The following is a 56,767-nucleotide window of genomic DNA, read 5'->3' on the forward strand; positions in this document are numbered from 1 at the left end:
CATCCGGGTGCCTTGTGCTCAAGAGCGACTTGAGCAAAAACAAAATACAAGGGTGAGCTGTAGGGTGGGCTTCAGCCCACCTGCGAACGCTTAGAACAGCGCCAGCTTGATCACGCAGAAGATGGCCAGCGCCACTAGCATGCCGTTCAGCTCGCGGAAGCGGCCGGCCAGGGTCTTGGCGGCGACCCAGGTGATGAAGCCAAAGGCGATGCCGGTGGCGATGGAGTAGGTCAGCGGCATGGCCAGCGCGGTGACGACGACGGGGGCGGCGACGGTGATGTCGTCCCACTCGATCTCGGCCATGCCCGAAGCCATCAGTACGGCGACGAACAGCAGCGCCGGGGCGGTGGCGAAGGCCGGTACGCTGCCGGCCAGCGGAGCGAAGAACAGGGCGAGGAGGAACAGCACGGCGGTGACGATGGCAGTCAGGCCGGTGCGCCCGCCAGCGCTGACGCCGGCGGCCGACTCGATGTAGCTGGTGGTGGTGCTGGTGCCCAGCAGCGAGCCGCCGAGTGCAGCGGTGCTGTCGGCGATCAGCGCGCGGCCCATCTTCGGCAGGTGGCCGTCCTTGCGCATCAGGCCGGCTTTCTTGGCTACGGCGATCAGGGTGCCGGAGTTGTCGAACAGGTCGACGAAGAGGAAAGCGAAGATCACGCTGACCAGGCCCACGTCGAGCGCACCGGCGATGTCCAGTTGCAGGAAGGTTGGGGCCAGCGACGGCGGCATCGATACCACGCCGCCGAACTGGCTGACGCCGAGCAGGATGCTCAGACCGGTGACCACCAGGATACTGATCAGCACCGCGCCGGTCACGCGCAGCGCTTCCAGGCCGATGATCAGGAAGAAGCCGAGGATCGCCAGGATCGCCTGCGGACTGGCCAGGTTGCCGAGGCCGACCATGGTCGCCGGGTTGGCGGCGACGATGCCGGCGTTCTGCAGGGCGATCAGCGCCAGGAACAGGCCGATACCGGCGGCAATGGCCGAGCGCAGCTCCAGCGGGATGCTGTTGATGATCCATTCACGGATCTTGAAGATCGACAGCAGGAAGAACAGGCACGCCGAGAGGAACACCGCGCCGAGGGCGACCTGCCAGGTATGGCCCATGCCCAGCACCACGGTGTAGGTGAAGAAGGCGTTGAGGCCCATGCCTGGCGCCAGGGCGATCGGGTAGTTGGCGATCAGACCCATGACCACGGAGCCGAAAGCCGCCGCCAGGCAGGTGGCGACGAATACCGCGCCCTTGTCCATGCCGGTCTCGCCGAGGATGCTCGGGTTGACGAAGAGGATGTAGGCCATGGTCAGGAAGGTGGTGACCCCGGCCAGTATCTCGGTACGCACGTTGGTGTTGTGGGCTTGGAGTTGGAACAGTCTTTCCAGCATGTGGGGCTCCCCGGTGCGCGAGCGCGCGGCAATGGTCAGAGTCCAAGCAAAGCACATCCACCAGAATGCGCCTCGAACAGGCTTGGTTCCGCGAAAGCCGCGCATCATAGCAGCAAGATTTTTCCCGGTGAATTTATGACTGGACGGACAGCTTCCTACCTGTGAGTCGCGGCTTTGCGCCGTCTGCAATCCACTACGGGTGAGCGCTGATCAGGCGCCTTCCTGCTCCAGCAATTGCCGCTTGCGCAGCAATCCCCAGCGGTAGCCGCCGGGGCTGCCGTCGCTGGCCACCACGCGATGACAAGGCAGCAGCAAGCCGATGGCATTGCTGGCGCAGGCCCGGGCCACGGCGCGTGGGTGGCTATCGAGTTGCTTGGCCAGTTCGCCGTAGCTGCGCGTTTCACCGCTGGGGATGCGTTGCAGAGCCTTCCAGACCCGCTGCTGGAAGGCCGTGCCGCGAATATCCAGGGGCAGATGGGCGGCGCGCTCGGGTTCTTCGAGTTGCGCCAGTACCTGTTGCAGCCAGGCGTGCAGGCCCTGGTCGTCCCGCTGCAGATGGGCGGCGGCGAAGCGCTGTTGCAACTCGCTTTGCAAGGCTTCGGCGTCGTCACCGAAGAGCAGGGCACAGACGCCCTTGGCGCTGCTGGCAATCAGTACCAGGCCCAGCGGGCAGGGAGCGATGGCGTAGCGCAGATGTTCGCCAGCGCCGTGCTGACGGCGCTGGCGTGGGCTCATAGCCTGCGGTTTTTCGTACAGGGCGCGGGTGCCGGAGTAGCCGGCCGCCAGGGCGGCCTGCAGCACGCTGGACGCGCCTGGCAATTGCGCATCGAGATGCTTGCGCCGCTCGGCGGCGGCCCAGGCGTTGGGTGTAAGGCCGGTGCGCGCCTTGAAGGCGCGGGCCAGGTGCGACGGCGACAGGCCGATGCGCGCGGCCAGTTGCGTCAGGCTCAGGCGTTGTTCGCCGCGCAGCAGCTCACAGGCGGCCGCGACCAGCGCATCGAGCTGCTGCGCCGGGCTCTGGCCCTGTGGCGAGCAGCGCTTGCACGGGCGGAAACCTGCGGCCTCGGCGCTGCTGGCGTCGGGGTGGAAGCTGACGTTGTCGCGCCGTGGCCGCCGCGCCGGGCAGTTCGGCCGGCAGTAGATGCCGGTGCTGTGCACGGCGAAAACGAAGCGACCGTCCTGCGCTGCATCACGTTCGCAAACGGCCTGCCAGCAGCGATCCGGGTCGAGCATGGCGCGCGCTCCATTCAATGACGATGGCCGGATTGTCCTGCGTGCATCGCCGGCTGCCAATCCGCATCGCGCTTTCAAACCGAATCGGGGCGTGAGCGGTAGGAGGGGCTTTAGCCGCGAGCTGTTTGTCGCGGCTAAAGCCCCTCCCACGGGTTCGTGCTGTGCAGGTCGATTAGAGATTCTCGCGCTGAAACCGCTGCCAACGCTGGGTAGGAGCGGCTTCAGCCGCGAAAAGGGCAGGCACCGCACCGCGCATCAATACTCACCTGTCAGGCAATCCGCTCCACATGATGGCAGGCCACCTGCCGCGCATCGATCAAGCGCAGCTCGGGGCGTTCGCCACGGCAACGCACGTCTGCATGTGGGCAGCGCTTGTGGAAGGCGCAGCCGGACGGTGGGTTCAGCGGGTTGGGCAATTCACCGCTGATCTTCATCCGCGGCTTGGCCGGATCAGGGTGAATCGTCGGCGTCGCCGAGAGCAGGGCGCGGGTGTAAGGGTGCAGTGGCCGACTGTAGAGCGCTTCGGCTGGGCCGATTTCCGCCGGGCGACCGAGGTACATCACCAGCACGTCGTCGGCGACGTGACGCACCACCGAGAGGTTGTGCGAGATGAACACGTAGCCGGTGTCGAACTGCTCCTGCAGATCCATGAACAGGTTGAGCACCTGCGCCTGGATCGACACGTCCAGCGCCGAGGTCGGTTCGTCCGCCACCAGCACCTTGGGTTGCAGCATCATAGCGCGGGCCAAGGCGATGCGCTGGCGCTGGCCGCCGGAGAACATGTGCGGGTAGCGCTGGTAATGCTCGGGGCGCAGGCCGACCTGCTGCATCATCGCCTGCACCTTGTCGCGGCGCTCGCTGCGCGACAGGTCGGTGTTGATCAGCAGCGGTTCGGCCAGTTGATCACCGATCTTTTGCCGCGGGTTGAGCGAGGCATAGGGGTTCTGGAACACCATCTGCACGTCGCGACGCAACTGCCTGCGCTCGGCCTTGCTGGCGCCGGCCACTTCGCGCCCGGCGATCTGCAGGGAGCCGGCGCTGGGCTCTTCGATCAGGGTCAGGGCGCGGGCCAGGGTCGACTTGCCACAGCCGGACTCGCCAACCACCGCCAGGGTCTTGCCGGCCTGCAGGCTGAAGGACACGCCGTTGAGGGCCTGCACCGTGGCTGCCGGTTGGAACAGGCCGCGCGACACATTGTAGTGACGCGTCAGCTCATGGGCTTCGAGTACGGTGCTCATCAGGCCACCTCCAGCGGGAAGAAGCAGCGCGCGGCGCCACGGGCATGTTCGTCCAGGGTCGGACGTTGTTGGTGGCAGCGCTCCTGCACGTAGGGGCAGCGTGGTGACAGCAGGCAACCCAGCGGGCGGTCATAGCGACCAGGCACGATGCCCGGCAGGGTGGCCAGGCGGCTGGCGCCTGCGCTGTGCTCGGGGATCGCCTTGAGCAGCGCCTCGGTATAGGGGTGACTGGGGGCGTCGAACAGCGTCGGGATGTGCCCCAACTCCACCGCTTGCCCGGCGTACATCACGCAGACACGCTGGGCGGTTTCGGCGACCACGGCCAGATCGTGGGTGATCAGCACCAGAGCCATCCCTTCATCGCGTTGCAGGTTCAGCAGCAGTTCCATGATCTGCGCCTGGATGGTCACATCCAGCGCCGTGGTCGGCTCGTCGGCGATCAGCAGCTTGGGTTCGGCGGCGATGGCCATGGCGATGGCCACGCGCTGGCTCATGCCCCCGGAAAGCTGGTGCGGGTAGGCGTCCAGGCGGCTGGCGGCGCCGGGTATTTCCACCCGTTCCAAGAGCTCCAGGGCACGGGCGCGCGCTGCCTTGCCCTTCAAACCGAGGTGCTGACGGAGCACTTCCTCGATCTGGAAGCCCACGGTGTAGCTGGGGTTGAGGGCGGTCATCGGATCCTGGAAGACCATGGCCAGATCCTTGCCCACGATATGTCGGCGCTGGCGGCCCTTGAGGCGCAGCATGTCGGTGCCGTCGAACTGCATGCAGTCGGCCTGGACGATGCCGGGGGCGTCGATCAGGCCCATCAGCGCCATCATGGTCACCGACTTGCCGGAGCCGGACTCGCCGACGATGGCCAGCACTTCGCCCTGCTCGACGCTGAGGTCAAGGCCATCGACCACCGGCATGGCGGGGCCAAAGCGGACGGAGAGATTGCGGATATTCAGCAGGCTCATTCCGGGCTCCTCACTGCGCATTCTTCAGTTTCGGGTCGAGCGCATCACGCAGGCCGTCACCCATCAGGTTGATCGCCAGCACGCTCAGCAGAATCGCCAGGCCGGGCAGGCTCACCACCCACCAGGCGCGTTCGATGTAGTCACGCGCCGAGGCCAGCATGGTGCCCCACTCGGGCGTCGGCGGCTGCACGCCGAGGCCGAGAAAGCCTAGCGCGGCGGCATCGAGAATCGCCGAGGAGAAGCTCAGCGTGGCCTGCACGATCAGCGGCGCCATGCAGTTGGGCAGCACGGTGACGAACATCAGCCGTGGCAGCCCGGCGCCGGCCAACTGCGCGGCGGTGACGTAGTCGCGGTTCAGCTCGCTCATCACGGCTGCGCGGGTCAGGCGCACGTAGGACGGCAGCGAGACGATGGCGATGGCGAAGATGGTGTTGATCAGCCCAGGGCCGAGGATGGCGACGATGGCTACTGCCAGCAGCAGCGAGGGCAGGGCCAGCATGATGTCCATCAGGCGCATGACGCTGGGGCCGAGCAGGCGCGGGAAGAACCCGGCGACCAGGCCCAGGAGGATGCCGGGGATCAGCGACATCAGCACCGAGGCCAGGCCGATCAACAGCGACAGGCGTGCGCCATGGATCAGCCGTGAGAGCAGGTCGCGGCCCAGTTCGTCGGTGCCGAGTAGGAACTGCCACTGGCCACCCTCCAGCCAAACCGGCGGGGTGAGCAGGAAGTCGCGGTATTGTTCGCTGGGATCGTGCGGCGCGACCCAGGGCGCGAACAGTGCGCAGAACACCAGCAGGATCATGAAGGCCAGGCCGCCGAGGGCGCCTTTGTTGTGGGCGAAGGCTTGCCAGAACTCCTTCAACGGCGAAGGGTAGAGCAGGCTCTGGTCGAGCGTGGTGGCGGTGGTCATGGGCGCACCTCCCGTAGGGTGGACGACGCTTCACCCGTCCACCGTTGTCTTTGCTGGGTGGATGAAAAGAGCGTCATCCACCCTACGTAATCGCTATGTTCGTGCATGGCGATGTCCTTACTTCTGATGACGAATGCGTGGGTTGGCCAGGCCATAAAGGATGTCCACGATGAAGTTGACCAGGATCACCAGGCAGGCAATCAGCAGGATGCCGTTCTGCACCACCGGGTAGTCGCGGGCGCCGATGGCTTCGATCAGCCATTTGCCGATGCCGGGCCAGGAGAAGATGGTTTCGGTCAGCACCGCGCCGGCCAGCAGGGCGCCGACCTGCAGGCCGAACACCGTCAGTACCGGGATCAGTGCATTGCGCAGGGCGTGCACGAACACCACGCGTGTCGGCGACAGGCCCTTGGCCCGCGCCGTGCGCACGTAGTCCTCGCGCAGCACTTCGAGCATGGCCGAGCGGGTCATCCGGGCGATCACCGCCAGCGGGATGGTGCCCAGCACGATGGCAGGCAGGATCAGATGGCGCAGGGCGTCGACGAAGGCGCCTGGCTCATCGCTGAGCAGGGTGTCGATCAGCATGAAACCGGTGACCGGCGGGATGTCGTAGAGCAGGTCGATGCGTCCGGACACCGGCGTCCAGCCCAGGCCGACCGAGAAGAACATGATCAGCAACAGGCCCCACCAGAAGATCGGCATGGAGTAGCCGGTGAGGGCGATGCTCATCACGCCGTGGTCGAGCAGCGAGCCGCGCTTGAGCGCCGCGACCACCCCGGCAATCAGCCCCAGGGTGCCGGCGAACAGCAGGGCGGCCAGGGCCAGTTCGACGGTGGCCGGGAACAGGGTGAGGAACTCGCTCCACACACTTTCGCGCGAGCGCAGCGATTCGCCCAGGTTGCCCTGAGCGAGTTGGCCGATGTAGTCGAAGTACTGCTGGTACAGCGGCTTGTTCAGACCCAGGCGCTCCATGGCCTGGGCGTGCATTTCCGGGTCGACGCGGCGTTCGCCCATCATCACTTCCACCGGGTCGCCGGGGATCAGGCGAATCAGCGCGAAGGTCAGCAGGGTGACGCCGAAGAAGGTGGGGATCAGCAGCCCCAGGCGTCTGGCGATGAATGACAGCATCAGGCGTTTTTACTCCATGACGGTATGTACTCACCGGACTGCATGGCCCGGTGTCGTTTTGGATAGTGCGTAGCCCGGATGCAATCCGGGGCATTCGCGGAGTGACAGGTGCCTTGTGGGAGGCGCTTCATCGGCGACAGGTTCGCGGCTAAAGCCCCTCCCACAAAAGCATGGCGCGGACGGCTCACGGCAGCTTCACACGGGCAAAGTTGTTCGAGCCCAGCGGGCTGAGCACGAAGCCCTCGACGCCTTTGCGCAGCGCAACGAACTGCTTCGGGTGAGCCAGGGCGATCCACGGCGCCTGCTCATGGAAGATCGCCAGGGCCTGCCGGTACAACGCAGCGCGTTTGTTCTGCTCGGGCTCCTGGCGGGCCTGGGTGATCAGCGCATCGAAGGCCTTGTCGCACCAGCCCGCCTGGTTCTCCCCGCTTTCGGCAGCGGCGCAGGAGAGGTTGGGCGTGAGGAAGTTGTCCGGATCGCCGTTGTCGCCAGCCCAGCCCATGAACACCAGGTCGTGCTCGCCATTCTTGGCGCGCTTGATCAGCTCGCCCCATTCGAACACACGGATGTCACTTTGAATGCCGATGGCGGCAAGGTCGGCCTGCAGCATCTGCGCGCCGATCCCCGGATTGGGATTGGTCGGCCCGCCGCCGGGGCGGGTCCAGATCGACAGCTTGAAGCCGTCGGCGTGACCGGCTTCGGCCAGCAACTGGCGAGCGCGTTCGGGATCGTGCGGCCAATCCTTCAGCGTCGCGTCATGGCCCCACAGAGTGGCCGGATAGGGCGCCACGGCCGGCGTGGCATTGCCTTCGCCGAACTGCGCACGAATGTAGGCGGCCTTATCGAAGGCCAGGTTCAGCGCCTGGCGCACGCGCACGTCGTCCAGCGGTGGGTGACGGGTGTTGATGCCGATATAGGCGGTCAGCAGCGAATCCAGCTCCAGCACCTGCAGCCTGGGGTCGGCCTTGAGCGCCGGGATATCCACCGGGCGGGGGAACAGGGTGATCTGGCAGTCACCGGCCTTGAGCCGTTGCTGACGCACGTTGGGCTCGGGGGTGATGGCCAGCACCAGGCGCTTGATCGCCGGTGCGCCGTTCCAGTAATCGGGGTTGCCGCGAAAGCGCACCTGGGCGTCCTTGGCATAACGCTCGAAGATGAACGGCCCGGTGCCGATGGGTTCGTTGTTCAGCCGCTCCGGAGTGCCGGCCGCGAGCAGGTGATCGGCGTATTCGGCCGAATAGATGGAGGCGAAACCCATGGCCATGTTGGCCAGGAAGGGCGCCTCCGGGTGTTTGAGGACGAAGCGCACGTGGTGCTCGTCGAGCTTTTCCACGCGTTCGATCAACTGCGCCAGGCCCATGGCCTCGGCATACGGGAAGCCGCGCAGCGACAGCCTGTGCCAGGGCTGATTAGGGTCGAGCTGTCGCTGGAAGCTCCACAGCACGTCGTCGGCGTTGAATTCGCGAGTGGGCGTGAAGCTCTTGTTGGCGTGGAACTTCACCCCCTTGCGCAGGGTGAAGGTGTAGACCAGGCCGTCATCGCTGATGTCCCAGCTTTGCGCCAGTGCCGGCACGATCTGCGTGCTGCCGGGGGCGAAGTCCACCAGGCGCTCGAACAGGGTTTCGGCGCTGGCATCGGCCGTTGTCGCTGCGGTGTATTGGACGATGTCGAAACCTTCCGGGCTGGCTTCGCTGCACACCACCAGGTCGTCTGCGGCCTGCGCGTGCACGCTCAGCATCACGGCCAGCAACAGGCCGCCGCGTAGAAAAGGCATGGGAAACATGGGTAACTCCTGACCAGGGTAGAAGCGGCGTGTCCGTGGACACGCCGCCTGCCATCACTTGGCGATACCTACACCATAGAAGGAGTTCAGCGCGAAGGGGCTGATGCGGAAGTCCTGCACTTCCTTGCGCATCGGCTGGTACACGGTGGAGTGCGCCAGCGGGGTGATCGGCACCTCACGCTTGAGGATCACCTGCGCCTGCTTGTACAGCTCGGTGCGCTTGTCGACGTCGGTGGTGCGCTTGGCAGCCTTGACCAGCTTGTCGTAGTCCTCGAAGCACCACTTGGAGAAGTTGTTGCCGTCGACCGCATCGCAGCCGTAGAGGGTGCCGAGCCAGTTGTCCGGGTCACCGTTGTCGCCGCTCCAGCCGATCAGCATGGCGTCATGCTCGCCGGCCTTGGCACGCTTGAGGTACTCGCCCCACTCGTAGCTGACGATGCGCGCCTTGATGCCGATCTTGGCCCAGTCGGCCTGCAGCATCTCGGCGATCTGCTTGGCGTTGGGGTTGTAAGGGCGCTGCACCGGCATGGCCCACAGGGTGATCTCGGTACCTTCCTTGACGCCGGCCTGCTTGAGCAGGGCCTTGGCTTTCTCCGGGTCGAAGGCCGGATCCTTGATGTCCTCGTTATACGACCACTGGGTCGGCGGCATGCCGTTGACGGCGAGCTGGCCGGTCTTCTGGTACACCGCATCGAGGATCGCCTGCTTGTTCACCGCCATGTCCAGCGCCTGGCGCACTTCCAGCTTGTCGAACGGCGGGTGAGTGACGTTGTAGGCGATGTAGCCGACGTTGAAACCGGCCTGCTCGGGCATTAGCAGGTTGGCCTCCTTCTGCAGCGACTCGACGTCTGCCGGGCGCGGATTCAGGGTGACGTGGCATTCGCCGGCCTTGAGTTTCTGCATGCGCACCGAGGCGTCGGTGTTGATGGCGAAGATCAGGTTGTCGATCTTCACGTCATCGGGCTTCCAGTAGTCCTTGTTGCCCTTGTAACGGATCACCGCGTCCTTCTGGTAACGGCTGAACACGAAGGGGCCGGTGCCGATCGGCTTCTGGTTGATGTCGGCGGCCTTGCCGGCCTTGAGCAACTGGTTGGCGTACTCGGCGGACTGGATCGAGGCGAAGCTCATCGCCAGGTTCTGGATGAAGGCGGCGTCCACGGCATTGAGGGTGAAACGCACGGTCATGTCATCGAGCTTCTCCACCTTGGCGATGTTGCTGTCCATGCCCATGTCGGTGAAGTAGGGGAACTCGGTGGGGTACGCCTTGCGGAACGGATGATCCTTGTCGAGCATGCGCTCGAAGGTGAACAGCACGTCGTCGGCGTTGAAGGTGCGGCTGGGCGTGAAGTACTCGGTGGTGTGGAACTTCACCCCGGGGCGCAGCTTGAAGGTGTAGACCAGGCCGTCATCGGAGACCGTCCAGCTTTCGGCCAGGCCGGGCTCGACCTTGGTGCCGCCGCGCTCGAACTGGGTCAGACGGTTGAAGATGGTCTCCGCTGCCGCGTCGAAATCGGTGCCGGTGGTATACAGGCCGGGGTCGAAACCGGCGGGGCTGCCTTCGGAGCAGAACACCAGGTTGGCGGCGCTGGCGAAGGGGGCGCTGGCGATCAGCCCAGCGGTGAACAATGCCTGGATCAGGGCGTTCTTGCGCATCTTGACCTCATCGTTGTTGTGCTTGTTGGCGAGGAACCCCTTTTGAGGGCCTCCTGGCAAGCTATGCAGGGCATGTGCCCGAGGCAAGTGGCTTGTTGCGTTCAACGCGGGTTGTGTGACGACTTTGTACGCTCGTGTCGCATTTATGAAATTTGCCGGGGAAAACATGGCAAAGCGCCGTTATCTGCCTTGAACGGCGCTGCCTGATGCTGGGGCGTGGCTCAGGGCATCTGCACTTCGATGACGCCATCGGCCGTCACCGTCACCTGGCTGGTGCCGGCTTCGATCTGTGGCGTGGGCGCTGCGTCCATCATTTCCATGCTCTTGGCGGCGTAGGCGCGCATCGCCATCGGCGGCTGGAAACCGCCGGTGCTGAGGCTCAGGTTGACCAGCTTGTAACCGCTGCCGCCAAGGGCTTCGGTGGCCAGCTGCGCGCGTGCCTTGAAGGCGTTGACTGCATCCTTGAGCATGGCGTCCTCGCGGGTCTTGCGGGTATCGCTGGCGATGCTGAAGTCCATGCCGGCCATCTTCATCGATTGCAGCAGCTCACCGGTGAGTGTGGACAGACGGGCGAAGTCGGCGCTTTCCAGGCGCACCTCGGCGCGCTCGCGCCAGGCAGTGATCTTCTGGCCCTTGTCGTCGTAGACCGGGTAGCTGTTGCGGCTGCCCAGCTTGACCGTTACATCCTTGGCCTGGCGCGCCTGCTCCAGGGTCTTGTTGAGGGTGGTGGTGATCTCGGCGGCCAGCTTGGCCGGATCGCTGTGCTGCGACTCGGTGTAGAGGGTGACGTGCATCAGGTCGTGGGCGACCTCCTGGTTCACTTCGGCACGCAGGGCGATCTGGTTGTAGCGCGGCTCATCGGCAAACAGGGCGGTGCTGGCCAGGCTGGCGGCTGTCATGGCCAGGGCGGTGGCGAGGCGGGTCAGATTGCGCATGGGTCGTTCCTTTTTCAGTGGCCGGATGGCCGTTTCCCGAGGGTAGACGAAGGGGATGGATGAATGGGGTTAAGCGGTACGCATTATTTTGCTCATGGGCTTTGATATCGGATCGTTCCAGGAAAATCGAAGAGCCTCTGTCTTTCGTGCGTCCGGTTGCCGCAGCGGCGGAAGGCCGCGACTGGCTTGGTTATACTCGGCGCCAACCAATGGAGTCGCCATGCTCGAACCCGTTCAGCTACTGTCCGCCAGCCGCCAGAACCTCTGGCGCCTGACCCTCATCCGTATTCTCGTGCTTGCCGCCCAGGCCGGTTCGGTCGGCCTCGCCTACAAATCGGGCGTGTTGCCGCTGCCCTGGCTGCAGCTGTCGGTGACGCTGGGCGTCTCCCTGCTGCTATGCCTGATCACGGCGCTGCGCCTGCGCGGCCCCTGGCCGGTCACCGAGGTGGAGTACGCGGCGCAACTGGCCTGCGACCTGATCATTCACAGCGTGCTGCTGTACTACTCGGGCGGTTCGGCCAACCCCTTCGTCTCCTATTACCTGGTGCCACTGACCATCGCCGCGGCGACCCTGCCGTGGATGTTCACCATCGCGCTTTCCGGCCTGGCGCTGGCCGGTTACACCCTGCTGCTGGTGTGGACGCACCCGATGGTGCTGCCGGCGGCGCGCGAGAGCCTGCTGATCTATGGCATGTGGCTGAGCTTCGCCCTGGCGGCCGCGTTGATCACCTTCTTCGTCGCCAAGATGGCCGAGGAACTGCGCCGTCAGGACGAGCTGCGCGCCGAGCGCCGTGAGGAGAGCCTGCGTGACCAGCAACTGCTGGCCGTGGCCACCCAGGCCGCCGGCGCCGCCCACGAGCTGGGTACGCCGCTGGGCACCATGAGCGTGCTGCTCAAGGAACTGCGCCAGGAATACCGCGACAAGCCGGCCCTGCAGGACGACCTGGCGCTGCTGCAGGAACAGGTCAAACTGTGCAAGTTCACCCTGCAACAGCTGGTGCGCGCCGCCGAGAACGACCGCCGTCAGGCCGTGGTGGAACAGTCCTGCGTCGAGTGGCTGGAAACCACGCTCAATCGCTGGCACCTGATGCGCCCCGAGGCCAGCTATCGCTACCAGTGCCTCGGTCGGGGTACGCCGCCGAGCCTGATGCCGCCGGCCGATCTCACCCAGGCGCTGCTCAACCTGCTCAACAACGCCGCCGATGCTTGCCCGGACAAACTCGACATCCGTCTCGACTGGGATCATCAGTGGCTGCGCCTGAGCATCCGCGACCACGGCGTGGGCGTACCGCTGGCCATCGCCGAACAACTGGGCCGGCCCTTCTTCACCACCAAGGGCAAGGGCTTCGGTCTCGGCCTCTTCCTCAGCCAGGCCAGCGTGACCCGTGCCGGTGGTACGGTTAAGTTGTATAACCACGAGGAAGGCGGCACCCTCACCGAATTGAAGTTGCCGCGTACTTACGGCGTGGCCTGATTAGGAAAACCAAGCATGAGCGAAGAATCCCTGTTCGAAGGCGAAGAGCATCCGCACCTGCTGTTGGTGGATGACGACCCCACCTTCACCCGTGTGATGGCGCGCGCCATGAGCCGTCGTGGCCTGCGTGTGTCCACCGCCTCCAGCGCCGAAGAAGGCCTGGCCCTGGCCAAGGAAGACCTGCCGGACTACGCCGTGGTCGACTTGAAGATGGAAGGTGACTCCGGCCTGGTGCTGCTGCCCAAGCTGCTGGAGCTGGATGCGGAAATGCGTGTGGTGATCCTCACCGGTTACTCCAGCATCGCCACCGCCGTGGAAGCCATCAAGCGCGGCGCTGCCAACTACCTGTGCAAGCCGGCCGACGCCGACGACGTGCTCACTGCACTGCTTTCCGAGCACGCCGACCTCGACAGCCTGGTGCCGGAAAACCCGATGTCGGTGGATCGCCTGCAGTGGGAACACATCCAGCGCGTGCTGGCCGAGCATGAAGGCAATATCTCCGCCACTGCCCGCGCCCTGGGCATGCATCGCCGCACCCTGCAGCGCAAATTGCAGAAGCGCCCGGTACGGCGCTGAGTGTAGGCACGTGTAGGGTGGGCTTTAGCCCGCCAGCGAAGGGCGTATTCGGCTTTGGCTTCCTGCGTCGCTGGCGGGCGTCTTGGGCGTGAATCGTGGTACCGATCTCGGCATGGCCCGGCGGGCTGTAAGCAGAGCCCTACGCGGATCGCGCTTTTCGTAGGAGCGGCTTCAGCCGCGAAGCCTTTGCTTCACCGGCCTGATAGCGGCTGAAACCCAATGCCGGTCAGCCGTTTCACGCGAGCGGCTATTGGCGCTCCATGCCCATAGCCGATAAATGCTTAGCCAGCTAACATAGGTCGTCAGACAACCCTGGTGCCCCATGTTCGCTGTCGCTGCCCAAACCCTCGCCATCACCGCGCCCGTGTTCGCCATGCTGTTCCTCGGCGTGGTGCTCAAGCGGTTGCGCTGGATCGACGGCGCCTTCATCGATACCGCATCGAGCCTGGTGTTTCGCGGCACCATGCCGACCTTGCTGTTTCTCGGTGTGGTCAAGGCCGATCTGGACAAGGCCATCCAACCCGAGCTGCTGACCTACTTCTTCCTGGCCACCGTGGCCTCGTTCTTCGTCGCCTGGGCCTGGGCGATCTGGCGGGTGCCATTCGCCGAGCGTGGCATCTACACCCAGGGCGCCTTTCGCGGCAACAACGGCATCATCGGCCTGGCCCTGGCCACCAGCCTGTATGGCGATTACGGGCTGGCCGTCGGCTCCTTGCTCGCGGCCCTGGTGATCCTTTGCTACAACGTGCTGTCTGCCGTCGTGCTGGCCATCTACACCCCCGGTGTAACGCCGAGCGTCAAGACCATCACCCTGAGCATCGTGAAGAATCCGCTGATCATCGGCGTGCTCGCGGCGGTGCCCTTCGCCTACTGGCAGATTCCATTGCCGCAGTGGCTGCTGACCTCGGCGCAATACTTCGCCCAGATGACCCTGCCGCTGGCGCTGATCTGCATTGGGGGCACGCTGAGCCTGGCCTCGCTGCGCCGTAGCAGCGGCGTGGCCATCGGCTCGAGCCTGATGAAGATGGTCTGGCTGCCGCTGTTGGCGACGCTGGGCGCCTGGCTGTGCGGCTTCCGCGAGGCGGATCTGGCGATTCTCTTCCTCTACTTCGCCTGCCCGACGGCGGCGTCCAGCTTCGTCATGGCGCGTGCCATTGGCGCCAATCATGAGCTGGCGGCGGCGATCATCGTCATCACCACCCTGGCCGCAGTGTTGAGCATCAATGCCGGCTTGCTGCTGTTGCAGTGGAGTTGTTGGATCTGATCCAGCCTGTCGCCAGAGCGCGGCAAATGTGAACGGGTGTCAAACTTCGCAAGCTTCCGGCGAGTGGTGATTGTAAGGCGATGTGTCACCCATTAGCCTTGGCACCTTCGTTCATTTAAGGGATTAAACATGAACCCCCTGCCGTGGTCGGCAAGCCTGGCGTTGTTCGCCGCGGCTGCCTGCGCAGACCCCGCCGCGAGCCTGGAAGGCCCAGCCGGTGGTTGGCGCCACGATGGCCTGTTGGAGCGCTCTTCCGATGCGCGCGTGGCCTATCCGACACCGCCGATCGACCGTGGCGGCCAGCGCGGCCGCAGCCTGATCGCCGGCAAGCTCGAGGGCACTCAGGGCCTGCGCCAGCCTTACGTGCTGGCGGTCAATGGCAATCCCCTGCCGCTGTATACCGATGACCAGGGCCGTTTCGTCCGTCCCTATAACTTCGGCGCCGGCTCCAACAGCGTCGAGGTGCGTGCCGACGGCAAGCCGCTGCGTCGCGTGCAGTTCTACGAAGCCAATCAGCTCAAGACGCCCGCTCGGGTGCGCATCGTCCTCGGCTGGGATGATCCCAAGGCCGAGCTCGACCTGCACGTGATCACCCCCGATGGCCAGCATGCCTACTGGGCCGACCCGGTGATGAGCAACGGTGGCGGCCTGGATGTGGACAGCGTCGACGGCCCCGGCCCGGAGATGTTCACCATGACCGCGCCGCTACACGGCACCTACCTGGTGTACGTCAACTACTGGGGCAACCTCAACGGCCAGGGCTACAACTTCCAGGCCGGCAGCAACCAGAACGAGGTGATCACCGCGCAGATCAGCCTGGTGTTCAACGAAAACACTCTCAACGAGCGGCGCGAGACCTTCATCGTGCCGCTGCGCACCATCGGCGAGCTGTTGCCGGTGAAAACCTTCAACTATTGAACGCGGGTTCGTACCTATGAGCGAGAACACCCCACCCGTCACGCCTGCGCCTGCCGCCACGCCCGGCCCGCGCCGCTGGCGCCCGCTGCTGCTGGCATTGGCCGTGGCCGTTCCGGCGGCGGCTGCCGGTCTGTTCTTCTGGCTGGAGCAGGGGCCGCAGGATACGCGCCCGCTGGCCGAGGCCAATCACCTGGGCCTCGATCTGACGCGGCCTGACGTGCTGATCGAAAGCGCCTCGCTGAGCCGCCTGCCCAAGGATGTGCTCAAGGTGCCGTTGCTGCGCGACACCCTCACCGAAGACCTGGTGTTCTACTACGAGAACAATGCCGACCGCCTTGGGCTGGCCGGCAGCCTGCGGCGCATCATCTACGAACACGACCTGCAACTGCGCGACGAGTTGCTAGACCAGTTGCTCGACCAGCCGGCCGAAGTGGCCTTGTGGCGTGATGCCGGCGGCCGGTTGCGGCATTTCATGCTGGTGATCCAGCGTGGCGGCCTGGCCAAGCTGCTCGAACCGCTGGCCAAGGTGGCGCTGGATGATACCCAGTTGAGCGTGGCCGGCGAGTTCGTTGTCGACGGCGCCGCCGTGCCCTTCTATCGCCTGCGCTACAACGGCGAACGGAGCATTTTCTTCGCCTCCCATGGCGATCAGTTGTTGCTGGTGTCCAGCGCCGACATGCTCTATGGCGAGCTGCCGCAGGGCGAAGAGGGCGCCACCGACGGAGAGGCCGTAGAGGCCCAGGCGCCAGTGCTGGCGCGTGTTTCGGCGCAGACGGCAGAAGCCCTGCTGGCTGGCCAGCATCCCTTCCCCGAGCACTTCGGCCTGGCCGAGCGTGGCGAACTGGGTCAGCGCATTACCCTGGGCGCGGACTTCCTCGCCCTTGGCTATCGCCGCTTCCTGCCGGCCTTCGCCGGGCTGCGCTTCGAGATGAACGAGCAGGGCTGGAGCAGCTTCCTGGCGCTGGATGACGTGGACGGCCAGAGCGCCTTCGACTTCGCTCCGGTGTGGCAGGCCATGCCCATGGGCGCCAGTGCCTGCGTGGCCCTGCCGGTGGCGCCGGGCCTGCCCGAGCGTTTGCTGACCAAGGTGGGTGCCGAGCCCGAGGCGGCGCGCGAACTGGCCGAGCAGCTCAGCGGTAGTGCCGGCCTGTGCTGGTACCCGGATTCGCGCCTGCATTCGCCCTTGCTGGTCGGCACCCTCAAGCAGACGCCTGGCGCGCAGACCGATGCCGAATTGGCCAAGCTGTTCGAGCGCGTGATCGGCGCCTGGGAGCCCAACGCCGAAGGCGGCAGTTTCCCTGTTGAGACGCGTAGCGAGGGCGAAACCCATAGCTGGCAGCGTCAGGTCGGCTCCAACTTTGGTCAGTACCCGGCAGATTTGGCGAAAGAGCCCGACGCCCTGGCTTCGCGCGGCTTCTTCCGCATCGGCCTGGCCCGGCATGGCGCGACCCTGCTGTTCTCCCTGGATGACCGCCTGCTGGAGAAGGGCCTGCAAACCCTCGACAAGCGCTTCCCGCCGCTGGCCGACGTGCTGCCGGCCAATGCCCTGGTGCCGGCCTACCTGGCGCCGGACAGCATGGCCGCGCTGCTCGAACGGGAAACCCTGGAGAGCCTGCCGGAAGACATCGAGCCGGTGTTCCGCAACGCCGCGCAGGCCAACCTGCTGCCCAAGCTGCGGGCGCTGTCCGGGCATGGCAAGTACGCCCTCAGCCTGCCGGCAGACGCCGAGGCCGACGAGGCCTGGCAATGGCTGCCGCTGCAGTGGCGTGCCCTGTGAAACGCCTGCTGCTCGGCAGCGCGCTGCTGCTCATGAGCGCGCTCGCCTGCGCCAGTGACGCCGTGCCTGGGCTCGACGCCCAGCAGTCGCAGGTGTTTCGTGCCTGGTTCGTGCGCATCGCCCAGGAGCAGTTGCGCCAGGGCCCCAGCCCGCGCTGGCACCAGCAGGACTGTGCCGGCCTGGTGCGTTTCGCCGCCAACGAAGCACTCAAGGTGCACGACGCCAAATGGCTGCGCGCCAACGGCCTGAGCAACCGCTACCTGCCGCCGGAGCTGGAGCTCAGCGAGGCCCAGCGTGGTCTGGCCCAGCAGTGGCAGCAGGGCGGCGGCCAGCTCGGTCCCTACGTCAATGCAATCAAGCTGATCCAGTTCAACAGCACCCTGGTCGGGCGCGATCTCAACCAGGCGCGCCCCGGCGATCTGATCTTCTTCGATCAGGGCGACGACCAGCACCTGATGATCTGGATGGGCCGCAACATCCTCTACCACACCGGCAGCAGTACCCCGACCGACAACGGCATGCGCTCCGTGAGCCTGCAGCAACTGATGACATGGAAGGACACCCGATGGATTCCCGATGCATCCAATCCCAATTTCGTTGGCGTCTACCGGCTGCATTTTCTCAGCCGATGAGGAGCGTATCGATGAACCTGCCTATCCGTGCCCTGCGCCAGGCCACTCTTGCCCTGCTGGCCAGCGTGCTGCCCCTGGCCGCGCAGGCCGATGACAGCGTGCAACCCAGCGGCTACTCGCCGGTGGCGGGGCAGTCGTTCTTCCTGCTGGCCGACAGCAGCTTTGCCAGCGACGAGGTGGCCAAGGTGCGCCTCGAAGCGCCGGGCCGCGATTACCGGCGCTACATGATGGAGCCCTATGGCGGCGTGGACATGCGCGTGTACCGCATCGACCAGCCGCTGGAGTTCCTCAAGCGGCAGAAGAACCTGCACCGCGTGGTGGCCGAAGGGCAATACAAGGGCGAGGGGCTGTCCAATACCCTGGCCTATCTGTGGGACAACTGGTACCGCAAGTCGCGTCGGGTGATGCAGCGGGCCTTCTCCTACGACTCGCGCGTACAGGTCACCGAGGAAGCGCCAGAGCTGAAGATGGGCGACGCGATCAAGGCGCCGACGCCGTTCGAGGCCCAGCCGCAGTACGCACCGATGAAGGGCGTGCCGCTGGTAGCGCAGTTCCGCTACCCGCTGTGGGATGCCCAGCCGATCCAGCCGCCCAAGGGCGTCGAGCTGTCCGGCTCGTCGAGCCAGTTTCTCAGCGTCAATCCGGGCAACGTCTACATCCCGCTGGGCAAGCTCAAGCCGGGCCTGTATCTGGTCGAGGCGATAGTCGGCAAGTACCGCGCCACCACCGTACTGTTCGTCTCCAATACCGTGGCGGTGAGCAAGATCGCCGGCCAGGAACTGCTGGTGTGGACGGCGCGCAAGCACGAGGGCAGCGCGGTGGCCGGTGCCCAGGTGCTGTGGACGGATGGCCTCGGCGTGATGCGCAGCGGCAGCACCGATGAAAAGGGCCTGCTGCGCCTGCAGCACGCCAGCCCGGAGCGCTCCTACCTGCTCGGCGAGGACGCCGAGGGCGGGGTGTTCGTCTCGGAAAACTTCTACTACGACAGCGAGATCTACGACACCAAGCTCTACGCCTTCACCGACCGCCCACTGTACCGGCCGGGCGACTGGGTCGAGCTGAAGATCGTCGGCCGCGAATTCACCAGCGCGCGTGACTCCAAGGCCGCCGAAACCGCCCCGATCAAGCTGGCTGTGCTCGACGCCAATGGCACCACCCTGCAGACCCTGGCCCTGAACCTGGATGCCAAGGCCGGTGCCCAGGGCCGTTTCCAGTTGCCGGACAACGCCGTGGCCGGCGGCTACGAGCTGCGCTTTGTCTACCGTGATCAGCTCTACAGCAGCGCTTTCCGCGTCGCCGACTACATCAAACCGCACTTCGAGATCGCCCTCGACCTGAGCAAGCCGGACTTCCGCACCGGCGACAAGGTCACCGGCAATCTGGTGCTGCTCTACCCGGATGGCAAGCCGGTCAAGGACGCGCGCCTGCAACTGAGCTTGCGTGCCCAGCAGTTGTCGATGATCGACAACGAACTGCAGTACCTCGGCCAGTTCCCGGTCGAACTGGCCAGCAGCGAGCTGAGCACCGATGCCAAGGGCCGCGCCGCCTTCGAGCTGCCGGCCGCGGACAAGCCCAGCCGCTACCTGCTCACCGTGTTCGCCAGCGATGGTGCGGCCTATCGGGTCAAGACCAGCAAGGAAATCCTCATCGAGCGCGGTGCGGCCCGTTATCGCCTGGAGGCGCCGCAGCGCTTCAGCGCCGTCGGCGAGGCGGTGCCGTTCAGCTACCGCAGCGAGCAGCCCACCGAACTCAAGCCGGCCAGCTACGAGTGGGTGCGCCTGGAAGACCAGAGCAAGCACAGCGCCAGCCTGAGTGAGAGCGATCAGGGTTTCAGCCTGAGCTTCGAGCATCCCGGTACTTACAACATCACCCTCAAGGACGAGCACGGCCTGATTCTCGGCGCCACCGGCCATTCGGTCAGCGGCAACGGTCTCAAGGCCGTGGCCGGCACCGTCGAGGTGGTGTTCGACCGCGACCAGTACCAGGCGGGCGATGAAGCCCTGGCGTTGATCACCTTCCCCGAGCCGGTGGCCGATGCGCTGTTGAGCCTGGAACGTGACAAGGTCGAGGCCACCGCGCTGCTCTCCAGCGGCGGCGACTGGCTGAAACTGGAGAAGCTCAACGACACCCAGTACCGCGCACGCATCCCGGTGGACGATCACTTCGCGCCCAACCTGACCTTCTCCGTGCTCTACACCAAGGGTGGCGACTACAGCTTCCAGAACGCCGGGATCAAGGTGGCCAAGGCGCAGATCGAGATTGCCGTGAGCACCGACAAGGAGCGCTACGAGCCGGGCGAGACGGTCACCGTCGACCTGGCCACGCAGTTCAAGGGCAAGCCGGCCGCCACCCGCCTGACGGTGAGCGTGGTGGACGAGATGATCTACGCCTTGCAGCCGGAGATCGCTCCAGGCATCGATCAATTCTTCTACCACCCACGGCGCAACAACGTGCGCACCAGCGCCAGCCTGTCGTTCATCAGTTATGACGTGGCCCTGCCGGGCAACGCCAGTGCGCCCGGGCGCGCCAACCGCAGTGATCGCGGGGTCAAGGTGCTGGAGCGGCCACGCCGCGAGGAAGTCGACACCGCTGCCTGGCAGCCGGATCTGCTCACCGATGCAGACGGCAAGGCGCGCTTCAGCTTCCGCATGCCCGATTCGCTGACCCGCTGGCGCATCACCGTGCGTGCGGTCGACGAGGCCGGTGAAGTGGGGCAGAAGAAGCAGTTCATTCGCTCGGAGAAGCCGCTGTACCTGAAATGGAGCGGCCCGACCCTGTTCCGCGAGGGCGACAAGCCGCAACTGGGCCTGTTCGCCTTCAACCAGGGTGAGGACGAAACCGAGGCCGAACTGCTGACCCAGGTTGGTGGCAAGGAACAGCGTCAGCGCGTGACGCTGGCGCGCGGGGCCAACTACCTGGCCTTGCCGCCGACCGCGCTGCAGGCTGGTGAGCTGAGCGCCGCGCTGGTACAGGACGGCAAACCGGTGGATGCGCTGCGCGTCGGCCTGCGTGTCGCCGGTGAAGGCTGGCAGCGCCTGCACGTGCAGAACCTCACCCTGGCGGCGGGCAGCAACCCGCTGAGCCTGCCGGCGGATGCGCGCAACGTCCGTCTGCGCCTGGGCGATGCCAACCAGATGCTGTTCCGCTCGGCACTGGATGACCTGCTGGCCTACCCCTATGGCTGCGTCGAGCAGACCGCCAGCCGACTGCTGCCGCTGAGCCTGGCTTACCCGACCCTGGCCAAGGGCGAGGCCCGTATCGGCGAGCGTCTGCGCCTGATCATGCAGAACAGCCGCCTGCGCCTGGTGCAGATGGCCGGCCCCGAGGCCACCTTCACCTGGTGGGGCGAGGGCGGTAATGCCGATGCCTTCCTCACCGCCTATGCCTATTACGCCGACTGGCATGCCAGCCGCACCCTGGCCGTCGAACTGCCGCCGGAACACTGGCAGCGTGTGCTCGACCTCTACGGCCAGCAGGCAGCGCAGGTGCCCTTGCTGCAGCGCGCGCTGATCCTCGGTTTCGCCCGCGAAATGCAGTTGCCCACCGATACCCTGCTCAAAGGCTTGCTGGAGGATCTCGGCAAGGCCGAGGAGGGCGACGACGTGGCGCTGGACGAAACCGGCGAAACCAGCCTGGTGATGGCCTACCCGGATTCGCGCCTGGGGCTGGATCTGGCCCGCGTGCTGGCCGCCGACATGGCCGGTAGCAAGATCGGCCTGCCGTCACGCTTCGCCGTCAGCCTGGCCGATGCCAGGGCGCGGGTCGCGGCCAGCCAGCAGCCGTTCGCCGAAGCCGTGCGCCTGTCCCGTGGCCCTGTCGATGCCGCAGCGATCAATGCCCTGCTGCAACGCTTGACGCCCGCCCAGGCGACCCTGGAGCGCGCCCTGGCGCTGACCTGGCTGCAGCGCCGCCTGGGCGATGCGCCGGTAGCTGCCGTGGCAGCGCCGGGGGGCGGCTGGCAAGCGCATGAAGGCAACAGCGGGGAAACCACCTGGCAATGGCAGGGCACCCAGCTGCCGAGCGCGCTGGAGCTGCCGGCCGGCGATCAGGCCCTGGCCGCCGCGCTCAGCTACGACAGCGCGGCCACGCCGCCGAGTGGCAACCTCAAGGTCAAGGTCAGCCGCCGTCTGCTGCGCCTGGTGCCGGGCGAGGAAGCCTTCAATTTCAGCGTCGAGGAAGTGGGCGACGGGCCGATCTCTGGCGACCAGTTGTATCTCGATGAAGTCACCCTGGAGAGCACCGCCGAGCAACCACGTCGCTACGGGCTGCTGGAAGTGCCGTTGCCGCCGGGTGCGGATGTCGAGCGCACCACCTGGGGCCTGCAGGTCAGCGGTCTGGATTCGCCCGAGGCACAAACGCTGGAGAAGGCCCGCCACGAGCCGGGGCAACTGCTCTATGCCGTGCCAGTGGACAGCCTGCAGGGCAAGCTGGTGCTGCGCCATCTGGTGCGCTTCTCGCAAAAAGGTGAGTTCCATCTGCCGCCTGCGCGCTACTCGCGCATGTATGACCCACAGGCGCAAGCATTCGAGCAGACGCCGGCACTGGCCGAGCTGAAGGTCGAGTGAGGATGCGCGCGCTGGCCTGGCTGGCCTTGCTGGCGCCCTGTCTGGCTACGGCCGGAGAGGCGCCGCTGCAGCTGGCCTGGCGCACGTCGCAAGGCGCCGAGCTGTTGCGCCTGGATGAGCGGCAACTGCTCGCCCGCGAGGCGTTGCCGGCGGATCTGCGCACGCCGCTCGGCAGCCTGTGGAAGCTGTTTGTCTACGCCTACCAGGTCGACCGCGGCCTGCCCGATCCGGGCTACACCTGCAGCGGCCAGGATCGCGAAGAGGTCTATTGCTGCCAGACCGGCGAGCGCATCGACCGTGACCAGGCGCTGGTCAAGTCCTGCGGCCTGTACTTCGCGCCGCAGCGCCTGGGGATTGAGGCCGGGTCGTGGCATGACTACTGGCAGGCGCGCCAGGCGCCGGACTGGCTGCTCGATCTGAACGGTCTGCAACCGCAGCACCGCGTTGCGGTAAGCCAGTTGCTCGACAGCCTGGCGACCTTGCCGGCCCAGGCCGAGGCGCGCCGGGTGCTACTCGATGTGACCAGCAACAGTGCCGATGGCGCGCTGCTCGGCCCGCTGGGCGGGCGCCTGCGGGTCAAGACCTGGAGCTGGCTGGCCGATGGCGATGCGCAGGCGCGCCAGGGCGGTTTCGCCGGCTGGCTGGTCGACGGCACGCCGCTCTGGGCCGGTGGCGCCGGCACCAGTCAGCGCGTGCTCAGGCACTACGGCGAAGCGCTGGGCCAGGTGCTGCCGGCTCCCTGGCCGAGCGAGGCGGGCGGCTGCGTCGAGGTGGCCCTGTTCGACCGCTATCCGCTGCGCAGCCTGAGCCGCGCTGATGGCAGCCCGGTCAGCCAGCCGGGTGCGCTGCAGGGGCATTATCAGGTGACCTTCGCCAACGGCAATGTGCTGCCCATCGAAAGCCAGGGCGAGTTGTTTCTGCTGCCCGGCGCTACGCCGCGCCTGGTCGCGCGCCTGCAACGCGAGGAATACGTGGCGCGGGTGCTCGACCGTGAGGGCGCGGCGCAGCCAGCCGAAGCGGCCAAGGCGCTGGCCGTGGCCATCCGCACCTACCTGCTGCAGAACGGCGAGCGCCGTGATGAGTGCCTGGCGATCCGCGACAGCAGCGCTCAGCAACGCGTCGCGCCACGCCCGGCCAGCGCCGCCGCGCGCGAGATCGCGGCGTGGACGGCCGATCTGGTGCTGGCCGGCGCGGTGGTCACCTATCACGCTGATCTGCCGGGCAGCGACCGCCTCGTCTGGCGTCAGGCGGTCGAGCAGGCCGAGGCCGGTCTGCGTTACGACGCGATCCTGGCGCGGGCCTTCGCGCGCTCCAGCCTGAGTCGCTGGGACAAACCCATCGCCGCCTGCCAGCCACTGGCCGCCGCCGAGGACTGGTTGCAACAACGGCGCCGCCGCTGGCGCCCGCTGCTCGATGCCGAGGCCGGCTATGCCGAGACCGGCGATTTCGCCGTCTGCCGCCTGCACAGCGGCAAGCCACATATCGACCGCGAGCGCCGACGCATCTACGTGCGCGGCCTGCAATCGCTGCAGGATCGCCTCGACCTGACGCACGAATACCTGCACCTGGCCTTCGAGGCTCACCCCAACGGCCAGGATGAGAATTACATCGAGGGCCTGGCCCGTTACCTGCTGCTGGAAGCTCAGCCATGAACCATCGTTTGCGTTTCGCCTCCCTGCTGCTGTGCACTCTGCCCTTCGGCGCCTTCGCCGAGATCACCCTGGACACGCCGCGCGCCGGTTGGCGCACCGGCTCGGACGAGGGCGCGCACTTCATGCAGGAGGTCAACTACCCGGCCTCGGCAGTCAACAGCGCGCCGGATCAGGGCGATGCCGCGCGCATCCTCGGGCGCATCAAGTCCACTGACAAGGCGCCGACTGGTGCCCCGGCACGCCTGGTGGTCAATGGCATCAGCATGCCGCTCAAGGTGCAGGATGATGGCCGCTTCGACCGGCCCTTCGTCTTCCCGTCCGGCAGCAATAACGTCGAAGTGCGCAGCCCGGACGGCCAGCAGGTGCGTCGTGTGCAGTTCTACAACAACGGCAGTGGCGAGACGCCGGCGCGGCTGCGCGTTGTGTTGTCGTGGGACAGTGACAACACCGATCTCGACCTGCACCTAGTGACGCCCGATGGCGGTCATGTCTGGTATGGCGAGCGCGCCCTGGCCAATGGCGCGGCGCTGGATGTGGATGTGACCGGTGGCTTCGGCCCGGAAATGATCGCCTCGCCGACGCCGCTCAAGGGCGAGTACCTGGTCTACGTCAACTACTACGGCGGTGGTTATGGCGAGGCGGGCGACCCGGCAGCCGAGCTGACCACGGCGCAAGTGACGCTGATCAGCGAGGAAGGCACACCCAACGAGAAGCAGGAGTCCTTCCTCATTCCCATGCGCGCGCCGGGCGAGCTGACCCTGGTCAAGCGCTTCAGCTACCCCTGAGCCTGGGAGTGGTTCAGGCGCTCTGCGCCTGCCATTCGTCGATCACTTCCTGGGCGGCGCGGAAGGCGTCGATGCTGGCTGGCACGCCCGCATACACCGCGCAATGCAGCAGGGTTTCGCGGATTTCCTCGACGGTGCAGCCGTTGTTCAGGGCGCCGCGTACGTGGCCCTTGAGTTCCTGTGGGCATTTCAGCGCGGTCAACGCCGCCAGGGTGATCAGGCTGCGGGTCGCGCGGGGCAGGCCGCTGCGCGTCCAGACACCGCCCCAGGCATGTTCGTTGACGAAGTCCTGCAGCGGCTGGGTGAACTCGGTGGCATTGCCCAGAGCGCGGTCGACGAAGGCATCGCCCATCACTTCTCGGCGCACCTGCAGGCCGCGCTCGTGGCTGTCGCTCATGGTTGGATCTCCTGGCCGCGTTGCTTGTGCCAGGCGCGTGCGGCGATCACCACCAGGGTGATGGCGGTCAGCGGCAGGGCGTAGCCGATCATCGCCTCGCCGAAGGTCTGCGCGAACGGGCGACCTGTGCTGAACATCACCAGATAGAAGGTGTAGGCCACGTAATAGGCGAGGAACAGCAGGCCCTCCCAGCGGTTGATGCGGTAGCCGGCAAAGAAGATCGGCAGGCAGGCCACCGCCACGGCGATCATCACCGGGAAGTCGAAGGCCAGAGCATTGGGCGATACGGCAATGGACGCTGGCGAAACCAGCGAAGCCAGGCCGAGTACGCAGAGCAGGTTGAAGATATTGCTTCCGACAATATTGCCGACGGCAATGTCGCGCTCGCCCTTGAAGGCGGCGATGATCGAGGTGGCCAGTTCCGGCAGCGAGGTGCCGATGGCGATCACAGTGAGGCCGATCACCAGTTCGGACAGACCGAGTGCGCGGGCCAGTTGTACGGCGCCTTCGACCAGGAAGTTCGAGCCTGTAACCAGCAGCACCAGACCGACGATGATCAGGCCGAGGTTGATGACCCAGGCGTAGGGTTTGGCAGGTTCGTTGAGGCCGAACTCTTCGGCGAACTCATCGTCCTGCGCGCCCTTGTCCTTGCGTGCGCTGTAGATCAGGAAGCCGGTATAGCTCAGCACGCCGGCGAACAGCAGGGCGCCGTCGAGACGGCTCAGTTCGCCGTCCCAGGCCAGGCCGAAGGTCAGCAGGCTGGCGCCGATCATGATCGGTACGTCGAGGCGAATGAGCTGGCGCGAGACGATCAGGGGCGCGACCAGGGCAGTCATGCCGAGGATCAGCAGGACGTTGGCGATATTGCTGCCGACCACGTTGCCGATGGCCAGGTCGCCGCTGCCGTTGAGCGCCGATTGCACGCTGACTGCGGTTTCCGGTGCGCTGGTGCCGAAGGCTACCACGGTCAGGCCGATCACCAGGGGTGGGATGCCGAACTGGGCGGCCAGCTTGGCAGCGCCGCGCACCAGCACTTCGGCGCCGGCCACCAGTAGCACCAGGCCGGCGATCAGGTAGACGTAGGTCATCAGGGTCATTGCATGCGAGCTCCGGAAAAAGTGCGGCTAGTGTAACGATGGCCTATGGCGGCGCCAGAGGGGTGTCGCAGCGATTTGTTACAGACTCTGTTCAGTCCAGGGCTTCGATACGCACCGGCGCCACGCCTGAGCGCAGCATGTCCAGGCGCTCGGCGGCGGCGCGGGAAACATCGATGATGCGTCCGCGCACGAAGGGGCCGCGATCATTGATGCGCACCACCACGCTGCGCTCGTTGTTCAGGTTGGTCACCCGTACTTGCGTGCCGAACGGCAGGGTGCGGTGGGCGGCGGTCAGCGCGCGCTGGTCGAAGCGCTCGCCGCTGGCGGTCTTCTTGCCGTGATGGCGATCGCCGTAATAGGAGGCTTCGCCGGTTTCGCTGGTGCCTGAGCCTGCGCCGCCGAAGGTCGAGCAACCGCCGAGCAGGGCGAGCGCACCCAGCAAGGCCCAGGTCTGTAGCCTGGCTGTAATCCGGGGGCTGGGGATTTCCCGGATTGCATCCGGGCTACGGATCGTCATCGTGGTTATCTCCAGATAAAAAGACGCCGGGCAGGCCCGGCGTCGTTTCAATGAATAGAGGCTCAGCTTTCGAGCTTCTTCTTCAGCAGTTCGTTCACTTGCCCTGGGTTGGCCTTGCCCTTGGAGGCTTTCATGGCCTGGCCGACGAAGAAGCCGAACATCTTGCCGCGCTTGGCTTCGTCGCTGGCGCGGTACTGTTCGACTTGCTCGGCATTGGCCGCCAGCACTTCGTCGAGCATCTTCTCGATGGCGCCGGAGTCTGTGACCTGCTTGAGGCCCTTTTTCTCGATCACTTCATCGGCTGTTGCGCCTTCACCGGCAGCCAGGGCTTCGAAGACCATCTTGGCGATCTTGCCGCTGATGGTGTTGTCCTTGATGCGCAGGATCATGCCGCCCAGTTGCTCGGCGGAAACCGGCGACTGCTCGATCTCCAGGCCCTCTTTATTCAGCAGGCTGGACAGCTCGCCCATCACCCAGTTGGCCGCCAGTTTGGCGTCGCCACACACGGCATTGACTGCCTCGAAGTAGTCGGCCAGTTCGCGGCTCGCGGACAAGACGCTGGCGTCGTAGGTGGACAGGCCGAACTGGCTCTCGAAACGCTCGCGCTTCTGCGGCGGCAGCTCAGGCAAGCCAGCGCGCAGCTCGTCGAGGAAACTGCGCTCGATCACCACCGGCAGCAGATCCGGGCAGGGGAAGTAACGGTAGTCGTTGGCTTCTTCCTTACTGCGCATGGAGCGCGTCTGATCCTTGTTCGGATCGTACAGGCGGGTTTCCTGCACCACCTTGCCGCCGTCTTCGATCAGCTCGATCTGGCGCTGCACTTCATGGTTGATGGCTTTTTCGATGAAACGGAACGAGTTGACGTTCTTGATCTCGGCGCGGGTGCCGAACTCGGCCTGGCCTTTCGGGCGCACCGAGACGTTGCAGTCGCAACGCAGCGAGCCTTCGGCCATGTTGCCGTCGCAGATGCCCAGGTAGCGGACGAGTGCGTGGATGGCTTTGACATAAGCCACAGCTTCCTTGGCCGAACGGATGTCCGGTTCGGAGACGATCTCCAGCAGCGGCGTGCCGGCGCGGTTCAGGTCAATGCCGCTCATGCCCTGGAAGTCTTCGTGCAGGCTCTTGCCGGCGTCTTCTTCCAGGTGCGCACGGGTGATGCCGATGCGCTTGACGGTACCGTCTTCCAGGGTGATGTCCAGATGGCCCTTGCCGACGATGGGGTGATCCATCTGGCTGGTCTGGTAGCCCTTGGGCAGATCCGGGTAGAAGTAGTTCTTGCGCGCGAAGACGTTGCGCTCGCCGATTTCAGCGTCGATGGCCAGGCCGAACTGGCAGGCCATGCGCACGGCTTCGGCGTTGAGCACCGGCAGGGTGCCGGGCATGCCGAGGTCGATCAGGCTGGCCTGGGTGTTGGGCTCGGCGCCGAAGCTGGTGGCGCTGGCCGAAAAAATCTTCGATTGGGTGCTGAGCTGAGCGTGGATCTCAAGCCCGATCACGGTTTCCCATTGCATCTTTAGTGTTCCTCGATCCTGTATGGCATGGGCAGGCCCTCTCCCGGCGCTACGCGCCACCCTCTCCCATGAATGGGAGAGGGGAAAAGGCCACATGGCTGCGCCATGGCCTAGAAGCCGCTCGGTGCGTGTTTATGCCAGTCGCTGACCTGCTGATACTGGTGCGCGACGTTGAGCAGACGACCTTCCTGGAAATAGTTGCCGAGCAACTGCACGCCCACCGGCAGGCCATCGACGAAGCCGGCCGGCATCGACAGGCCGGGAATACCGGCCAGGTTGGCGGTGATGGTGTAGATGTCTTCCAGGTACGCGGAGACCGGGTCGCCACCTTTCTCGCCGATCTTCCAGGCCAGGTTCGGCGTGGTCGGGCCGAGGATCACGTCGACCTCGTTGAACGCAGCGACGAAGTCGTTCTTGATCAGGCGGCGGATCTGCTGGGCCTTGATGTAGTAGGCGTCGTAGTAACCGGCGGACAGGGCGTAGGTGCCGACCATGATGCGGCGTTTGACTTCCGCACCGAAGCCTTCGCCGCGCGAACGCTTGTACAGGTCTTCGAGGTTGACCGGGTTCTCGCAGCGATAGCCGAAACGCACGCCGTCGAAGCGCGACAGGTTGGAGCTGGCCTCAGCGGGTGCGATCACGTAGTAGGCGGGGATCGCGTGCTGCATGTTCGGCAGCGAGATGTCCTTGACGGTGGCGCCGAGCTTTTTCAGCTCCTCGACCACGGCCATGACCTTCTCGCCGATGCGCGCATCCAGGCCGGCACCGAAGTACTCCTTGGGCAGGCCGATGCGCAGGCCAGCGAGCGGCTGGGCCAGCGCTGCCAGGTAGTCATCGACCGGCTGATCGACGCTGGTGGAATCCTTCGGATCGAAACCGGCCATGGCGCCGAGCAGCAGGGCGCAGTCCTCGGCGGTGCGGGCCAGTGGGCCGCCCTGGTCGAGGCTGGAGGCGTAGGCGATCATGCCCCAGCGCGAGACGCGGCCGTAGGTGGGCTTGATGCCGGTGAGGTTGGTCAGCGCCGCCGGCTGGCGGATCGAGCCGCCTGTGTCGGTGCCAGTGGCGGCCGGCAGCAGACGTGCGGCAACCGCTGCAGCCGAACCACCCGAGGAGCCGCCGGGTACGCGGCTGGTGTCCCAGGGGTTCTTCACCGGGCCGTAGTGGCTGGATTCGTTGGCCGAGCCCATGGCGAACTCGTCCATGTTCAGCTTGCCGAGGGTGACGGTACCGGCGGATTTGAGCTTGTCGACCACGGTGGCGTCATAGGGCGCCTTGAAGCCGGTGAGGATCTTCGAACCGCAGGAGGTCAGCACACCGTGGGTGCAGAACAGATCCTTGTGCGCGATCGGCGCGCCGAGCAGGGCGCCGGTTTCGCCAGCGGCGCGGCGGGCGTCAGCGGCCTTGGCCTGATCCAGCGCGAGGTCTTGGGTGACGGTGATGAAGCTGTTGAGCTGCGGATCGAGCTGCTCGATGCGCGTCAGCAGGCTGCGGGTCAGTTCTTCGGCGGAGAATTGCTTGGCCGCAAGGCCCTTGGCGATCTCGGCCAGAGTCAGTTGATGCATGTCAGGCCCTTTCCTTTATTCGATGACTTTCGGCACGAGGTACAGGCCGCTTTCCACGGCCGGGGCGATGGCCTGGTAGGCGTCGCGCTGGTTGCTCTCGTTGACCACGTCGGCACGCAGGCGCTGGGTGGCTTCCAGCGGGTGGGCCAGGGGTTCGATGTCCTGGGTATCGACGGCCTGCATCTGGTCGATCAGGCCGAGGATGTTGTTCAGGGTCTCGGTGGTTTGCGGAATATCGCCTTCATTCAGACCCAGGCGGGCCAGGTGGGCGATTTTTTCCACCTCGGAGCGTTCAAGCGCCATCGGGGGTTCTCCAGTGGAAGTGTGACTGAGAGGGCATGCAGGGAACGGATGTCGCGAGCCAGCGGTCAAAGGCCGCGATGTGCAGCTACAAGGCCCGGAAAAACAGGCAATCTACCATATTGCCGCCTTGCTCAAAATCCCTGCCGTTGTTAGAGTTTGCCGCACTTTTTTACCCACGCGTTGCCTAGGGTCCCTTCCTAATGTTCAAGAAACTGCGTGGCATGTTTTCCAGCGATCTGTCGATCGACCTGGGCACTGCCAATACCCTTATTTATGTGCGCGAACGCGGCATTGTTTTGAATGAGCCTTCCGTGGTCGCCATTCGTACTCATGGCAACCAGAAGAGCGTCGTCGCCGTCGGTACCGAGGCCAAGCGCATGCTCGGCCGTACGCCTGGCAATATTTCCGCGATCCGCCCGATGAAAGATGGCGTGATCGCCGACTTCAGCGTCTGCGAGAAGATGCTGCAGTACTTCATCAACAAGGTTCACGAGAACAGCTTCCTGCAGCCCTCGCCGCGTGTACTGATCTGCGTGCCGTGCAAGTCGACCCAGGTCGAGCGCCGCGCCATTCGTGAATCCGCTCTGGGCGCCGGTGCCCGTGAAGTGTTCCTGATCGAAGAGCCGATGGCCGCTGCCATCGGTGCCGGCCTGCCGGTCGAGGAAGCCCGTGGTTCGATGGTCGTCGACATCGGCGGTGGCACTACCGAGATCGCCCTGATCTCCCTCAACGGCGTGGTCTATGCCGAATCCGTCCGCGTTGGCGGCGACCGTTTCGACGAAGCCATCATCACCTACGTGCGCCGCAACTACGGCTCGCTGATCGGTGAAGGCACCGCCGAGCGCATCAAGCAGGAAATCGGTACCGCCTACCCGGGCGGCGAAGTTCGTGAAGTCGACGTGCGTGGCCGTAACCTGGCCGAGGGCGTACCGCGCAGCTTCACCCTGAACTCCAACGAAGTGCTCGAAGCGCTGCAGGAATCTCTGGCGACCATCGTCCAGGCGGTCAAGAGCGCGCTGGAGCAGTCGCCGCCCGAACTGGCCTCGGACATCGCCGAGCGCGGTCTGGTGCTGACCGGCGGTGGTGCGCTGCTGCGCGATCTGGACAAGCTGCTCTCCCAGGAAACCGGCCTGCCGGTGATCGTCGCCGAAGACCCGCTGACCTGCGTCGCCCGTGGCGGCGGCAAGGCCCTGGAAATGATGGATCGCCACGCCATGGATCTGCTCTCTACCGAGTAAGTCCCACGGTCGTGGACATTCGCCGTGCCGCCTCCGGGCGGCACGCGCATATTCGAGCTATTGCAGTACACTCGGCCACAACTTTTCCTGACCGGTTCGCCTCTCGCATGATTTCGCGCGCTTTCCGTCCCTGTGGCGTACAAGGAGCAGGTCATTAAGCCGCTCTTCGCCAAAGGCCCCTCGCTGGGTATTCGCCTGCTGGTGTTTGCCGTGCTGTCGGCTGTGCTGATGGTGGTCGACGCCCGCTTCGATGCGCTCAAACCGATGCGTAGCCAGATGGGGCTGGTGCTCACGCCTTTCTACTGGATGGCCGATCTGCCGGTACGTGCCTGGGAAAACGCGACGCAGCAGATTTCCTCGCGCAATGAACTGCTGGCCGAGAACGAGAAGCTCAAGGCCGAAGCCCTGCTGTTGCAGCGTCGCCTGCAGAAGCTGGCGACCCTCACCGAACAGAACGTGCGCCTGCGCGAACTGCTCAACTCCGCCGCGCTGGTGGATGAGGACGTGCTGGTCAGCGAACTGATTGGCGTCGACCCCAACCCCTATACCCATCGCATCCTCATCGACAAGGGCGAGAAGGACGGTGTGTTCCTCGGCCAGCCGGTGCTCGATGCCCGTGGCCTGATGGGCCAGGTGGTGGAGATCATGCCCTACACCGCGCGGGTACTGTTGATCACCGACAACACCCACAGTATTCCGGTGCAGGTCAACCGCAACGGCCTGCGTGCCATCGCCGTTGGCACCGGCAACCCGGAAAGCCTGGAGCTACGCCACGTCGCCGATACCGCCGACATCAAGGAAGGCGATCTGCTGGTCAGCTCCGGCATGGGCCAGCGTTTTCCGGCCGGCTATCCGGTGGCCACGGTCACGGAAGTGATCCACGATTCCGGCCAGCCCTTCGCCATCGTTCGCGCCACGCCGACCGCCGCGCTCAATCGCAGTCGCTACCTGTTGCTGGTGTTCTCGGATCGGCGTACGCCGGAAGAGCGCGCCAACGATTCTGCTCAGGCTCAGGAGGCGGCCGACCGCGAGGCGCAACAGGCGCGCGACGGTGCCTCGGCTGCGCCCACGGATGCGTCGTCGCATACGCCGACGCCTGCACAGGAGACGCATTGATGGCCGGTACCTATCCCCGCAATGGCTGGGTGATCTGGCTCAGCCTGGCGCTCGGCCTGCTGCTCAGTGTGTCGCCGTTGCCGGAGTTCATGCAGATTGGCCGCCCGCTATGGGTGGCGCTGTTTCTCACCTACTGGGTGCTGGCCCTGCCGCACCGGGTCGGCATGACCACTGCCTGGGTGCTTGGCCTGGCGCAGGATGTGCTGTTCGGTTCGCTGCTGGGGCAGAACGCCCTGATCCTCACCCTGATCACCTTCCTGGTGCTGAGCCTGCATCAGCGCCTGCGCATGTTTCCCATGTGGCAGCAGAGCATGGTGCTGATGGTGGTGTTCGGCCTGGCGCAACTGGTGCAACTGTGGCTCAACGCCCTGACCGGCAGTCGCCCCCCGACCCTGGCGTTCATCCTGCCGGCGCTGGTCAGTGCGCTGCTCTGGCCCTGGGTGTGCGTCCTTCTGCGCGGCTTGCACCTGCGCCTCAACGTCAACTGAGCGCGGCCCGCCGCACGGCCGGTCGCGGTTCGCCATAGGAGTCCAGCACATGGCCGAACTGTTCCTGGCTTCCGCCTCGCCCCGCCGTCGTGAACTGCTGGCCCAGATCGCTGTGCCCTGCGTCACGCAAATCGCCTCGATAGACGAAACCCCATTGCCAGATGAGCCGCCGGCAGCCTATGTAGAGCGTCTGGCGCGCGGCAAGGCGCACGCCGGGCTGCTCGCATTGTCGAAACAGGCAGATGCCGTGGTGCTCGGCGCCGATACGGCTGTGGTACTCGACGGCGAAATTCTCGGCAAGCCGCAGGACTTCGCCGACTTTCAGCGCATGCTGCGTGCGCTGAGTGGCCGTACTCATCAGGTGATGACGGCCGTGGCCCTGGTCAGCCAGGCGCGTGAGATGGCGCAGGTGGTGTGCAGCGATGTGAGCTTCCGTTCCCTGAACGACGCCGAGATCGCCGCCTACTGGGCCAGCGGCGAACCCTGCGACAAGGCGGGCGGTTATGGTATTCAGGGGTTGGCGGCGGTGTTCGTCAGCCGCATCGAGGGCAGTTACTCGGCGGTAGTCGGTCTGCCTTTGTGCGAAACGGCGCAGATGCTCGGTGATTTCGGCATCGCCTGCTGGCAAGCGCCGGCCGCCCACTAAACTTTTTGCCACGCCAAGCGGGCAACGAATCCATCGGGATGGATGCATGAGCGAAGAGATTCTGATCAATATCACGCCAATGGAATCGCGCGTGGCGGTGGTGGAAAACGGCGTTCTGCAGGAAGTGCACGTCGAGCGCACGCAAAAGCGCGGCATCGTCGGCAATATCTACAAGGGCAAGGTGGTGCGGGTGCTGCCGGGCATGCAGGCGGCCTTCGTCGACATCGGCCTGGAGCGCGCGGCGTTCATCCATGCCTCGGAGATTTCCAGCCGCGAAGGCGCGGCGGTGGAGCCGATCAGCGCGCTGGTGCACGAGGGCCAGAGCCTGGTGGTGCAGGTGACCAAGGATCCCATCGGCAGCAAGGGCGCGCGCCTGACCACGCAGCTGTCGATTCCCTCGCGCTATCTGGTGTACATGCCGCGCACCAGTCACCTGGGCATTTCCCTGAAGATCGAGGACGAGGCCGAGCGCGAGCGCCTCAAGCAGGTGGTTGCCGACTGCGTCGCTGCCGAGGGCATCGAGGAGGCGGGCGGCTTCATCTTGCGTACCGCCGCCGAAGGCGCGGGGGCCGACGAGATTCTCATCGACATCCGCTACCTGCGACGCCTGTGGGATCAGATTTCCGCGCAGGTACAGACGGCCAAGGCGCCGTCGGTGATCTACGAAGACCTGTCGCTGGCCTTGCGCACCCTGCGTGATCTGGTCAGCCCGCGCACCGAGAAGATCCGTGTCGACTCGCGCGAGACCTTCGGCAAGATCACCCAGTTCGTTGCCGAGCTGATGCCGGAAATCGCCGACCGCCTGGAGCACTACCCCGGCGAGCGGCCGATCTTCGACCTGTACGGCGTCGAGGACGAAGTGCAGCGCGCGCTGGAGCGCAAGGTGCCGCTCAAGTCCGGTGGTTACCTGGTGGTCGATCCGGCCGAAGCGATGACCACCATCGACGTCAATACCGGCGCCTTCGTTGGTCATCGCACCCTGGAAGAAACCATCTTCAAGACCAACCTGGAGGCGGCCACGGCCATCGCCCGCCAACTGCGCCTGCGTAACCTTGGCGGCATCATCATCATCGACTTCATCGACATGGAGGACGAGGAGCATCAGCGCCAGGTGTTGCGCACCCTGGAGAAGCAGCTCGAACGTGACCATGCCAAGACCAACATCATCGGCATCACTGAACTTGGCCTGGTGCAGATGACCCGCAAGCGCACCCGCGAGAGCCTCGAGCAGGTGCTGTGCGAGCCGTGCAGTGCCTGCCAGGGGCGCGGCAAGCTGAAAACGCCGGAAACCATCTGCTACGAGATCTTCCGCGAGATCCTGCGCGAGGCGCGGGCCTACCAGGCAGAAAGCTATCGCGTGCTGGCCAACCAGAAGGTGGTCGACCGCCTGCTCGATGAAGAGTCGGGTAACGTCGCCGACCTGGAGGCCTTCATCGGCCGCACCATCAAGTTCCAGGTGGAGAGCATGTACTCCCAGGAACAGTACGACGTGGTGCTCCTCTGAGCGCGGGTGCCGAGGTGAACCGCCTCGCCATGCTGTTCGCGGCGCTGTTGCGCTGGGGCCTGGGCCTGTGTGCGGCGCTGCTGGTGCTGGCTGCCCTGTATGTCAGCCTGGGGCGTGAGTTGCTGCCGTTGGTGGCCGAGTACCGCCTGGAGCTGGAAGACCGCGCCAGCGCGCAGCTCGGCATGCCGGTACGTATCGGCCATCTGGATGGGCGCTGGCAGGGCTTCGCACCGCTGCTGGTCGCGCGCGACGTGCAGTTGGGCACCGAGGGTGAAGGGCTGAGCCTGGAGCAGATTCAGCTCGTACCAGACGTGCTGGCCAGCTTGCTGGCCCGCGCGCCGCGTATTGCCCATCTGCAGTTGCAGGGGCTGCAGCTCAATCTGCAGGAAGACGAGCAGGGCGCCTGGCATCTGCAAGGCCTGCCGCAACGTCAGACGGCGCCGCCAGATGTGGCGCAGGTGCTGCAGCAACTGCGCGTGCTGCAGCGCGTCAGCCTGCTCGACAGTCGTGTGGTGCTGCAACCCCACGGGCGCGAGCCGCTGCTGCTCAGCTACGTCAACCTGAGCTTGCGCTACGGTGCTTCCAGTCAGCGTCTGGATGGGCGTTTTCTGCTGCCCGATGGTCAGCCGGTGGCGCTCAACCTGCGCACCCGCCTGCAGCCGCAAAACTGGCGGGAGGCGCAATCCGAACTCTATCTCAGCCTGCCGCAGAGCGACTGGGCTGCCTGGCTGCCACCGCGGTTGACCGCGCAGTGGAAGCTGCAACGGCTGAGCGCAGGTGGTGAGTTGTGGCTGGCGGCGCGGGGTACGCAGCTACAGCGTGCGGCGCTGCGTGTGCATGCGCCACAGCTTCGGCTGAACTATGCCGAGCGTGAGCCGGTGACGCTCGATGATGTGGCTTTCAATGCCTTCTTCGCTGCAAAGGATGACGGCCTGCATGCGCAGATCGATTCGCTGGCCCTGAGCCACGGCGAACAGCGCCTCGGTGAAGTGCACCTGGCGCTCGACGGCAGCGGTGACAGCGAGCAGCGACAGTGGAAGCTGGCGGCGGATCGTATCGACCTGGCCGCCTGGACGCCTCTGGTGCAAGCGCTTGCACCCATGCCCGAGGCGGCGCGCGAGGCTGTGGCTGCTCTGGCGCCGAAGGGCAGTGTGAGCAACCTGCATCTGGATTTCCGCCCTGCACTGAGCGGGCCTGAGCGGTTGCAGTTCGCTGCGAACCTCGAGCAGGTAGGCTTTTCGGCCTATCACGGCGCTCCGGCGGCCGAGAACGTCAGCGGCAGCATCAGCGGCGATCTGCAGCAGGGTGAGCTGCGCCTTAACACTGAGGACTTCGCCCTGCACCTGGATCATTTCTTCCCCGAGCCCTGGCGCTACCGACATGCCCAGGCCCGGCTGGCCTGGCAGTTGAACGAAGAGGGACTGACCTTGGCCAGCCCCTACATGCGCCTGGATGGCGAGGAAGGGCAGATTGCCGGTGACATGCTGATCCGCCTGCTGAGTGATCCCGAGGCCGAGGACTACATGGATCTGCGCGTGGGCCTGCGTGACGGGGATGCGGCCTACACCCGCAAATACCTGCCGACGCGCTCGCCAGCGATGAGCGAAGCGCTCAGCGAATGGCTGCAGACGGCCATCAAGGGCGGCAAGGTGGAAGAGGGTTATTTCCAGTATCAGGGCTCGATTCGCAAGGGTGACCCGCGCGAAGCGCACAACATGAGCCTGTTCTTCCGTGTCAGCGACGCCGAACTGGCCTTCCAACCAGGCTGGCCGGCCTTGCGCGAGGGGCGTGGTGACGTGCTGATCGAACCGGATGCCGTGCGTGTACGCCTGCAGCAGGGGCGTCTGCTCGACAGTACGGTGAGTGACGTCAAGGCCGACATTGCGCTGCTGCATGACGGCAAACCACCGCACCTCAAGCTCGAAGGCGACGTGCAAAGCAGCCTGGGTGATGCCCTGAAGATCTTCCAGGAAGCGCCGCTGGGCACGCAGAAAGTGTTTGCCGGCTGGCAGGGTGAAGGGCCGCTGGCCGGTCGTCTGGATCTCGATATTCCGCTGCAGAAAGGCCAACCGCCGACTGTTGTAGTGGATTTCGCCACCGAAGGGGCGAGCCTCAAACTGGCCAATCCGGAGCTGCAACTGAGCCAGATCGAAGGGGCGTTTCGTTTCAACTCTGCCAGCGGCCTCAGTGCGCCGAAGGTCAGTGCCCAGGTGTTCGGCCGTCCGGTCAGCGGCAGCATCAGCGCACAAGGCTCGCGCGGCCAGGGGCGCACGCTGTTCGATCTGCGTGGTCAGGTCGAGATAACGGCGCTGCAGAAATGGCTGAAGGCGCCGCCGAGTCTGCCGGTCACTGGGCTGTTGCCCTACCGGCTGCGCCTGACCCTGGATGGTGATGACAGCCTGCTGCGTGTCGACTCCACGCTGCGCGGCGTCGCGGTCGAGTTGCCGGCACCGTTCGGCAAGGCCGCAGGCGAAGAGCTGCATGCCGACTGGCGCATGACCCTGTCCGGGCGCGAGCGCCGTTATTGGGCGCAATACGCCGAGTTGGCCAGCCTGAGCCTGGCCTCACCACCGGGTGCCCTGGCGCAAGGGCGTGGCGAACTGGTGCTGGGCGGCGAGGCGGCGCGCTTGCCGACCGAACCAGGCTTGCGCGTGCGTGGGCGGCTGGTCGAGCTGGATCTCAGCGCCTGGCAGCAGGTGGGCAGCAAGCACAAGGTTTCCGTAGATGCCGACAGCCAGCGGCTGTTCAAGAGTGCGCAACTGGACATCGGACGTTTCCGTGGTTTCGGCCAGGAGGTCGAGAAGCTGAGCGTCGGTCTGACGCGTCAGGGCCAGGCCTGGGCTTTGCAACTGGACAGTGCATTGGCGGCTGGCCAGGTGCTGTTGCCGGATGCTGATAACGCACCGATCGGCATCGATCTGCGCTATGTCAGGCTGCCGGCCCCCGATCCTGATGCGGACAAGAGCATGTCTGCGCCCGACCCTCTGGCTGACGTCGACCCGCGCAAGATTCCGGCGCTGGACGTGCATATCGATCAGGTGCGGCGCGGGGACAAGGTGCTCGGTGCGTGGTCGCTGAAAGTGCGCCCCGAAGCACAGGGCGTTCGCTTCGATGAGCTGGATCTGGATCTGCAGGGCCTGAAGATCGGCGGCAGCGCCGGCTGGCGTGGTGAGCCTGGCAACAGCCGCAGCTGGTACAAGGGGCGTCTGCAAGGGGGGGATCTGAGCAAGATCCTGCAGGCTTGGGATTTTGCCCCCAGCGTCACCAGTGAGAGCTTCCGCGTGGATGCCGATGGCAACTGGCCGGGCTCGCCTGCCTGGTTCTCGCTCAAGCGTTATTCCGGCAATCTCGATCCGTCGCTGCGCAAGGGACAGTTCGTCGAGGTGCAGGGTTCGGCTCAGGCCTTGCGGGTGTTCGGCCTGCTCAATTTCAACTCCATTGGTCGTCGCCTGCGTCTGGATTTCTCCGACCTGCTGGGCAAGGGGCTGAGCTACGACCGGGTCAAGGGTAATCTGCAGGCGACCAATGGTCTGTTCGTCACCCGTGAGCCGATCACACTCTCCGGACCGTCGAGCAACCTGGAGCTCAACGGCAATCTCGACATGGGGAACGAGCAGATCGATGCCAAGCTGCTGGTGACACTGCCGGTGACCAACAACCTGCCGCTCGCCGCACTGATCGTCGGTGCGCCGGCGATCGGTGGTGCGCTGTTCGTCGTCGACAAGCTGCTGGGCGACAAGGTGGCGCGTTTCGCCAGCGTCCAGTACGACGTCAAGGGGCCGCTGCAGGAGCCCGAGATCAGCTTCGACAAACCCTTCGAAAAGCCGCAATGAGGCCGCGCATTGGCGTACTCTGTCGCCAGGCGAACCTGCCGCGTACAAGAGCGTACCCATGAACCTCGCTGTAATTCAGATGGTCAGTCAGGACGATGTGCTGACCAATCTCCGACTGGCTCGACGCATGTTGGAGCGCGCCGCCCAGGGCGGTGCCCGCCTGGTCGTGCTGCCGGAAAACTTCGCGGCCATGGGCCGACGTGACCTCGCCGCCATTGGCCGTGCCGAGGCGCTCGGCGAAGGGCCTATCCTGCCCTGGTTGAAACAGGCCGCGCGTGACCTCAGCTTATGGATAGTGGCCGGGACACTGCCGCTACCGCCCGATGACGATGCCGAGGGCAAGCCACGGGCCTGCTCCCTGCTGATCGACGAGGATGGCGAGCGGGCGGCGCGTTACGACAAGCTGCACCTGTTCGACGTGGATGTCAGCGATAACCGCGGTCGCTATCGCGAGTCCGACGATTTTGCTCACGGCCAGCGCATCGTCGTGGCCGACACGCCGGTTGGACGTCTGGGCCTGACGGTGTGCTACGACCTGCGCTTCCCCGAGCTGTACTCGGCGCTGCGCGAGGCCGGTGCCGAACTGATCAGCGCGCCCTCGGCCTTCACCGCCGTCACCGGCGCGGCGCACTGGCAGGTGCTGGTTCGCGCCCGCGCCATCGAAACCCAGTGTTATGTGCTGGCGGCCGGGCAGGGCGGCGAACATCCGGGGCCCAGGCAGACCTTCGGTCATTCGGCCATCATCGACCCCTGGGGCGTGGTGCTGGCCGAGCAGGAACAAGGCGAGGCGGCCTTGCTGGCCTCGCGCGACGCCGCCGAACAGGCGGCCATGCGCCAACGCATGCCGGTGCAGCAGCACCGCCGATTGTTTTCATCGGATGTACCGCGTCCGATTGTTGTGGAGTGACCATGAATACGATGTTGCAATCCGTCAGCGAGCACCTGCTCGCCCCCGGCAACCTGACCCTCGACAGCCTGAGCGCTGTGCTCGGCGAAGTCGCCGGGCCGGGTATCGATGCCGCCGACCTGTACTTCCAGAGCCAGGTTTCGGAAACCTGGGTGCTGGAGGATGGCATCGTCAAGGAAGGCAGCTTCAATCTCGACCAAGGCGTCGGTGTACGCGCCCAGTCCGGTGAGAAGACCGGCTTCGCCTACAGCAATGCCATCAGCTTGGATGCGCTGAGCCAGGCGGCGCGTGCTGCTCGTTCGATATCCCGGGCCGGGCAAGAGGGCCGTGTACAGGCGTTCGTCAGCCCGCAGGTGACGCAGCTCTATGCCGAAGGTAATCCGCTGGATGTCATGAGCCGCGCCGAGAAGGTCGAATTGCTGCAGCGTATCGACCGCGCCACCCGTGCGCTGGATCCGCGTATCAAGCAGGTGACCGTCAGCCTGGCCGGCGTCTGGGATCGGATTCTGGTCGCCGCGCATGATGGCAGCCTGAGTGCCGACATCCGCCCGCTGGTGCGTTTCAACGTCAGTGTCATCGTCGAGCAGAATGGTCGTCGCGAGCGTGGAGGCCATGGCGGCGGTGGGCGTACCGACTACCGCTATTTCCTCGAAGAGGATCGCGCCATGGGCTATGCCCGCGAGGCGCTGCGCCAGGCACTGGTCAACCTCGAAGCCATTCCTGCACCGGCCGGCACGTTGCCGGTGGTGATGGGCGCCGGCTGGTCTGGCGTGCTGCTGCATGAGGCAGTCGGCCATGGTCTGGAGGGCGATTTCAACCGTAAGGGCAGTTCGGCCTACAGCGGCAAGGTGGGCGAGAAAGTCGCTTCCAGCCTGTGCACCATCGTCGACGACGGCACCCTGGCCGGGCGCCGGGGTTCGCTCAGCGTCGATGACGAAGGCACCCTGACCCAATGCACCACGCTGATCGAGAACGGCGTGCTCAAGGGCTACATGCAAGACAAGCTCAATGCGCGCCTGATGGGCGTGGCGGCTACCGGTAATGGCCGTCGCGAATCCTACGCACACCTGCCGATGCCGCGCATGACCAACACCTACATGCTGGCCGGTGAGAGTGACCCGGAGGAAATCATCCGTTCGGTGAAGAAGGGCATCTACTGCGCCAATCTCGGTGGCGGACAGGTGGACATCACCAGCGGCAAGTTCGTGTTTTCCACCAGCGAGGCCTATCTGATCGAGGACGGCAAGATCACCGCGCCGGTCAAGGGCGCCACACTGATCGGCAATGGGCCTGAGGCCATGAGCCGGGTGTCCATGGTCGGTAACGATCTGGCGCTGGACAGCGGTGTCGGCACCTGCGGCAAGGACGGCCAGTCGGTGCCGGTAGGCGTGGGCCAGCCGACGCTGAAGATCGACGCGATCACCGTGGGCGGTACCGGCGCGTGAGTCGCGCCGGCTTGGCGATGCCTAGCAGGCCGTTGAAGAACGTAGGCGAGGCAGGCAAGACAAGGCAAAAACAGCCGAAAAAGCGCAGTTTACGTGCTGTAAATGAGCATTTTGAGGCTGTTTTTAACGCAGTATTGCCAACGCAGGTAGTTTTTCAACGGCCTGCTAGCGCAGGCCGCGCTGGATTTCGTCCAGCTCGCGGATGTACTTGAACACTTTGCGCGCGGCGGCCGGCGGCTTGTTGTGTGTGGCCTCATGCTGGGCATGACGGATCAGCCCGCGCAGATGCTGGACGTCGGCCTCGGGGTAGAGTTCGACGAAGCTTTCCAGAGCGCTGTCGCCTTCGCCGATCAGGCGGTCGCGCCAGCGCTCGAGGGCGTGGAAGCGCTCGTTGTACTCGCGGGTGGAACTGTCCACCTGGTCGATCAGGGCGAGGATCGCCTCGACATCCTGTTCACGCATCAGCTTGCCGATGAACTGGATGTGGCGTTTGCGTGCGGCATTGGCCGTGTGCTTAGGCGCTTCGGCCAGGGCACGGCGCAGGGCGTCGGTCAGCGGCAGCTTGGCCAGCAGATCCGCTTTGAGGGTGGTCAGGCGCTCGCCGAGATCCTGCAGGGCATGCAGTTCACGTTTGACCTGGGATTTGCTCTTCTCCAGAGAGAAGTCGTCATAGGAATCAGACATGGGGTGGGTCCAGAGGGAAACGCCGCCATGATAACAGCAGCGACAGGCTTCGAGCTTCTCGCTGCAGGCGAAGAACGCTTGGGGCGTGCAGCCTGAAGCGTCTTTGAAGAATTGGAGTGGTTATGAGTGAAGTAGAACTGATCGGGCCACAGGCCCTGCCGGCGCTGCAGCAGCAGGTCGAAGCCATTCTTGCCGAGGCCGCACGTCAGGGCGCCAGTGCCTGCGAGGTGGCCGTTTCCGCGGGGCAGGGGCTCTCCACTACGGTGCGTCAGGGCGAGGTGGAAACCGTCGAGTTCAACCGCGACCAGGGTTTTGGCATCACGCTCTACGTTGGTCAGCGCAAGGGTTCGGCGAGCACCTCGGCCACGGGCGAGGCGGCGATTCGCGAGACGGTGGCGGCGGCCCTGGCCATCGCCAAACATGCCAGCGAAGACGAATGCGCCGGCTTGGCCGATGCCGCCTTGATGGCGCGTGAGCTGCCGGAGCTGGATCTCTACCATCCCTGGTCGATCACGCCCGAGCAGGCCGTCGAGCAGGCGCTGAGCTGCGAGGCGGCAGCTTTCGCCGCCGATGCGCGGATCAAGAATGCCGACGGTACCAGCCTCAACACTCACCAGGGCTGCCGCGTCTACGGCAACAGCCATGGCTTCATTGGTGGTTATGCCAGCACCCGCCACAGCCTGAGCTGCGTGATGATCGCCGAAGGCGAGGGGCAGATGCAGCGCGACTACTGGTATGACGTCAACCGTCAGGGCGAGCTGCTGGCCGATGCTGCGGGGATCGGTCAGCGTGCTGCCGAGCGTGCGGTCAGTCGCCTTGGTGCGCGCCCGGTGCCGACCTGCGAAGTACCGGTGCTGTTCGCTGCCGAGCTTGCTGGCGGGCTTTTCAGCCATCTGCTGGCGGCGATCTCGGGTGGCAACCTGTATCGCCATTCCTCCTTCCTCGAAGGCGCACTGGGCCAGCGTCTTTTCCCTGAGTGGCTGAGCCTCGACGAGCGCCCGCACCTGCCGCGCGCGCTGGGCAGTGCCACCTTCGATGGTGACGGCCTGGCGACCTATGCCAAACCGTTCGTGGAGAAGGGCGAGCTGGTGTCCTACGTACTCGGCACCTACTCCGGGCGCAAGCTGGGCCTGCCCAGCACCGCCAACTCCGGTGGTGTGCACAACCTGTTCGTCACTCATGGCGACGAAGACCAGCAGGCGCTGATTCGCCGCATGGGGCGTGGACTGCTGGTCACTGAGCTGATGGGGCATGGGTTGAACCTAGTGACGGGCGATTATTCCCGTGGCGCGGCGGGCTTCTGGGTGGAGAATGGCGAGATCCAGTTCCCCGTGCAGGAAGTCACCATCGCCGGCAACCTGCGTGACATGTTCCGCCAGATCGTTGCCGTTGGCCGTGATCTGGAGCGCCGCGGCAATATCTGCACCGGCTCGGTGCTGATCGAGAAGATGACAGTCGCCGGTAGCTAAAGCGGCAGAAACGACAAGGCCACCCGTAGGTGGCCTTGTCGTTTGTCAGGCACTCATTCGCCTTCGTCGAAGTAGTTTTCGATCAGTGCGACCACGGCATCCATGGCCTCCTGATCCTGTTCGCCTTCGGTATGCAGGTGCACACTGGTGCCCTTGCCGGCTGCCAGCATCATCACGGCCATGATGCTCTTGCCATCGACCAGGCTGTCGCTGCTGCGGCCAATGCGCACCTGACAGGGATAACGGCTGGCGACACCGACGAACTTGGCGGCGGCACGGGCATGCAGGCCAAGTTTGTTGATGATGGTGATTTCGCGGGTTGGCATCGCGGCAGGGATTCCTTAGCTGAGGTCGCGGTGGCGAACCTGGACGTTCTTCAGTGACCGTTTCAGCGCTTCGTTGAGGCGGCTGGCCAGATAGACCGAGCGGTGATGGCCGCCGGTACACCCAATGGCAATGGTCACATAGGCGCGGTTGCTGGCAGCGAAGCGTGGCAGCCATTTGTCCAGATAGGCGAGGATATCCTGATACATCTCCTCGACTTCCGGTTGTGCCGCGAGGTAGTCGATGACCGGCTGATCGAGCCCGGAAAAATCGCGCAGTTCAGGTTTCCAGTAGGGGTTGGGCAGGCAGCGCGCGTCGAACACCAGATCGGCGTCCACGGGCATGCCACGTTTGAAGCCAAAGGACTCGACGAGAAAGGCCGTCCCCGTCTGTGCCTGCCCTAGCAGGCGCAGCTTCAGCGCGTCGCGCAACTGGTAGAGGTTCAGGCGAGTGGTATCGATGCGCAGGTCGGCGAGATCGATGATCGGCGCCAGCAACTGCGTCTCGTAGGCGATGGCCTCGGCCAGCGAGCGATGTTCGTTGGTTAGCGGATGACGCCTGCGGGTTTCCGAGAAGCGCTTGAGCAGGGTGTCGTCTTCGGCGTCGAGGTAGAGCACCTCACAGCGGATGCCGCGCTTGTTGACCTCGCTGAGCAACTCGGGAAAGCGGCGCAGCTGGCTCAGCAGGTTGCGTGCATCGATGGACACCGCAACCTGTGGCAGCAGCAGGTCACTGTGCGGCAGAAAACGCTCGGCCAGCTCTGGCAACAGGCTCGCCGGCAGATTGTCGATGCAGTAGAAACCGTTGTCTTCGAGTACATCGAGGGCGGTGCTCTTGCCGGAGCCGGAGCGACCGCTGACGATGATCAGGCGCATGATTATTGACCGTTCTGGATGTCCACGACGACCTGATAGAGCGCCTCGCTGGTCGGCGCCTGACGCAGGCGTTCGCGGACGTCCTGGCGGTCGAGCATGCTGGCGATCTGGCGCAGGAGTTCCAGGTGCGCGTCGGTAGCAGCCTCTGGCACCAGCAGCACGAACAGCAGATCGACCGGTGCACCGTCGATGGCGTCGAAGTCGACGGCCGTGTCGAGGCGCAACAGGGCACTGATCGGGGCGCTGCAGCCAGCCAGGCGGCAATGGGGAATGGCGATACCGTTGCCGAAACCGGTAGAACCGAGTTTCTCGCGGGCAATGAGGCTTTCGTAGATGTCCTGGTTATCCAGGTCAGCAAGATCACGAGCAACCAGGCTGGCGATCTGTTCGAGCACGCGCTTCTTACTGCCGCCCGGCACGTTCACCAAGGAACGGCCGGGGGTCAGGATGTTTTCAAGTCGGATCATGGAGGGGAAATGTCAGCGGGCTGTAGCGCCTTGCAGGCGGTCGAGCTGCTTTTCCTTGTGCTTGATGAGTTGACGGTCGAGTTTGTCGGCCAGCAGGTCGATGGCGGCGTACATATCCGTATGCTCAGCGTTGGCGACGACCTCACCGCCGGCAACGTGAAGGGTGGCTTCGATCTTTTGCTTGAGCTTCTCGACTTCCATGATCACCTGAACGTTGGTGATCTTGTCGAAGTGGCGTTCCAGTCGGCCGAGTTTCTCGCCGATGTAGTCACGCAGGGCGTCGGTCACATCCAGCTGATGTCCACTGATGTTGACTTGCATACCGCTTTCTCCTTGTTGCCTTGTGTAAGAGGCAGGTCATGAGTCGACCTACCACCGGAACACCTTGGCCTGTTCGCGTGTGCGATCAGTCTGGCTTGCTCACATCAGGCGCTTGCGTTCACTGGATGGTGCGATACCGAGAGACTCGCGGTATTTGGCAACTGTCCGACGGGCGACCTGGATGCCTTGTGCCTCCAGTAAACCAGCGATCTTGCTGTCACTCAACGGCTTTTTCGCGTTTTCTGCGGCGACCAGTTTTTTGATGATGGCGCGGATCGCGGTGGACGAGCATTCGCCGCCTTCGGAGGTGCTGACGTGGCTGGAGAAGAAATATTTCAGCTCGTAAATGCCACGTGGGGTATGCATGAATTTCTGCGTGGTGACGCGCGAGATGGTCGACTCGTGCATGCCCACCGCTTCGGCGATGTCATGCAGCACCAGGGGCTTCATGGCCTCGTCACCGTAGTCGAGGAAGCCGCGTTGATGTTCGACGATCTGCGTGGCCACCTTCATCAGGGTCTCGTTGCGGCTCTGCAGACTCTTGATGAACCAGCGCGCTTCCTGCAACTGGTTGCGCATAAAGGTGTTGTCGGCGCTGGAGTCGGCGCGTTTGACGAAGCCGGCGTACTGCGCATTGACGCGCAGACGCGGCATGGCCTCTTGGTTCAGTTCCACCAGCCAGCGGTCGTTGTGCTTGCGCACGATGACGTCCGGCACCACGTATTCCGGTTCGCTCGATTCGATCTGCGAACCCGGGCGCGGGTTGAGGCGCTGGATCAGGTCGATGACCTGCTTGAGCTCGTCTTCCTTGAGCTTGGTGCGGCGCATCAATTGGGCATAGTCACGGCTGCCGAGCAGTTCCAGGTGATCGCTGACCAGACGCTGGGTTTCGGTCAGCCAGGGCGTGCTGGCAGGCAACTGACGGAGTTGCAGGAGCAGGCATTCACGCAGATCACGGGCGCCGATGCCGGCTGGCTCGAATTGCTGGATGCGGTGCAGTACGACCTCGACTTCATCGAGTTCGATGTCCAGTTCGGGGTCGAAGGACTCGGCCACTTCCTCGAGGGTTTCCTCCAGGTAGCCGTCGTTGTTGATGCAGTCGATCAGGGTGGCGGCGATCAGCCGATCCTTGTCCGACATCGGTGCGAGGTTGAGTTGCCACAGCAGGTGGCTGTGCAGGCTTTCACCAGTGGAGGTGCGGGTGGTGAAGTCCCACTCGTCATCATCGTTGCTGGGCAGGCTGCTGGCGCTGGTCTGGTAGATGTCTTCCCAGGCAGTGTCGACCGGCAGCTCGTTGGGAATGCGTTCGCCCCACTCGCCTTCCTCCAGGTTATCAACCGTCGGAGTGGCTTCCTGGTAGCTCTCTTCCTTGCTCGGCGCGGGGGCAGCGCTTTCGGCGCCATCGGCCATCGGGTCGCTGTTGTCGAAGTCGTCGCCATCTTCCTGGCGCTCGAGCATGGGGTTGGATTCCAGCGCCTCCTGGATCTCCTGCTGAAGATCCAGAGTAGACAGTTGGAGGAGGCGGATAGCCTGTTGCAGCTGCGGTGTCATCGTCAGCTGCTGGCCCATCTTGAGGACTAGCGAAGGTTTCATTGCAGACCTTAATTTACTGGCGAGTTACGCCTTCCACATCAGGGCGCCGAAGCGCCGCCAGGAAGCAAATTATATGCCTGAAAAACGCTCATTTGCCTAGGGGCTGTCCTATTCCTGTCATGTAAATGCAGGTCATTTACAGACGGAACTCGTGGCCCAGGTATACCTCTTTCACGGTCTGGTTGGCGAGGATGGTCTGAGCATCGCCTTCTGCGATCAGTTGCCCGTCGTTGACGATGTAAGCAGTCTCGCAGATATCCAGGGTTTCGCGCACGTTGTGATCGGTGATCAGAATGCCGATGCCCTTGGCCTTGAGGTGATGGATGATCTGCTTGATATCGCCTACCGAGATCGGGTCGACACCGGCGAAGGGTTCGTCGAGCAGGATGAACTTCGGATTGGTGGCCAGGGCGCGAGCGATTTCCACGCGGCGGCGTTCACCGCCAGACAGGCTCATGCCCAGGCTGTCGGCGATATGGTGGATATGGAATTCCTGCAGCAGGTTCTCCAGTTCCGCCTGGCGGCCGCTGCGATCCAGATCCTTGCGCGTTTCCAGAATGGCCATGATGTTGTCGGCCACCGACAGCTTGCGGAAGATCGAAGCTTCTTGGGGCAGGTAGCCGATACCCGCGCGGGCGCGGCCATGCATGGGCTGGTGGCTGACGTCCAGATCATCGATCAGCACGCGCCCCTGATCGGCCTGCACCAGGCCGACGATCATGTAGAAGCAGGTGGTCTTGCCGGCGCCGTTGGGGCCGAGCAGGCCCACGATCTGGCCGCTTTCGATGTTCAGGCTGACGTCGCGTACGACCTGGCGACCCTTGTAGCTCTTGGCCAGATGCTGGGCTTTGAGAATAGCCATTACTGTTGCTGATCCGCAGGTTTGTTCTTCGGCTGGATGACCATGTCGATGCGCGGACGCGGCATGCTCACGTTGTTACCGGTGGCACGGCCCGCATTGACGATCTGGCGGCGGGTGTCATAGACGATTTTCTCGCCTTCGAAGGTGTTGCCTTCCTGGATCACCTTGGCCTGGTCGATCAGAACGATGCGCTCGTTGCTGGCGAAGTACTGAATGGTCTTGCCGTAGGCTTTGACGATCTCCTTGTCCACGGCCGGCTTCTGCTCGTAATAGGCGAGGTTGCCCACCGAGGTGAATACGTCGATGTCGCCGCTGGCGGTTTGCGTGATGGTCACGGTGTCGCCGGTGATCTTCAGGGTGCCCTGAGTGATGATCACATCGCCGCGGTAGACCGCTACGCCCTGCTTGTCATCCAGCTCTGCCGTGTCGGCCTGGATGCGGATCGGCTGGTCGCGATCGGAGGGCAAGGCCCAGGCGGCCGCGCTTCCCAATGCGGCGCCGAGGCTGATAATCAGGGGGAGGGTATTAACGAACCTCATGCTGGCCTCTTACGTTGGACTGCAGGATCATCCTGCTGTCATTCAAGTACGCTTTCATTCCTTGTGCCGTGGTCACCCCGTTGGCCGCAACGATTCTAACGGCTTGCTCGGTCTGCGCATATTCCTTGTCAGGAATCACGGTCATGCGGCTGCTGGTGATGATGGTCGGACGATTCTTGGCGTCGGTACGGGCGATACGTACATCGTCGATCAACTCGACTTCCGCTCCGCCGGGCGATACCTCGGCGCGCTTGCTGGTCACTTTCCAGGGCAGGTCGGTGCCGCGATAGAGATCCAGTTGAGGGTTCTCGACCTGGGTAACATCAGTGCTCTTGAGGTGTTCGAGTTTGTCGGCCGTCATGCGGTAATGCAGTTTGCCGTCGTCCTGGAACTGCACGGTATGAGCGCCGACTGCATAGAAGTCGATGACGTCATCGCTGGCGGCTTGCTGCGCCGTGCCGGCGCTTTCCGGTGCGATGTTCCAGTAGCCCAGCGCGCCGACCAGTACGGCGATCAGGGCGAAGATCAGGAGGTTGAGTGCTTTGCGCGGCATGCTGTGCCCTACAGGTAAGCGGCTTGTGCCGCGTCCAGCGTGCCTTGGGCACGCATGATCAGTTCGCAGAATTCGCGGGCGGCGCCCTCGCCGCCGCGGGCTTGGGTTACGCCATGGGCGTGCTGGCGGACGAAGCCGTCGGCGCTGGCCACGGCCATGCCGAGTCCGACCCGGCGAATCACCGGTAGGTCCGGCAGGTCGTCGCCAAGGTAGGCGACCTGTTCATAGCTTAGGCCGAGTTCGGCGAGCAGGCCGTCGAGGACGACGAGTTTGTCTTCGCGGCCCTGAAACAGATGCTGGATACCGAGATTGTTGGCGCGGCGTTCGACCACCGGCGTCTTGCGGCCGCTGATGATGGCGGTGCGTACGCCCGAGTTCATCAGCATCTTGATGCCGTGGCCGTCGAGTGTGTTGAAGGTCTTGAACTCGCTGCCGTCTTCCAGAAAGTACAGGCGGCCATCGGTCAGGACGCCGTCGACGTCGAATACGGCCAGTTTTACGGCGCGTGCACGTTGTAGCAGGGTATTCATCACATCACTCCTGCGCGCAGCAGATCGCCGAGGTTGAAGGCGCCCACTGGGCGATTCTTCTCATCGACAACCACCAGTGCGCTGATCTTGTTGTCTTCCATGATTTTTAGAGCCTCTGCCGCGAGCATTTCCGCATGCACCGTCTTGCCGTGGGCGGTCATGACCTCGTCGATACTGGCAAGACGCACGTCGATGCCCTTGTCCAGGGCGCGGCGCAGGTCGCCATCGGTGAAGATGCCGGCCAGGCTCCCGTCATTTTCCAGGACGGCGGTCATGCCCAGACCTTTCTGGGTCATTTCCAGCAGGGCGTCGCGCAGGCTGGTGCCGCGTTGCACCAATGGCAGCGTATCGCCCGCATGCATGACGTTCTCTACCTTGAGCAGCAGGCGCCGACCCAGTGCGCCACCTGGGTGAGAGAAGGCGAAGTCTTCGGCGGTGAAACCGCGCGCTTCGAGCAGGGCGATGGCCAGTGCATCACCAAGTACCAGGCTGGCCGTGGTAGAAGAGGTGGGGGCCAGGTTCAGCGGGCAGGCTTCCTGCGATACGCGGGCATCCAGATTCACCTCTGCGGCCTTGGCCAGCGGCGATTCCGGGTTGCCGGTCATGCTGATCAGGCGGATGCCCAGGCGCTTGATCAGGGGCAGCAGGGTGACGATCTCGGCAGTGCTGCCGGAGTTGGACAGCGCCAGGACGATGTCGTCACGGGTGATCATGCCCATGTCGCCGTGACTGGCCTCGGCCGGGTGCACGAAGAAGGCCGCGGTGCCGGTACTGGCCAGGGTCGCGGCGATCTTGTTGCCGATATGGCCCGACTTGCCCATGCCCACCACAACCACACGCCCCTTGGCGCCCAGGATCATTTCGCAGGCCTTGACGAAATCGGTGTCGATGCGTGGCAGCAGTTCCTGCACCGCCTCGAGTTCCAGGCGGATGGTGCGGCGGGCGGTTTCGATCAGGTCGTGGGGCTTGTTCATTGGGAAGCGTAAGCGGCTTTTTACGAAAAAGGCGGAGATTATACCGATAAAGCGTGTCCTACTCACCCTCTACGAAATGCAGAGTAGTCCGCAAAGCTGTCGTGAATCTGAACGCGAAAAACGGGCGCGCTGGGCCAGTATCGCGGCAAATGCTATAGTCCGCCGCCATTTCGGCCATCCAGCAGCTGTGTCTCCGTGCATGGGAGGTGGCGTCTGCCAGGAAGGCTTGATTTTCAAGGAGTCTAGATGAGCGCCGAACACGATTACGCGATCGAGCTGCAAGGCGTCAGTTTCCGGCGTGGGGCGCGGGCCATTTTCGACAATGTCGACATCCGCATTCCGCGCGGCAAGGTCACCGGCATCATGGGGCCCTCCGGTTGCGGCAAGACCACGCTATTGCGGTTGATTGCCGCGGAGTTGCGTCCGGCCGCCGGTGATGTGCGGGTCGCCGGTGTCAGTCTGCCCAAGCTGTCGCGTGAAGAGCTTTTCGACATGCGCAAGCAGATGGGCGTGCTGTTCCAGAGTGGCGCGCTGTTCACCGACCTCGACGTCTTCGAGAACGTCGCCTTTCCGCTGCGGGTGCACACTCAGCTGCCGGAAGAGATGATTCGGGACATCGTCTTGCTCAAGCTGCAGGCCGTTGGTCTGCGCGGTGCAGTCGAGCTGATGCCTGACGAGTTGTCCGGCGGCATGAAGCGGCGCGTGGCCCTGGCGCGTGCCATTGCCCTGGATCCGCAAATCCTTCTGTATGACGAGCCATTCGTAGGGCAGGATCCGATCGCCATGGGCGTCCTGGTGCGGCTCATTCGTCTGCTCAACGATGCATTGGGTATTACCAGTGTGGTGGTGTCCCATGACCTGGCCGAAACTGCCAGCATTGCCGACTATATCTATGTCGTTGGCGATGCTCAGGTGCTGGGGCAGGGAACGCCGGCCGAGCTGATGGACTCCGATAATCCGCGAATCCGTCAGTTCATGAAGGGGATTCCGGATGGCCCGGTACCCTTCCACTATCCGGCTGCCGACTATCGCGACGATCTGTTGGGGAGACTTTGATGCGCAAGACTTCTCCGCTCGAACGGCTGCGCCTGTTCGGTCGTGCGGGTATCGACGTGGTGGCGACGCTGGGGCGCTCGGTGCTCTTTCTCGGTCATGCCGTGTTCGGTCGCAGCAGTGCCGGCAAGCCGCTGCAACTACTGATCAAGCAACTCTACTCGGTGGGCGTGCTGTCGCTGGCGATCATCGTGGTGTCTGGCGTCTTCATCGGCATGGTGCTGGCTCTGCAGGGTTACAACATCCTGGTCAGCTATGGCTCCGAGCAGGCGGTCGGGCAAATGGTCGCGCTCACGCTGTTGCGCGAATTGGGGCCGGTGGTAACGGCATTGCTGTTCGCCGGGCGCGCTGGCTCGGCGCTGACTGCCGAGATCGGCAATATGAAATCCACCGAACAGCTCTCAAGTCTGGAGATGATCGGTGTCGACCCGCTCAAGTACATCGTTGCGCCGCGCCTGTGGGCGGGTTTCATCTCCATGCCGCTGCTGGCCATCATCTTCTGCGTGGTCGGCATCTGGGGCGGAGCGATGGTTGCCGTGGACTGGTTGGGTGTCTACGAGGGTTCGTTCTGGGCCAATATGCAGAACAGTGTTTCCTTCCATGACGATGTGCTCAATGGCGTGATCAAGAGCATCGTCTTCGCATTCGTGGTGACCTGGATCGCCGTGTTCCAGGGTTACGACTGCGAGCCCACTTCCGAAGGTATCAGCCGCGCGACCACGCGTACCGTGGTGTACGCCTCGCTGGCCGTGCTCGGGCTGGACTTCATTCTGACCGCTTTGATGTTTGGAGATTTCTGATGCAAAACCGCACGCTGGAGATTGGTGTCGGCCTGTTCCTCCTGGCCGGCCTGCTGGCCCTGCTGCTGCTGGCCTTGCGCGTCAGTGGCCTGAGTGTCGGCGCGGCCACTGATACCTACAAGGTCTACGCCTACTTCGACAACATCGCCGGGCTGACCGTGCGCGCCAAGGTGACCATGGCTGGCGTGACCATCGGCAAGGTAACGGCCATCGATCTGGATCATGACAGCTATATGGGGCGTGTGACCCTGGAGCTGGACAGCGATGTCAACAACCTGCCGGAAGACTCCACGGCTTCGATCCTGACGGCTGGGCTGCTCGGTGAGAAATACATCGGGATCAGCGTCGGCGGCGACGAAGCCGTGCTCAAGGATGGCAGCACCATCCACGACACCCAGTCCGCGCTGGTGCTGGAAGACCTTATTGGTAAATTCCTGCTCAATTCGGTCAATAAAGACGAAGCCAAGTGATGAGGGCTCAAAACATGCTCAAGACCCTGCGTAACTCCTTGCTGGCCATGCTTGCCGTCATGCCTTTGCTGGCATTTGCGGCGCCCAGCGCTCATGAGGTGGTGCAGCAAACCACCGATAAGCTGCTGACCGACCTCAAGACCAACAAGGAGCAGTACCGCAGCGACCCTGCGGCCTTCTATCAGGCGCTGAATGACATCCTCGGCCCGGTGGTCGATGTCGACGGCATTTCGCGCGGCGTCATGACCGTGCGCTATTCGCGCCAGGCCTCCGCCGAGCAGATGAGCCGTTTTCAGGAGAACTTCAAGCGAGGTCTGATGCAGTTCTATGGCAACGCGCTGCTGGAATACAACAACCAGGACATTCGCGTACTGCCGGCCAGCACGGGGCAGGACGCCGAGCGTGCCTCGGTGAACATGGAAATTCGCGACGGCAAGGGCGTGGTCTACCCGCTGTCCTACACCATGGTGGCGCAGGATGGCACCTGGAAGATGCGTAATGTGATCATCAACGGCATCAACGTCGGCAAGCTGTTCCGTGACCAGTTCGCCCAGTCGATGCAGAACAATCGCAATGATCTGGACAAGGTCATCGACACCTGGGTCGACACCGTGGCGCGGGCCCGCGAGGCCAGGAGCGAGTCGTGAGTCAGGCCGCCATCGTCGAGCGTGCGCCTGGTGAGCTCGCGCTCAGTGGGGTGATCGATCATGTCAGCGGGCCGGTCTTGCGCGAGCAGGGCCAGCGCCTGATCAAGGGCGGTAGTGCGCCGCTGGTGCTCGATTGCAGCGCGGTGAGCAAGTCCAACAGCGTTGGCCTTTCCCTGCTGCTTGCCTTCATGCGCGATGCGCAACAGGTGGGGCGGCCGCTGAGTATTCGTGCCTTGCCCGAGGATATGCGCGAGATGGCCCAGGTCAGCGCGTTGCTCGAGTTGCTGCCGTTGCAGGCCTGAATCAAGCCCTCCGTCAGCGGTGCGTCGTGCGGGGTTCGCAGGCGAGGGGCTTTTTTGTATGATGGCCGACCCGCGGGCCCAGGGCCCAACTGCGTCAATCGAGGTCGAGCATGCAGGCTGCAGAAGTGAAAAGCCTCCTAGAGGAAAAACTCCCGAATACCCAGGTGGAAGTGGAAGGCGAAGGCTGCAACTTCCAGCTCAACCTGATCAGCGACGAGCTGGCCGCTCTCAGCCCGGTCAAGCGTCAGCAACAGATCTATGCCCACCTCAATGCCTGGATCGCCGATGGCAGCATCCATGCCGTGACCATGAAATTCTTCAGCCGAGCCGACTGGGCCGCGCGTTCCTGAGCCTGCGGGCGACGAGACTCCTATGGACAAACTGATCATTACCGGTGGCGTGCGCCTCGATGGCGAAATTCGCATTTCCGGTGCCAAGAACTCTGCGCTGCCGATCCTGGCCGCCACGCTGCTGGGTGACGAGCCCGTCACCATCTGCAACCTGCCGCACCTGCACGATATCACCACCATGATCGAGCTGTTTGGTCGCATGGGCATCGAGCCGGTGATCGACGAGAAACTCTCCGTCGAGGTAGACGCGCGCTCGATCAAGACCCTGGTCGCGCCCTACGAGCTGGTCAAGACCATGCGCGCCTCGATCCTGGTGCTCGGGCCGATGGTTGCCCGTTTCGGTGAAGCCGAAGTGGCGTTGCCCGGTGGTTGCGCCATCGGTTCGCGTCCGGTCGACCTGCACATTCGTGGCCTCGAGGCCATGGGCGCGAAGATCGACGTGGAAGGCGGCTATATCAAGGCCAAGGCGCCGGAAGGCGGCCTGCGCGGCGCGCACTTCTTCTTCGACGTGGTCAGCGTGACCGGCACCGAGAACATCATGATGGCTGCGACCCTGGCCAAGGGGCGTAGTGTGCTGGAAAACGCCGCGCGTGAGCCTGAGGTCGTCGACCTGGCCAACTGCCTGATCGCCATGGGGGCGAAGATCCAGGGCGCCGGTACCGATACCATCATCATCGATGGCGTCGAGCGCCTGCATGGCGCGCGCTTCAATGTCATGCCCGACCGTATCGAAACCGGTACCTACCTGGTCGCTGCTGCCGTCACCGGTGGCCGCGTCAAGGTCAAGGACGCCGATCCGTCGACCCTGGAAGCCGTGCTGGCCAAGCTGCAGGAAGCGGGCGCCGAGATCACCACCGGTGCCGACTGGATCGAGCTGGACATGAAGGGCAAGCGCCCCAAGGCCGTCAACCTGCGTACCGCACCGTACCCCGCATTCCCCACTGACATGCAGGCGCAGTTCATCGCGTTGAACGCGGTGGCCGAAGGCACCGGCACCATCATCGAGACGGTGTTCGAGAACCGCTTCATGCACGTCTACGAGATGCACCGCATGGGCGCCAATATCCTGGTCGAGGGTAATACCGCTGTCGTGACCGGCGTTGGTGCACTCAAGGGCGCGCCCGTGATGGCCACCGACCTGCGCGCTTCGGCGAGTCTGGTGCTGGCAGCGCTGGTGGCTGACGGCGACACGCTGATCGATCGCATCTACCACATCGACCGTGGTTACGAGTGCATCGAGGAAAAACTGCAGTTGCTCGGCGCTAAAATTCGTCGCGTTCCGGGCTGATTGCCCGCGTTCGTTGTCGTAGGGCCGCTCCCTGTCGGAGCGGTCGCTTCCGCTCAAGGAAACCGTTTCATGCTGACCATCGCCCTGTCCAAAGGCCGCATTCTCGATGACACCCTGCCGTTGCTGGCAGCGGCAGGCATCGAGCCGACCGAGAACCCGGACAAGAGCCGCAAGCTGATCATCCCCACCACCCAGGATGACGTGCGCCTGCTGATCGTGCGGGCTACCGATGTGCCGACCTACGTCGAGCATGGCGCGGCCGACCTAGGCGTCGCCGGCAAGGACGTGCTGATGGAGTACGGCGGGCAGGGTATCTATGAGCCGCTGGATCTGCAGATTGCCCAGTGCAAGCTGATGACCGCTGGCAAGGTCGGCGCGCCGGAGCCCAAGGGGCGTCTGCGAGTGGCCACCAAGTTCGTCAATGTTGCCAAGCGCTACTATGCCGAGCAGGGCCGCCAGGTCGACATCATCAAGCTGTACGGCTCAATGGAACTGGCACCGCTGGTGGGCTTGGCCGACAAGATCATCGACGTAGTCGACACCGGCAACACCCTGCGTGCCAACGGTCTGGAACCGCAGGAATTGATCGCCACCATCAGCTCGCGGCTGATCGTCAACAAGGCCTCGATGAAGATGCAGCACGCGCGCATCCAGGCGCTGATCGAAACCCTGCGTGGCGCCATCGAGGCGCGACACCAAGGCTGATTCCTCACCGCGACTTCTGGTCGCGGCAGCCTATCCGTGTCATAGCCATTTTTCTTGGGTGCCCGCACGGTGGGCTTGCTACATTACGGGCGCCCGAGAAACCGCCATTTAATGAGGCTTTCGCTATGACCGCACCCGTTGCCATCCGCCGACTCAACGCCGCCGACACGGACTTCGCGCGTCATCTGGATCATCTGCTGTCCTGGGAAAGCGTCTCCGACGATGGCGTCAACCAGCGCGTGCTGGAAATCATCCAGGCCGTGCGCGAGCGCGGCGACGCTGCTCTGGTCGAGTACACCCAGCGTTTCGATGGCCTGGAGGTCGCCTCTATGGCCGACCTGATCCTGCCGCGCGAGCGCCTGGAACTGGCCCTCACTCGTATCAGCCCGGCTCAGCGCGAGGCGCTGGAAGTCGCTGCCGAGCGCGTGCGCAGCTACCACGAGAAGCAGAAGCAGGATTCCTGGCGCTATACCGAAGCCGACGGCACCGTGCTGGGGCAGAAGGTCACCCCGCTGGATCGCGCCGGGCTGTACGT

At 64.4% G+C, this 56,767-nt stretch carries 53 protein-coding genes (1 of these 53 cut by a window edge); 27 read left to right on the plus strand and 26 right to left on the minus strand.

Features of this window, described 5'->3' with window-relative positions:
• Positions 1–90 precede the first annotated feature (90 nt).
• From ACODS1_RS09740 to ACODS1_RS09780, 9 genes are all read right to left on the minus strand, one after another.
• On the minus strand, positions 91–1,380 hold the full coding sequence (locus ACODS1_RS09740) for an NCS2 family permease (protein WP_489085497.1): 1,290 nt from the start codon (positions 1,378–1,380) through the stop codon (positions 91–93).
• 210 nt (positions 1,381–1,590) lie between these two features.
• On the minus strand, positions 1,591–2,613 hold the full coding sequence (gene ada / locus ACODS1_RS09745) for a bifunctional DNA-binding transcriptional regulator/O6-methylguanine-DNA methyltransferase Ada (RefSeq protein ID WP_489085498.1): 1,023 nt from the start codon (positions 2,611–2,613) through the stop codon (positions 1,591–1,593).
• Positions 2,614–2,882: 269 nt separating this feature from the next.
• Positions 2,883–3,851, minus strand: coding sequence for a peptide ABC transporter ATP-binding protein (locus ACODS1_RS09750; protein WP_489085499.1), 969 nt, complete (start codon positions 3,849–3,851; stop codon positions 2,883–2,885).
• Positions 3,851–4,807: an ABC transporter ATP-binding protein gene (locus ACODS1_RS09755; protein ID WP_489085500.1), complete on the minus strand. Its 957-nt coding sequence runs from the start codon at positions 4,805–4,807 to the stop codon at positions 3,851–3,853. The genes ACODS1_RS09750 and ACODS1_RS09755 overlap by 1 nt, the downstream gene beginning before the upstream one ends.
• A 10-nt stretch (positions 4,808–4,817) precedes the next feature.
• Entirely contained in the window at positions 4,818–5,720 is a 903-nt protein-coding gene (locus ACODS1_RS09760) for an ABC transporter permease subunit (protein ID WP_489085501.1), read from the minus strand.
• Positions 5,721–5,837: 117 nt separating this feature from the next.
• Complete coding sequence (locus ACODS1_RS09765) at positions 5,838–6,848, minus strand: ABC transporter permease subunit (RefSeq protein WP_322980535.1); 1,011 nt, start codon at positions 6,846–6,848, stop codon at positions 5,838–5,840.
• A 184-nt stretch (positions 6,849–7,032) separates the two neighbouring features.
• Positions 7,033–8,631 (minus strand): ABC transporter substrate-binding protein, encoded by a 1,599-nt coding sequence (locus tag ACODS1_RS09770; RefSeq protein ID WP_489085502.1) that lies wholly within the window; start codon positions 8,629–8,631, stop codon positions 7,033–7,035.
• A 54-nt stretch (positions 8,632–8,685) separates the two neighbouring features.
• The gene (locus ACODS1_RS09775; RefSeq protein ID WP_489085503.1) at positions 8,686–10,284 is read right to left on the minus strand and encodes an ABC transporter substrate-binding protein; all 1,599 of its coding nucleotides are present in this window, start codon (positions 10,282–10,284) and stop codon (positions 8,686–8,688) included.
• Positions 10,285–10,505: 221 nt separating this feature from the next.
• A complete protein-coding gene (locus ACODS1_RS09780; RefSeq protein ID WP_489085504.1) occupies positions 10,506–11,219 on the minus strand; it encodes an SIMPL domain-containing protein in 714 nt (237 codons plus the stop codon).
• Positions 11,220–11,439: 220 nt separating this feature from the next.
• On the opposite strand from ACODS1_RS09780, the gene ACODS1_RS09785 reads away from it, so the two are divergent.
• The 9 genes from ACODS1_RS09785 (at position 11,440) to ACODS1_RS09825 (ending at position 24,862) form a co-directional block, all read left to right on the plus strand.
• The gene (locus ACODS1_RS09785) at positions 11,440–12,693 is read left to right on the plus strand and encodes an ATP-binding protein (RefSeq protein WP_489085505.1); all 1,254 of its coding nucleotides are present in this window, start codon (positions 11,440–11,442) and stop codon (positions 12,691–12,693) included.
• A gap of 15 nt (positions 12,694–12,708) precedes the next feature.
• Entirely contained in the window at positions 12,709–13,269 is a 561-nt protein-coding gene (locus ACODS1_RS09790) for a response regulator transcription factor (RefSeq protein ID WP_489085506.1), read from the plus strand.
• Positions 13,270–13,591: 322 nt separating this feature from the next.
• Complete coding sequence (locus ACODS1_RS09795; RefSeq protein ID WP_489085507.1) at positions 13,592–14,533, plus strand: AEC family transporter; 942 nt, start codon at positions 13,592–13,594, stop codon at positions 14,531–14,533.
• A 129-nt stretch (positions 14,534–14,662) separates the two neighbouring features.
• Positions 14,663–15,451, plus strand: coding sequence for a YfaP family protein (locus ACODS1_RS09800; RefSeq protein WP_489085508.1), 789 nt, complete (start codon positions 14,663–14,665; stop codon positions 15,449–15,451).
• 16 nt (positions 15,452–15,467) lie between these two features.
• Positions 15,468–17,228: a DUF2138 domain-containing protein gene (locus tag ACODS1_RS09805; RefSeq protein ID WP_489085509.1), complete on the plus strand. Its 1,761-nt coding sequence runs from the start codon at positions 15,468–15,470 to the stop codon at positions 17,226–17,228.
• Positions 17,198–17,860 (plus strand): DUF1175 domain-containing protein, encoded by a 663-nt coding sequence (locus tag ACODS1_RS09810; protein ID WP_489085510.1) that lies wholly within the window; start codon positions 17,198–17,200, stop codon positions 17,858–17,860. The genes ACODS1_RS09805 and ACODS1_RS09810 overlap by 31 nt, the downstream gene beginning before the upstream one ends.
• Before the next feature lie 11 nt (positions 17,861–17,871).
• On the plus strand, positions 17,872–22,425 hold the full coding sequence (locus tag ACODS1_RS09815; protein WP_489085511.1) for an alpha-2-macroglobulin family protein: 4,554 nt from the start codon (positions 17,872–17,874) through the stop codon (positions 22,423–22,425).
• Positions 22,426–22,427: 2 nt separating this feature from the next.
• Positions 22,428–24,077, plus strand: coding sequence for a DUF2300 domain-containing protein (locus ACODS1_RS09820; protein WP_489085512.1), 1,650 nt, complete (start codon positions 22,428–22,430; stop codon positions 24,075–24,077).
• Positions 24,074–24,862, plus strand: a complete 789-nt coding sequence (locus ACODS1_RS09825; protein WP_489085513.1) for a YfaP family protein — start codon at positions 24,074–24,076, stop codon at positions 24,860–24,862. The genes ACODS1_RS09820 and ACODS1_RS09825 overlap by 4 nt, the downstream gene beginning before the upstream one ends.
• A 13-nt stretch (positions 24,863–24,875) precedes the next feature.
• Here ACODS1_RS09825 and ACODS1_RS09830 read toward each other — a convergent pair whose 3' ends face one another.
• The 6 genes from ACODS1_RS09830 to gatC all read right to left on the minus strand — a co-directional run bounded on the left by ACODS1_RS09830 (position 24,876) and on the right by gatC (position 30,249).
• On the minus strand, positions 24,876–25,259 hold the full coding sequence (locus ACODS1_RS09830; protein ID WP_322980521.1) for a carboxymuconolactone decarboxylase family protein: 384 nt from the start codon (positions 25,257–25,259) through the stop codon (positions 24,876–24,878).
• Positions 25,256–26,356, minus strand: a complete 1,101-nt coding sequence (locus ACODS1_RS09835) for a calcium/sodium antiporter (RefSeq protein ID WP_489085514.1) — start codon at positions 26,354–26,356, stop codon at positions 25,256–25,258. The genes ACODS1_RS09830 and ACODS1_RS09835 overlap by 4 nt, the downstream gene beginning before the upstream one ends.
• A gap of 91 nt (positions 26,357–26,447) precedes the next feature.
• A complete protein-coding gene (locus ACODS1_RS09840) occupies positions 26,448–26,873 on the minus strand; it encodes a septal ring lytic transglycosylase RlpA family protein (protein ID WP_489085515.1) in 426 nt (141 codons plus the stop codon).
• A gap of 62 nt (positions 26,874–26,935) precedes the next feature.
• Positions 26,936–28,384, minus strand: a complete 1,449-nt coding sequence (gene gatB, locus ACODS1_RS09845) for an Asp-tRNA(Asn)/Glu-tRNA(Gln) amidotransferase subunit GatB (RefSeq protein ID WP_489085516.1) — start codon at positions 28,382–28,384, stop codon at positions 26,936–26,938.
• 110 nt (positions 28,385–28,494) lie between these two features.
• A complete protein-coding gene (gatA, locus tag ACODS1_RS09850; protein ID WP_489085517.1) occupies positions 28,495–29,946 on the minus strand; it encodes an Asp-tRNA(Asn)/Glu-tRNA(Gln) amidotransferase subunit GatA in 1,452 nt (483 codons plus the stop codon).
• Positions 29,947–29,961: 15 nt separating this feature from the next.
• Positions 29,962–30,249, minus strand: a complete 288-nt coding sequence (gatC, locus tag ACODS1_RS09855) for an Asp-tRNA(Asn)/Glu-tRNA(Gln) amidotransferase subunit GatC (RefSeq protein ID WP_489085518.1) — start codon at positions 30,247–30,249, stop codon at positions 29,962–29,964.
• 200 nt (positions 30,250–30,449) lie between these two features.
• Between gatC and mreB the strand changes: the two genes are divergently transcribed.
• From mreB to tldD, 8 genes are all read left to right on the plus strand, one after another.
• Positions 30,450–31,487: a rod shape-determining protein MreB gene (gene mreB / locus ACODS1_RS09860; protein WP_159971523.1), complete on the plus strand. Its 1,038-nt coding sequence runs from the start codon at positions 30,450–30,452 to the stop codon at positions 31,485–31,487.
• 201 nt (positions 31,488–31,688) lie between these two features.
• A complete protein-coding gene (gene mreC, locus ACODS1_RS09865; protein ID WP_416340193.1) occupies positions 31,689–32,603 on the plus strand; it encodes a rod shape-determining protein MreC in 915 nt (304 codons plus the stop codon).
• Positions 32,603–33,091, plus strand: a complete 489-nt coding sequence (gene mreD / locus ACODS1_RS09870; RefSeq protein ID WP_322980515.1) for a rod shape-determining protein MreD — start codon at positions 32,603–32,605, stop codon at positions 33,089–33,091. Before mreC ends, mreD begins: the two co-directional genes overlap by 1 nt.
• A gap of 49 nt (positions 33,092–33,140) precedes the next feature.
• Positions 33,141–33,737 (plus strand): Maf family protein, encoded by a 597-nt coding sequence (locus ACODS1_RS09875; protein WP_489085519.1) that lies wholly within the window; start codon positions 33,141–33,143, stop codon positions 33,735–33,737.
• A gap of 46 nt (positions 33,738–33,783) precedes the next feature.
• Positions 33,784–35,241 carry a ribonuclease G gene (gene rng / locus ACODS1_RS09880; RefSeq protein ID WP_322980513.1) on the plus strand — a complete coding sequence of 486 codons (1,458 nt, stop codon included), beginning with the start codon at positions 33,784–33,786 and terminating at the stop codon, positions 35,239–35,241.
• Positions 35,242–35,255: 14 nt separating this feature from the next.
• Complete coding sequence (locus ACODS1_RS09885; RefSeq protein ID WP_489085520.1) at positions 35,256–39,074, plus strand: YhdP family protein; 3,819 nt, start codon at positions 35,256–35,258, stop codon at positions 39,072–39,074.
• A 58-nt stretch (positions 39,075–39,132) separates the two neighbouring features.
• Complete coding sequence (locus tag ACODS1_RS09890; RefSeq protein WP_489085521.1) at positions 39,133–39,981, plus strand: carbon-nitrogen hydrolase family protein; 849 nt, start codon at positions 39,133–39,135, stop codon at positions 39,979–39,981.
• Positions 39,982–39,983: 2 nt separating this feature from the next.
• Positions 39,984–41,426 (plus strand): metalloprotease TldD, encoded by a 1,443-nt coding sequence (gene tldD, locus ACODS1_RS09895; RefSeq protein ID WP_489085522.1) that lies wholly within the window; start codon positions 39,984–39,986, stop codon positions 41,424–41,426.
• Positions 41,427–41,591: 165 nt separating this feature from the next.
• Here the strand turns inward: tldD and yjgA are convergent, their stop codons facing one another.
• On the minus strand, positions 41,592–42,110 hold the full coding sequence (gene yjgA / locus ACODS1_RS09900; protein WP_489085523.1) for a ribosome biogenesis factor YjgA: 519 nt from the start codon (positions 42,108–42,110) through the stop codon (positions 41,592–41,594).
• Between the two features lie 122 nt (positions 42,111–42,232).
• Between yjgA and pmbA the strand changes: the two genes are divergently transcribed.
• Entirely contained in the window at positions 42,233–43,579 is a 1,347-nt protein-coding gene (pmbA, locus tag ACODS1_RS09905) for a metalloprotease PmbA (RefSeq protein WP_489085524.1), read from the plus strand.
• A 53-nt stretch (positions 43,580–43,632) separates the two neighbouring features.
• Here pmbA and ACODS1_RS09910 read toward each other — a convergent pair whose 3' ends face one another.
• The 10 genes from ACODS1_RS09910 to ACODS1_RS09955 all read right to left on the minus strand — a co-directional run bounded on the left by ACODS1_RS09910 (position 43,633) and on the right by ACODS1_RS09955 (position 50,617).
• Positions 43,633–43,905 carry an HPr family phosphocarrier protein gene (locus tag ACODS1_RS09910; protein ID WP_322980508.1) on the minus strand — a complete coding sequence of 91 codons (273 nt, stop codon included), beginning with the start codon at positions 43,903–43,905 and terminating at the stop codon, positions 43,633–43,635.
• A gap of 15 nt (positions 43,906–43,920) precedes the next feature.
• On the minus strand, positions 43,921–44,778 hold the full coding sequence (gene rapZ / locus ACODS1_RS09915; RefSeq protein ID WP_322980507.1) for an RNase adapter RapZ: 858 nt from the start codon (positions 44,776–44,778) through the stop codon (positions 43,921–43,923).
• A gap of 2 nt (positions 44,779–44,780) precedes the next feature.
• The gene (gene ptsN, locus ACODS1_RS09920) at positions 44,781–45,245 is read right to left on the minus strand and encodes a PTS IIA-like nitrogen regulatory protein PtsN (RefSeq protein WP_322980506.1); all 465 of its coding nucleotides are present in this window, start codon (positions 45,243–45,245) and stop codon (positions 44,781–44,783) included.
• 12 nt (positions 45,246–45,257) lie between these two features.
• Positions 45,258–45,566 carry a ribosome hibernation-promoting factor, HPF/YfiA family gene (gene hpf / locus ACODS1_RS09925; RefSeq protein ID WP_159971508.1) on the minus strand — a complete coding sequence of 103 codons (309 nt, stop codon included), beginning with the start codon at positions 45,564–45,566 and terminating at the stop codon, positions 45,258–45,260.
• A 99-nt stretch (positions 45,567–45,665) separates the two neighbouring features.
• Complete coding sequence (locus tag ACODS1_RS09930; RefSeq protein ID WP_489085525.1) at positions 45,666–47,159, minus strand: RNA polymerase factor sigma-54; 1,494 nt, start codon at positions 47,157–47,159, stop codon at positions 45,666–45,668.
• A gap of 136 nt (positions 47,160–47,295) precedes the next feature.
• Positions 47,296–48,021 (minus strand): LPS export ABC transporter ATP-binding protein, encoded by a 726-nt coding sequence (lptB, locus tag ACODS1_RS09935; protein ID WP_322980504.1) that lies wholly within the window; start codon positions 48,019–48,021, stop codon positions 47,296–47,298.
• A complete protein-coding gene (lptA, locus tag ACODS1_RS09940; RefSeq protein ID WP_322980503.1) occupies positions 48,021–48,560 on the minus strand; it encodes a lipopolysaccharide transport periplasmic protein LptA in 540 nt (179 codons plus the stop codon). Before lptA ends, lptB begins: the two co-directional genes overlap by 1 nt.
• The gene (gene lptC / locus ACODS1_RS09945; RefSeq protein ID WP_489085526.1) at positions 48,547–49,113 is read right to left on the minus strand and encodes an LPS export ABC transporter periplasmic protein LptC; all 567 of its coding nucleotides are present in this window, start codon (positions 49,111–49,113) and stop codon (positions 48,547–48,549) included. Before lptC ends, lptA begins: the two co-directional genes overlap by 14 nt.
• An 8-nt stretch (positions 49,114–49,121) precedes the next feature.
• A complete protein-coding gene (locus tag ACODS1_RS09950) occupies positions 49,122–49,643 on the minus strand; it encodes a KdsC family phosphatase (RefSeq protein ID WP_489085527.1) in 522 nt (173 codons plus the stop codon).
• Positions 49,643–50,617, minus strand: a complete 975-nt coding sequence (locus ACODS1_RS09955) for a KpsF/GutQ family sugar-phosphate isomerase (protein ID WP_489085528.1) — start codon at positions 50,615–50,617, stop codon at positions 49,643–49,645. The genes ACODS1_RS09950 and ACODS1_RS09955 overlap by 1 nt, the downstream gene beginning before the upstream one ends.
• Positions 50,618–50,863: 246 nt before the next feature.
• Between ACODS1_RS09955 and ACODS1_RS09960 the strand changes: the two genes are divergently transcribed.
• The 9 genes from ACODS1_RS09960 to hisD form a co-directional block, all read left to right on the plus strand.
• On the plus strand, positions 50,864–51,673 hold the full coding sequence (locus ACODS1_RS09960; RefSeq protein WP_489085529.1) for an ATP-binding cassette domain-containing protein: 810 nt from the start codon (positions 50,864–50,866) through the stop codon (positions 51,671–51,673).
• Positions 51,673–52,470, plus strand: coding sequence for a lipid asymmetry maintenance ABC transporter permease subunit MlaE (mlaE, locus tag ACODS1_RS09965; RefSeq protein ID WP_322980498.1), 798 nt, complete (start codon positions 51,673–51,675; stop codon positions 52,468–52,470). Before ACODS1_RS09960 ends, mlaE begins: the two co-directional genes overlap by 1 nt.
• Positions 52,470–52,940 carry an outer membrane lipid asymmetry maintenance protein MlaD gene (gene mlaD, locus ACODS1_RS09970; RefSeq protein ID WP_489085530.1) on the plus strand — a complete coding sequence of 157 codons (471 nt, stop codon included), beginning with the start codon at positions 52,470–52,472 and terminating at the stop codon, positions 52,938–52,940. Before mlaE ends, mlaD begins: the two co-directional genes overlap by 1 nt.
• A gap of 14 nt (positions 52,941–52,954) precedes the next feature.
• Complete coding sequence (locus tag ACODS1_RS09975) at positions 52,955–53,587, plus strand: MlaC/ttg2D family ABC transporter substrate-binding protein (protein WP_489085531.1); 633 nt, start codon at positions 52,955–52,957, stop codon at positions 53,585–53,587.
• The gene (locus ACODS1_RS09980) at positions 53,584–53,889 is read left to right on the plus strand and encodes an STAS domain-containing protein (protein ID WP_489085532.1); all 306 of its coding nucleotides are present in this window, start codon (positions 53,584–53,586) and stop codon (positions 53,887–53,889) included. Before ACODS1_RS09975 ends, ACODS1_RS09980 begins: the two co-directional genes overlap by 4 nt.
• 110 nt (positions 53,890–53,999) lie before the next feature.
• The gene (locus ACODS1_RS09985) at positions 54,000–54,239 is read left to right on the plus strand and encodes a BolA family protein (protein WP_220802712.1); all 240 of its coding nucleotides are present in this window, start codon (positions 54,000–54,002) and stop codon (positions 54,237–54,239) included.
• 22 nt (positions 54,240–54,261) lie between these two features.
• Positions 54,262–55,527, plus strand: a complete 1,266-nt coding sequence (gene murA, locus ACODS1_RS09990) for a UDP-N-acetylglucosamine 1-carboxyvinyltransferase (RefSeq protein WP_322980494.1) — start codon at positions 54,262–54,264, stop codon at positions 55,525–55,527.
• 69 nt (positions 55,528–55,596) lie between these two features.
• Complete coding sequence (gene hisG / locus ACODS1_RS09995; RefSeq protein WP_322980493.1) at positions 55,597–56,232, plus strand: ATP phosphoribosyltransferase; 636 nt, start codon at positions 55,597–55,599, stop codon at positions 56,230–56,232.
• A 125-nt stretch (positions 56,233–56,357) separates the two neighbouring features.
• Positions 56,358–56,767: the start of a histidinol dehydrogenase gene (gene hisD, locus ACODS1_RS10000; RefSeq protein WP_489085533.1), read on the plus strand. The gene runs 901 nt beyond the window's last position; only the first 410 of its 1,311 coding nucleotides appear in the window; it begins with the start codon at positions 56,358–56,360; the stop codon falls past the right edge of the window.

Source organism: Pseudomonas sp. FG29, from assembly GCF_057809355.1.

Coding starts and splice junctions, on each gene's coding strand:
- ptsN (WP_322980506.1), bottom strand. CDS start 45,245: ATGATCCGACTTGAAAACATCCTGACCCCCGGCCGTTCCTTGGTGAAC.
- ACODS1_RS09985 (WP_220802712.1), top strand. CDS start 54,000: ATGCAGGCTGCAGAAGTGAAAAGCCTCCTAGAGGAAAAACTCCCGAAT.
- hisG (WP_322980493.1), top strand. CDS start 55,597: ATGCTGACCATCGCCCTGTCCAAAGGCCGCATTCTCGATGACACCCTG.
- gatC (WP_489085518.1), bottom strand. CDS start 30,249: ATGGCGCTTGAACGCTCCGAGGTGGAAAAAATCGCCCACCTGGCCCGC.
- lptA (WP_322980503.1), bottom strand. CDS start 48,560: ATGAGGTTCGTTAATACCCTCCCCCTGATTATCAGCCTCGGCGCCGCA.
- ACODS1_RS09750 (WP_489085499.1), bottom strand. CDS start 3,851: ATGAGCACCGTACTCGAAGCCCATGAGCTGACGCGTCACTACAATGTG.
- pmbA (WP_489085524.1), top strand. CDS start 42,233: ATGAGTGAAGTAGAACTGATCGGGCCACAGGCCCTGCCGGCGCTGCAG.
- ACODS1_RS09740 (WP_489085497.1), bottom strand. CDS start 1,380: ATGCTGGAAAGACTGTTCCAACTCCAAGCCCACAACACCAACGTGCGT.
- ACODS1_RS09760 (WP_489085501.1), bottom strand. CDS start 5,720: ATGACCACCGCCACCACGCTCGACCAGAGCCTGCTCTACCCTTCGCCG.
- mlaD (WP_489085530.1), top strand. CDS start 52,470: ATGCAAAACCGCACGCTGGAGATTGGTGTCGGCCTGTTCCTCCTGGCC.
- ACODS1_RS09815 (WP_489085511.1), top strand. CDS start 17,872: ATGAACCTGCCTATCCGTGCCCTGCGCCAGGCCACTCTTGCCCTGCTG.
- ACODS1_RS09840 (WP_489085515.1), bottom strand. CDS start 26,873: ATGACGATCCGTAGCCCGGATGCAATCCGGGAAATCCCCAGCCCCCGG.
- ACODS1_RS09955 (WP_489085528.1), bottom strand. CDS start 50,617: ATGAACAAGCCCCACGACCTGATCGAAACCGCCCGCCGCACCATCCGC.
- ACODS1_RS09975 (WP_489085531.1), top strand. CDS start 52,955: ATGCTCAAGACCCTGCGTAACTCCTTGCTGGCCATGCTTGCCGTCATG.
- gatA (WP_489085517.1), bottom strand. CDS start 29,946: ATGCATCAACTGACTCTGGCCGAGATCGCCAAGGGCCTTGCGGCCAAG.
- ACODS1_RS09875 (WP_489085519.1), top strand. CDS start 33,141: ATGGCCGAACTGTTCCTGGCTTCCGCCTCGCCCCGCCGTCGTGAACTG.
- ACODS1_RS09910 (WP_322980508.1), bottom strand. CDS start 43,905: ATGCCAACCCGCGAAATCACCATCATCAACAAACTTGGCCTGCATGCC.
- murA (WP_322980494.1), top strand. CDS start 54,262: ATGGACAAACTGATCATTACCGGTGGCGTGCGCCTCGATGGCGAAATT.
- yjgA (WP_489085523.1), bottom strand. CDS start 42,110: ATGTCTGATTCCTATGACGACTTCTCTCTGGAGAAGAGCAAATCCCAG.
- ACODS1_RS09950 (WP_489085527.1), bottom strand. CDS start 49,643: ATGAATACCCTGCTACAACGTGCACGCGCCGTAAAACTGGCCGTATTC.
- ACODS1_RS09800 (WP_489085508.1), top strand. CDS start 14,663: ATGAACCCCCTGCCGTGGTCGGCAAGCCTGGCGTTGTTCGCCGCGGCT.
- ACODS1_RS09825 (WP_489085513.1), top strand. CDS start 24,074: ATGAACCATCGTTTGCGTTTCGCCTCCCTGCTGCTGTGCACTCTGCCC.
- ACODS1_RS09795 (WP_489085507.1), top strand. CDS start 13,592: ATGTTCGCTGTCGCTGCCCAAACCCTCGCCATCACCGCGCCCGTGTTC.
- ACODS1_RS09810 (WP_489085510.1), top strand. CDS start 17,198: ATGGCTGCCGCTGCAGTGGCGTGCCCTGTGAAACGCCTGCTGCTCGGC.
- lptB (WP_322980504.1), bottom strand. CDS start 48,021: ATGGCTATTCTCAAAGCCCAGCATCTGGCCAAGAGCTACAAGGGTCGC.
- ACODS1_RS09780 (WP_489085504.1), bottom strand. CDS start 11,219: ATGCGCAATCTGACCCGCCTCGCCACCGCCCTGGCCATGACAGCCGCC.
- ada (WP_489085498.1), bottom strand. CDS start 2,613: ATGCTCGACCCGGATCGCTGCTGGCAGGCCGTTTGCGAACGTGATGCA.
- mreB (WP_159971523.1), top strand. CDS start 30,450: ATGTTCAAGAAACTGCGTGGCATGTTTTCCAGCGATCTGTCGATCGAC.
- ACODS1_RS09765 (WP_322980535.1), bottom strand. CDS start 6,848: ATGCTGTCATTCATCGCCAGACGCCTGGGGCTGCTGATCCCCACCTTC.
- ACODS1_RS09930 (WP_489085525.1), bottom strand. CDS start 47,159: ATGAAACCTTCGCTAGTCCTCAAGATGGGCCAGCAGCTGACGATGACA.
- rapZ (WP_322980507.1), bottom strand. CDS start 44,778: ATGCGCCTGATCATCGTCAGCGGTCGCTCCGGCTCCGGCAAGAGCACC.
- ACODS1_RS09890 (WP_489085521.1), top strand. CDS start 39,133: ATGAACCTCGCTGTAATTCAGATGGTCAGTCAGGACGATGTGCTGACC.
- ACODS1_RS09820 (WP_489085512.1), top strand. CDS start 22,428: ATGCGCGCGCTGGCCTGGCTGGCCTTGCTGGCGCCCTGTCTGGCTACG.
- ACODS1_RS09790 (WP_489085506.1), top strand. CDS start 12,709: ATGAGCGAAGAATCCCTGTTCGAAGGCGAAGAGCATCCGCACCTGCTG.
- ACODS1_RS09775 (WP_489085503.1), bottom strand. CDS start 10,284: ATGCGCAAGAACGCCCTGATCCAGGCATTGTTCACCGCTGGGCTGATC.
- tldD (WP_489085522.1), top strand. CDS start 39,984: ATGAATACGATGTTGCAATCCGTCAGCGAGCACCTGCTCGCCCCCGGC.
- gatB (WP_489085516.1), bottom strand. CDS start 28,384: ATGCAATGGGAAACCGTGATCGGGCTTGAGATCCACGCTCAGCTCAGC.
- mreD (WP_322980515.1), top strand. CDS start 32,603: ATGGCCGGTACCTATCCCCGCAATGGCTGGGTGATCTGGCTCAGCCTG.
- hpf (WP_159971508.1), bottom strand. CDS start 45,566: ATGCAAGTCAACATCAGTGGACATCAGCTGGATGTGACCGACGCCCTG.
- ACODS1_RS09805 (WP_489085509.1), top strand. CDS start 15,468: ATGAGCGAGAACACCCCACCCGTCACGCCTGCGCCTGCCGCCACGCCC.
- ACODS1_RS09835 (WP_489085514.1), bottom strand. CDS start 26,356: ATGACCCTGATGACCTACGTCTACCTGATCGCCGGCCTGGTGCTACTG.
- ACODS1_RS09755 (WP_489085500.1), bottom strand. CDS start 4,807: ATGAGCCTGCTGAATATCCGCAATCTCTCCGTCCGCTTTGGCCCCGCC.
- lptC (WP_489085526.1), bottom strand. CDS start 49,113: ATGCCGCGCAAAGCACTCAACCTCCTGATCTTCGCCCTGATCGCCGTA.
- ACODS1_RS09960 (WP_489085529.1), top strand. CDS start 50,864: ATGAGCGCCGAACACGATTACGCGATCGAGCTGCAAGGCGTCAGTTTC.
- ACODS1_RS09770 (WP_489085502.1), bottom strand. CDS start 8,631: ATGTTTCCCATGCCTTTTCTACGCGGCGGCCTGTTGCTGGCCGTGATG.
- ACODS1_RS09830 (WP_322980521.1), bottom strand. CDS start 25,259: ATGAGCGACAGCCACGAGCGCGGCCTGCAGGTGCGCCGAGAAGTGATG.
- mlaE (WP_322980498.1), top strand. CDS start 51,673: ATGCGCAAGACTTCTCCGCTCGAACGGCTGCGCCTGTTCGGTCGTGCG.
- ACODS1_RS09785 (WP_489085505.1), top strand. CDS start 11,440: ATGCTCGAACCCGTTCAGCTACTGTCCGCCAGCCGCCAGAACCTCTGG.
- rng (WP_322980513.1), top strand. CDS start 33,784: ATGAGCGAAGAGATTCTGATCAATATCACGCCAATGGAATCGCGCGTG.